This is a genomic window from Rhodanobacter sp. GW835-FHT13D09, from assembly GCF_058793995.1.
On record NZ_JBXAGL010000009.1, the window covers coordinates 108,409 to 163,205 of the forward strand.

At 68.9% G+C, this 54,797-nt stretch carries 54 protein-coding genes (1 of these 54 running past the window's edge); 28 read left to right on the forward strand and 26 right to left on the reverse strand.

Annotation, left to right across the window (positions count from 1 at the left end; genetic code table 11):
- Positions 1-10 precede the first annotated feature (10 nt).
- From truA to accD, 6 genes are all read left to right on the forward strand, one after another.
- Positions 11-793 (forward strand): tRNA pseudouridine(38-40) synthase TruA, encoded by a 783-nt coding sequence (gene truA / locus AC1Q5A_RS12985; RefSeq protein ID WP_492701220.1) that lies wholly within the window; start codon positions 11-13, stop codon positions 791-793.
- On the forward strand, positions 790-1,413 hold the full coding sequence (locus tag AC1Q5A_RS12990) for a phosphoribosylanthranilate isomerase (protein WP_492701222.1): 624 nt from the start codon (positions 790-792) through the stop codon (positions 1,411-1,413). The genes truA and AC1Q5A_RS12990 overlap by 4 nt, the downstream gene beginning before the upstream one ends.
- Positions 1,410-2,423 carry a cupin-like domain-containing protein gene (locus AC1Q5A_RS12995; RefSeq protein WP_492701224.1) on the forward strand — a complete coding sequence of 338 codons (1,014 nt, stop codon included), beginning with the start codon at positions 1,410-1,412 and terminating at the stop codon, positions 2,421-2,423. Before AC1Q5A_RS12990 ends, AC1Q5A_RS12995 begins: the two co-directional genes overlap by 4 nt.
- Before the next feature lie 72 nt (positions 2,424-2,495).
- Positions 2,496-3,707 (forward strand): tryptophan synthase subunit beta, encoded by a 1,212-nt coding sequence (gene trpB, locus AC1Q5A_RS13000; protein WP_492701226.1) that lies wholly within the window; start codon positions 2,496-2,498, stop codon positions 3,705-3,707.
- Positions 3,704-4,504, forward strand: a complete 801-nt coding sequence (gene trpA, locus AC1Q5A_RS13005) for a tryptophan synthase subunit alpha (protein ID WP_492701228.1) — start codon at positions 3,704-3,706, stop codon at positions 4,502-4,504. Before trpB ends, trpA begins: the two co-directional genes overlap by 4 nt.
- Positions 4,505-4,550: 46 nt before the next feature.
- The gene (accD, locus tag AC1Q5A_RS13010; RefSeq protein WP_492701230.1) at positions 4,551-5,420 is read left to right on the forward strand and encodes an acetyl-CoA carboxylase, carboxyltransferase subunit beta; all 870 of its coding nucleotides are present in this window, start codon (positions 4,551-4,553) and stop codon (positions 5,418-5,420) included.
- Between the two features lie 428 nt (positions 5,421-5,848).
- Here accD and AC1Q5A_RS13015 read toward each other — a convergent pair whose 3' ends face one another.
- Together AC1Q5A_RS13015 and AC1Q5A_RS13020 are read right to left on the reverse strand one after the other, a co-directional pair.
- On the reverse strand, positions 5,849-6,412 hold the full coding sequence (locus AC1Q5A_RS13015) for a phosphatase PAP2 family protein (protein WP_492701232.1): 564 nt from the start codon (positions 6,410-6,412) through the stop codon (positions 5,849-5,851).
- A complete protein-coding gene (locus tag AC1Q5A_RS13020) occupies positions 6,381-7,541 on the reverse strand; it encodes a glycosyltransferase family 4 protein (protein WP_492701234.1) in 1,161 nt (386 codons plus the stop codon). Before AC1Q5A_RS13020 ends, AC1Q5A_RS13015 begins: the two co-directional genes overlap by 32 nt.
- Before the next feature lie 222 nt (positions 7,542-7,763).
- Between AC1Q5A_RS13020 and gltX the strand changes: the two genes are divergently transcribed.
- The gene (gene gltX, locus AC1Q5A_RS13025) at positions 7,764-9,179 is read left to right on the forward strand and encodes a glutamate--tRNA ligase (RefSeq protein ID WP_492701236.1); all 1,416 of its coding nucleotides are present in this window, start codon (positions 7,764-7,766) and stop codon (positions 9,177-9,179) included.
- Positions 9,180-9,191: 12 nt separating this feature from the next.
- Here the strand turns inward: gltX and AC1Q5A_RS13030 are convergent, their stop codons facing one another.
- From AC1Q5A_RS13030 to AC1Q5A_RS13050, 5 genes are all read right to left on the reverse strand, one after another.
- Entirely contained in the window at positions 9,192-10,652 is a 1,461-nt protein-coding gene (locus AC1Q5A_RS13030) for an efflux transporter outer membrane subunit (RefSeq protein WP_492701238.1), read from the reverse strand.
- On the reverse strand, positions 10,649-13,840 hold the full coding sequence (locus AC1Q5A_RS13035; RefSeq protein WP_492701240.1) for an efflux RND transporter permease subunit: 3,192 nt from the start codon (positions 13,838-13,840) through the stop codon (positions 10,649-10,651). Before AC1Q5A_RS13035 ends, AC1Q5A_RS13030 begins: the two co-directional genes overlap by 4 nt.
- Positions 13,841-13,872: 32 nt before the next feature.
- Positions 13,873-15,039 (reverse strand): efflux RND transporter periplasmic adaptor subunit, encoded by a 1,167-nt coding sequence (locus AC1Q5A_RS13040; protein WP_492701242.1) that lies wholly within the window; start codon positions 15,037-15,039, stop codon positions 13,873-13,875.
- Between the two features lie 145 nt (positions 15,040-15,184).
- Positions 15,185-16,570: a sensor histidine kinase gene (locus AC1Q5A_RS13045; protein WP_492701244.1), complete on the reverse strand. Its 1,386-nt coding sequence runs from the start codon at positions 16,568-16,570 to the stop codon at positions 15,185-15,187.
- Positions 16,571-16,575: 5 nt separating this feature from the next.
- Positions 16,576-17,253 (reverse strand): response regulator transcription factor, encoded by a 678-nt coding sequence (locus AC1Q5A_RS13050; RefSeq protein ID WP_492701246.1) that lies wholly within the window; start codon positions 17,251-17,253, stop codon positions 16,576-16,578.
- Between the two features lie 100 nt (positions 17,254-17,353).
- On the opposite strand from AC1Q5A_RS13050, the gene AC1Q5A_RS13055 reads away from it, so the two are divergent.
- From AC1Q5A_RS13055 to AC1Q5A_RS13075, 5 genes are all read left to right on the forward strand, one after another.
- Positions 17,354-17,641, forward strand: coding sequence for a hypothetical protein (locus AC1Q5A_RS13055; protein ID WP_492701248.1), 288 nt, complete (start codon positions 17,354-17,356; stop codon positions 17,639-17,641).
- A complete protein-coding gene (locus tag AC1Q5A_RS13060) occupies positions 17,638-18,153 on the forward strand; it encodes a transcriptional repressor (protein ID WP_492701250.1) in 516 nt (171 codons plus the stop codon). Before AC1Q5A_RS13055 ends, AC1Q5A_RS13060 begins: the two co-directional genes overlap by 4 nt.
- A 97-nt stretch (positions 18,154-18,250) precedes the next feature.
- Positions 18,251-18,685, forward strand: a complete 435-nt coding sequence (locus AC1Q5A_RS13065; RefSeq protein ID WP_492701252.1) for a MerC domain-containing protein — start codon at positions 18,251-18,253, stop codon at positions 18,683-18,685.
- Positions 18,686-18,743: 58 nt separating this feature from the next.
- The gene (locus AC1Q5A_RS13070) at positions 18,744-19,688 is read left to right on the forward strand and encodes a cation diffusion facilitator family transporter (RefSeq protein ID WP_492701254.1); all 945 of its coding nucleotides are present in this window, start codon (positions 18,744-18,746) and stop codon (positions 19,686-19,688) included.
- 65 nt (positions 19,689-19,753) lie between these two features.
- Entirely contained in the window at positions 19,754-19,915 is a 162-nt protein-coding gene (locus AC1Q5A_RS13075) for a 30S ribosomal protein THX (protein WP_015447337.1), read from the forward strand.
- 96 nt (positions 19,916-20,011) lie between these two features.
- Here the strand turns inward: AC1Q5A_RS13075 and AC1Q5A_RS13080 are convergent, their stop codons facing one another.
- A complete protein-coding gene (locus tag AC1Q5A_RS13080) occupies positions 20,012-20,926 on the reverse strand; it encodes a hypothetical protein (RefSeq protein ID WP_492701256.1) in 915 nt (304 codons plus the stop codon).
- Between the two features lie 434 nt (positions 20,927-21,360).
- On the opposite strand from AC1Q5A_RS13080, the gene AC1Q5A_RS13085 reads away from it, so the two are divergent.
- From AC1Q5A_RS13085 to hisIE, 9 genes are all read left to right on the forward strand, one after another.
- A complete protein-coding gene (locus tag AC1Q5A_RS13085) occupies positions 21,361-21,696 on the forward strand; it encodes a YerC/YecD family TrpR-related protein (RefSeq protein ID WP_114342898.1) in 336 nt (111 codons plus the stop codon).
- Positions 21,693-22,586, forward strand: a complete 894-nt coding sequence (gene hisG, locus AC1Q5A_RS13090) for an ATP phosphoribosyltransferase (protein WP_492701259.1) — start codon at positions 21,693-21,695, stop codon at positions 22,584-22,586. The genes AC1Q5A_RS13085 and hisG overlap by 4 nt, the downstream gene beginning before the upstream one ends.
- 28 nt (positions 22,587-22,614) lie before the next feature.
- Positions 22,615-23,913, forward strand: coding sequence for a histidinol dehydrogenase (gene hisD / locus AC1Q5A_RS13095; protein ID WP_492701261.1), 1,299 nt, complete (start codon positions 22,615-22,617; stop codon positions 23,911-23,913).
- Positions 23,910-24,971: a histidinol-phosphate transaminase gene (gene hisC / locus AC1Q5A_RS13100; RefSeq protein WP_492701263.1), complete on the forward strand. Its 1,062-nt coding sequence runs from the start codon at positions 23,910-23,912 to the stop codon at positions 24,969-24,971. The genes hisD and hisC overlap by 4 nt, the downstream gene beginning before the upstream one ends.
- Entirely contained in the window at positions 24,968-26,032 is a 1,065-nt protein-coding gene (hisB, locus tag AC1Q5A_RS13105) for a bifunctional histidinol-phosphatase/imidazoleglycerol-phosphate dehydratase HisB (protein ID WP_492701264.1), read from the forward strand. The genes hisC and hisB overlap by 4 nt, the downstream gene beginning before the upstream one ends.
- Complete coding sequence (hisH, locus tag AC1Q5A_RS13110; protein WP_492701266.1) at positions 26,032-26,622, forward strand: imidazole glycerol phosphate synthase subunit HisH; 591 nt, start codon at positions 26,032-26,034, stop codon at positions 26,620-26,622. The genes hisB and hisH overlap by 1 nt, the downstream gene beginning before the upstream one ends.
- The gene (gene hisA / locus AC1Q5A_RS13115; RefSeq protein WP_492701268.1) at positions 26,619-27,347 is read left to right on the forward strand and encodes a 1-(5-phosphoribosyl)-5-[(5-phosphoribosylamino)methylideneamino]imidazole-4-carboxamide isomerase; all 729 of its coding nucleotides are present in this window, start codon (positions 26,619-26,621) and stop codon (positions 27,345-27,347) included. Before hisH ends, hisA begins: the two co-directional genes overlap by 4 nt.
- Positions 27,348-27,531: 184 nt before the next feature.
- Complete coding sequence (hisF, locus tag AC1Q5A_RS13120) at positions 27,532-28,308, forward strand: imidazole glycerol phosphate synthase subunit HisF (protein ID WP_492701270.1); 777 nt, start codon at positions 27,532-27,534, stop codon at positions 28,306-28,308.
- Positions 28,309-28,391: 83 nt separating this feature from the next.
- Positions 28,392-29,024 carry a bifunctional phosphoribosyl-AMP cyclohydrolase/phosphoribosyl-ATP diphosphatase HisIE gene (hisIE, locus tag AC1Q5A_RS13125; RefSeq protein WP_492701272.1) on the forward strand — a complete coding sequence of 211 codons (633 nt, stop codon included), beginning with the start codon at positions 28,392-28,394 and terminating at the stop codon, positions 29,022-29,024.
- A 6-nt stretch (positions 29,025-29,030) separates the two neighbouring features.
- On the opposite strand, the gene AC1Q5A_RS13130 is transcribed toward hisIE, so the two are convergent.
- The 4 genes from AC1Q5A_RS13130 to AC1Q5A_RS13145 are packed head-to-tail and all read right to left on the reverse strand — an operon-like array spanning position 29,031 to position 31,990.
- Positions 29,031-30,038, reverse strand: coding sequence for a C13 family peptidase (locus tag AC1Q5A_RS13130; protein ID WP_492701274.1), 1,008 nt, complete (start codon positions 30,036-30,038; stop codon positions 29,031-29,033).
- Positions 30,039-30,057: 19 nt separating this feature from the next.
- Entirely contained in the window at positions 30,058-30,744 is a 687-nt protein-coding gene (gene mtnC, locus AC1Q5A_RS13135) for an acireductone synthase (RefSeq protein ID WP_492701276.1), read from the reverse strand.
- A 47-nt stretch (positions 30,745-30,791) separates the two neighbouring features.
- Complete coding sequence (locus AC1Q5A_RS13140; protein ID WP_492701278.1) at positions 30,792-31,343, reverse strand: 1,2-dihydroxy-3-keto-5-methylthiopentene dioxygenase; 552 nt, start codon at positions 31,341-31,343, stop codon at positions 30,792-30,794.
- Positions 31,340-31,990 carry a methylthioribulose 1-phosphate dehydratase gene (locus AC1Q5A_RS13145; protein ID WP_492701280.1) on the reverse strand — a complete coding sequence of 217 codons (651 nt, stop codon included), beginning with the start codon at positions 31,988-31,990 and terminating at the stop codon, positions 31,340-31,342. Before AC1Q5A_RS13145 ends, AC1Q5A_RS13140 begins: the two co-directional genes overlap by 4 nt.
- Before the next feature lie 165 nt (positions 31,991-32,155).
- Here AC1Q5A_RS13145 and AC1Q5A_RS13150 point away from each other — a divergent pair, with 165 nt between their 5' ends.
- Complete coding sequence (locus AC1Q5A_RS13150) at positions 32,156-32,488, forward strand: high-potential iron-sulfur protein (protein WP_492701282.1); 333 nt, start codon at positions 32,156-32,158, stop codon at positions 32,486-32,488.
- A 415-nt stretch (positions 32,489-32,903) separates the two neighbouring features.
- Here the strand turns inward: AC1Q5A_RS13150 and AC1Q5A_RS13155 are convergent, their stop codons facing one another.
- Both AC1Q5A_RS13155 and AC1Q5A_RS13160 read right to left on the reverse strand, forming a co-directional pair.
- Entirely contained in the window at positions 32,904-34,382 is a 1,479-nt protein-coding gene (locus AC1Q5A_RS13155) for an amino acid permease (protein WP_492701284.1), read from the reverse strand.
- A gap of 75 nt (positions 34,383-34,457) precedes the next feature.
- Positions 34,458-35,942, reverse strand: a complete 1,485-nt coding sequence (locus tag AC1Q5A_RS13160; RefSeq protein ID WP_492701286.1) for an amino acid permease — start codon at positions 35,940-35,942, stop codon at positions 34,458-34,460.
- Between the two features lie 162 nt (positions 35,943-36,104).
- On the opposite strand from AC1Q5A_RS13160, the gene AC1Q5A_RS13165 reads away from it, so the two are divergent.
- On the forward strand, positions 36,105-36,656 hold the full coding sequence (locus tag AC1Q5A_RS13165) for an NUDIX hydrolase (RefSeq protein WP_492701288.1): 552 nt from the start codon (positions 36,105-36,107) through the stop codon (positions 36,654-36,656).
- Between the two features lie 65 nt (positions 36,657-36,721).
- Here AC1Q5A_RS13165 and AC1Q5A_RS13170 read toward each other — a convergent pair whose 3' ends face one another.
- The 4 genes from AC1Q5A_RS13170 to msrA all read right to left on the reverse strand — a co-directional run bounded on the left by AC1Q5A_RS13170 (position 36,722) and on the right by msrA (position 41,907).
- Entirely contained in the window at positions 36,722-37,243 is a 522-nt protein-coding gene (locus tag AC1Q5A_RS13170) for a 3-hydroxyanthranilate 3,4-dioxygenase (RefSeq protein WP_492701290.1), read from the reverse strand.
- A gap of 46 nt (positions 37,244-37,289) precedes the next feature.
- Positions 37,290-39,179, reverse strand: coding sequence for a DNA topoisomerase IV subunit B (parE, locus tag AC1Q5A_RS13175; protein ID WP_492701292.1), 1,890 nt, complete (start codon positions 39,177-39,179; stop codon positions 37,290-37,292).
- A 74-nt stretch (positions 39,180-39,253) separates the two neighbouring features.
- Positions 39,254-41,101, reverse strand: coding sequence for an ABC transporter ATP-binding protein (locus AC1Q5A_RS13180; RefSeq protein ID WP_492701294.1), 1,848 nt, complete (start codon positions 41,099-41,101; stop codon positions 39,254-39,256).
- A 101-nt stretch (positions 41,102-41,202) separates the two neighbouring features.
- Positions 41,203-41,907, reverse strand: coding sequence for a peptide-methionine (S)-S-oxide reductase MsrA (msrA, locus tag AC1Q5A_RS13185; protein WP_492701296.1), 705 nt, complete (start codon positions 41,905-41,907; stop codon positions 41,203-41,205).
- Between the two features lie 127 nt (positions 41,908-42,034).
- Between msrA and AC1Q5A_RS13190 the strand changes: the two genes are divergently transcribed.
- Positions 42,035-42,850 (forward strand): arylamine N-acetyltransferase family protein, encoded by an 816-nt coding sequence (locus tag AC1Q5A_RS13190; protein ID WP_492701298.1) that lies wholly within the window; start codon positions 42,035-42,037, stop codon positions 42,848-42,850.
- Here the strand turns inward: AC1Q5A_RS13190 and AC1Q5A_RS13195 are convergent.
- From AC1Q5A_RS13195 to AC1Q5A_RS13205, 3 genes are read right to left on the reverse strand one after another with little or no spacing between them, the layout of a single operon-like run.
- The gene (locus AC1Q5A_RS13195) at positions 42,847-43,074 is read right to left on the reverse strand and encodes an RNA-binding S4 domain-containing protein (RefSeq protein WP_492701300.1); all 228 of its coding nucleotides are present in this window, start codon (positions 43,072-43,074) and stop codon (positions 42,847-42,849) included. The two genes, AC1Q5A_RS13190 and AC1Q5A_RS13195, sit on opposite strands and share 4 nt — an antisense overlap.
- A gap of 20 nt (positions 43,075-43,094) precedes the next feature.
- Complete coding sequence (locus tag AC1Q5A_RS13200) at positions 43,095-43,535, reverse strand: barstar family protein (RefSeq protein ID WP_492701302.1); 441 nt, start codon at positions 43,533-43,535, stop codon at positions 43,095-43,097.
- The gene (locus AC1Q5A_RS13205; protein ID WP_492701304.1) at positions 43,532-43,945 is read right to left on the reverse strand and encodes a guanyl-specific ribonuclease; all 414 of its coding nucleotides are present in this window, start codon (positions 43,943-43,945) and stop codon (positions 43,532-43,534) included. Before AC1Q5A_RS13205 ends, AC1Q5A_RS13200 begins: the two co-directional genes overlap by 4 nt.
- Before the next feature lie 161 nt (positions 43,946-44,106).
- Between AC1Q5A_RS13205 and AC1Q5A_RS13210 the strand changes: the two genes are divergently transcribed.
- Positions 44,107-45,660: a POT-type proton-dependent oligopeptide transporter gene (locus AC1Q5A_RS13210; RefSeq protein WP_492701306.1), complete on the forward strand. Its 1,554-nt coding sequence runs from the start codon at positions 44,107-44,109 to the stop codon at positions 45,658-45,660.
- Between the two features lie 75 nt (positions 45,661-45,735).
- Here AC1Q5A_RS13210 and AC1Q5A_RS13215 read toward each other — a convergent pair whose 3' ends face one another.
- On the reverse strand, positions 45,736-46,569 hold the full coding sequence (locus AC1Q5A_RS13215; protein WP_492701308.1) for a DUF72 domain-containing protein: 834 nt from the start codon (positions 46,567-46,569) through the stop codon (positions 45,736-45,738).
- A complete protein-coding gene (locus AC1Q5A_RS13220; protein ID WP_492701310.1) occupies positions 46,566-47,360 on the reverse strand; it encodes a phosphatase PAP2 family protein in 795 nt (264 codons plus the stop codon). Before AC1Q5A_RS13220 ends, AC1Q5A_RS13215 begins: the two co-directional genes overlap by 4 nt.
- Positions 47,361-47,511: 151 nt before the next feature.
- Between AC1Q5A_RS13220 and AC1Q5A_RS13225 the strand changes: the two genes are divergently transcribed.
- Both AC1Q5A_RS13225 and AC1Q5A_RS13230 read left to right on the forward strand, forming a co-directional pair.
- The gene (locus AC1Q5A_RS13225) at positions 47,512-49,188 is read left to right on the forward strand and encodes a serine hydrolase (protein WP_492701312.1); all 1,677 of its coding nucleotides are present in this window, start codon (positions 47,512-47,514) and stop codon (positions 49,186-49,188) included.
- Positions 49,189-49,368: 180 nt separating this feature from the next.
- Positions 49,369-49,887 carry a DUF3761 domain-containing protein gene (locus AC1Q5A_RS13230; protein WP_492701314.1) on the forward strand — a complete coding sequence of 173 codons (519 nt, stop codon included), beginning with the start codon at positions 49,369-49,371 and terminating at the stop codon, positions 49,885-49,887.
- Between the two features lie 58 nt (positions 49,888-49,945).
- On the opposite strand, the gene AC1Q5A_RS13235 is transcribed toward AC1Q5A_RS13230, so the two are convergent.
- The 3 genes from AC1Q5A_RS13235 to AC1Q5A_RS13245 form a co-directional block, all read right to left on the reverse strand.
- Positions 49,946-50,380, reverse strand: a complete 435-nt coding sequence (locus AC1Q5A_RS13235; protein WP_492701316.1) for a VOC family protein — start codon at positions 50,378-50,380, stop codon at positions 49,946-49,948.
- Positions 50,381-50,490: 110 nt separating this feature from the next.
- Positions 50,491-52,899 carry a DUF3772 domain-containing protein gene (locus AC1Q5A_RS13240; protein WP_492701318.1) on the reverse strand — a complete coding sequence of 803 codons (2,409 nt, stop codon included), beginning with the start codon at positions 52,897-52,899 and terminating at the stop codon, positions 50,491-50,493.
- Positions 52,900-53,003: 104 nt separating this feature from the next.
- Complete coding sequence (locus tag AC1Q5A_RS13245; RefSeq protein WP_492701320.1) at positions 53,004-53,492, reverse strand: GFA family protein; 489 nt, start codon at positions 53,490-53,492, stop codon at positions 53,004-53,006.
- 106 nt (positions 53,493-53,598) lie between these two features.
- Here AC1Q5A_RS13245 and AC1Q5A_RS13250 point away from each other — a divergent pair, with 106 nt between their 5' ends.
- Positions 53,599-54,797: the 5' portion of an ABC transporter ATP-binding protein gene (locus AC1Q5A_RS13250; protein ID WP_492701346.1), read on the forward strand. Its footprint extends 643 nt past the window's final position; only the first 1,199 of its 1,842 coding nucleotides appear in the window; its start codon is at positions 53,599-53,601; the stop codon falls past the right edge of the window.

Here is a 54,797-nt window from a genome sequence, read left to right on the forward strand (position 1 = left end):
GCACGACCCCATGCGCATCGCTCTCGGCATCGAATACGACGGCACCGACTTCAGCGGCTGGCAGCGCCTGAAGGACGAGGTCAGCGTGCAGGGGGCGCTGGAGCAGGCGTTGTCGAAGGTCGCCGACCATCCGGTGGAGGTCAGCTGCGCTGGGCGCACCGACGCCGGCGTGCATGGCCGCTGCCAGGTGGTGCATTTCGACACCAGGGCCCGCCGCGACATGCGCGGCTGGGTACTCGGCGGCTGTTCCAACCTGCCGGCCAGCGTAGCGGTGCTGTGGGCGCAGCCGGTGCTGGACAGCTTCCACGCGCGTTACGCGGCACGCAGCCGGCGCTATCGCTACCACATCCTCAACCGGCCGGTGCGCGCGGCGCTGGATGCGCGCTACGTCACCTGGGAACGCCTGCCGCTGGACGCCGTGCGCATGCACGCGGCGGCGCAGGCGTTGCTGGGCGAGCACGATTTCAGCGCGTTCCGCGCCCTGTCCTGCCAGGCCGCGCATCCGCGCCGCAGCGTGCTGACGGCGAGCGTGCGGCGCGAAGGTGAGCAGCTGTTCGTCGAGATCGAGGCGAACGCGTTCCTGCATCACATGGTGCGCAATATCGTCGGCTCGCTGCTGCTGATCGGTCGCGGCGAGCAACCGGTCGCATGGATGGCCGAGCTGCTGGCCGGCCGCGACCGCCAGTTGGCCGGGCCGACCGCGCCGGCTTCCGGGCTGACCTTCGTCGGGCCGCGCTACGAGACGCATTGGGGTTTGCCGGTCGAGGTCTGCCTGATGGGAGCCGGCCGGTGACCCGCATCAAGTGCTGCGGCATGACCCGGGCCGGGGACGCGCTGCTTGCCGCGCGGCTCGGCGCCGATGCGATCGGGCTGGTGTTCACCCCACGCAGCAGGCGGCAGGTGACGCTGGCGCGGGCACGCGAGATCGTGGCGGCGCTGCCGCCGTTCGTGGTCACCGTCGCCTTGTTCATGGACGACGAGGCGAGCCTGGTGCGGCAGGTGCTCGATGAAGTGCGGCCCACCCTGCTGCAGTTCCACGGCAACGAGAGCGATGCCTGGTGCGCGCAGTTCGGCCATCCGTTCCTCAAGGCCATCGCGATGGGCGAGGGCGTGGCGGCGTTGCCGCGGCTGCGGGAGTACCCGCAGGCCGCCGGCCTGCTGCTGGACGGCCATGCGGCAGGCGAGGCCGGTGGCAGCGGCAGGACGTTCGACTGGTCGCTGCTGCCGGATGGTCTGGCGCAGCCGCTGGTCCTCGCCGGCGGCCTGCACGCCGGCAACGTGGGCGAGGCCGTGCGCGCGGCGCGCCCGTGGGCGGTGGACGTGGCCAGCGGGGTGGAGTCGGCGCCGGGAATCAAGGACCCGGCCCGGCTGGAAGCCTTCATCCGCGCGGTGCGCGAGGCGGATGCGGCGTGAGCGGCGCGCCGGCCGCCATCGAGGAGTGGCGCGATGGCGACGGTCCGCTCGCCCTTGCCGACCTGGTTGGTCGCGCGCGCCCGCTGGTGATCCGCGGCCTGTGCCGCGACTGGCCGATGGTGGCCTGGGCGCGGCAGTCGGACGATGCGTTCGCCCGCGAGCTGGCGCGGCGGGACAATGGCAGCGAGGTCGACGCTCTGCTGCTGCCGCCGGGCGAGGGCGGGGTGGTCGGCTACAACGCGGCGTTCGACGGCTTCAATTACGAGCACCACCGCGTCTCGATCGGCCAGGGCCTGCAACGGTTGGCGCAGTACAGTCGCCAACCGGATGCACCGGGGCTGGCGATGCAGAGCGCGCTGATTGCCGACTGCCTGCCGGGATTGCTGGACGATCACACCATTCCCTTCCTCGACCCCGGCATCCAGCCGCGCATCTGGATCGGCAACCGGGTCACCACGCCGGCGCATTTCGACGAGTACCACAACGTGGCCTGCGTGGTGTGCGGCGTCCGGCGCTTCACCCTGTTCGCGCCGGAACAGGCGCGCAACCTGTACGTCGGGCCGCTGGATTTCGCGCCTACCGGCGCGGCGATCGGCATCGCCCGGCTCGACCGCCCCGACGATCCGCGCTTTCCCCGCCTGAAACTGGCGCTGGCCGAGGCGCAGGTGGCGGAGCTGCATCCCGGCGATGCGATCTACATTCCACCGATGTGGTGGCACCACGTGGAATCGCTGCAACGGATCAACGCGCTGGTGAATTACTGGTGGTGGCCGGTGCCCGCGGCCGGTCATGCGCCAGGCACCGCGCTGGGCTGCCTGATGCACTGCATCCTCGCCTTCCGCTCGCTGCCGCCGGCGGAACGGGCGGCGTGGAGGGAGCTGCTGGACTGCTACGTGTTCGGCGACGAGGATCCCGCCGCACACTTGCCCGCCGGCCGGCGCGGCATCCTCGGCCCGCTCACGCCCGGGCAACTGGCCGAGGTCAGGGCCTCCATCCGCCGTTACCTGTGACCCCGTTCGGTCGGGCTTGCCGCTAAGATGGCTGCTTGCCGCGATGCGGCATGCCCTTCCCCGAGTGACGAGATGAGCAAGATCGTGGACTACAACGCTTACCCCGACGCGCACGGCCGCTTCGGCAACTACGGCGGCAGCTACGTCGCCGAGACCCTGATGGCGCCGCTGGCCGAACTGACCGAAGCCTACCTGCGTCTGCGCGAGGATCCGGCCTTCATCGCCGAGCTCGACCGCGACCTGAAGCACTACGTCGGCCGGCCCAGCCCGATCTACCACGCCGAGCGGCTGTCGCAGCACGTCGGTGGCGCGCGCATCCTGTTCAAGCGCGAAGACCTCAACCATACCGGTGCGCACAAGATCAACAACACCGTGGGCCAGGCGCTGGTCGCGCGCAACATGGGCAAGACCCGCATCATCGCCGAGACCGGCGCCGGCCAGCACGGCGTGGCCAGCGCCACGGTGGCGGCGCGGCTGGGCCTGAAGTGCGTGGTCTACATGGGCGCGGTGGACATCGAGCGGCAGAAGATCAACGTCTACCGCATGAAGCTGCTCGGCGCCGAGGTGGTGCCGGTGACCTCCGGCTCGAAGACGCTGAAGGATGCGCTGAACGAGGCGATGCGCGACTGGGTCACCAACGTGGCCGATACCTTCTACATCATCGGCACCGTCGCCGGGCCGCATCCGTACCCGCTGATGGTGCGCGACTTCAACGCGATCGTCGGCCGCGAGGCGCGCGCGCAGATGCTCGAAGAGTATGGCCGCCTGCCCGACGTGCTGACCGCCTGCGTCGGCGGCGGCTCCAACGCGATCGGCCTGTTCCATGCCTTCCTCAACGACGCCGGCGTGCGCATCGTTGGCGCCGAGGCGGCGGGCGAGGGCATCGCGACGGGCCATCACGCGGCCTCGCTGGCCGCCGGCCGTCCCGGCGTGCTGCACGGCAACCGCACCTACGTGCTGTGCGACGACAACGGCCAGATCACCGAGACGCATTCGGTCTCGGCCGGCCTCGATTACCCGGGCGTCGGTCCCGAGCATGCGTTCCTGAAGGACACCGGCCGCGCCGACTACGTCGGCGTCACCGACGACGAGGCGCTGGCGGCGTTCCACCTGCTGGCGCGCACCGAAGGCATCCTGGCCGCGCTGGAGTCCAGCCACGCGGTGGCGCAGGCGGTCAAGCTGGCGCGCGAGTATCCGCCGGACGGCATCGTGCTGTGCAACCTCTCCGGTCGCGGCGACAAGGACGTGCACACGATCGCCGCGCGCGAAGGAGTCGAGGTATGAGCCGTATCGACCGTCGCTTCGCCGCACTGAAGGCTGCCAATCGCACCGGCCTGATCCCGTTCGTCACCGCCGGCGACCCGTCGCCGCAGCACATGGTGGCGTTGATGCATGCACTGGTCGACGCCGGCGCCGACCTGATCGAGCTGGGCGTGCCGTTCTCCGATCCGATGGCGGACGGCCCGGTGATCCAGCACGCCAGCGAGCGGGCGATCGCGAAGGGCGTGGGCCTGGCCGACGTGCTGGGCTGGGTCGCCGCGTTCCGCCGGCGCGATGCGGACACACCGATCGTGCTGATGGGTTATCTGAATCCGGTCGAGATCCACGGCTACGCGCGCTTCGCGCAGGAGGCCGTGCAGGCCGGCGTCGACGGCGTGCTGCTGGTCGATTGCCCGCTGGAGGAGTCCGCCGTGCTGCAGCCGTTGCGCGACGCCGGGCTGCAGCAGATCCTGCTCGCCGCACCCACCACCGAACCCTCGCGTATGGCGCAGCTGTGCGGTTCGGCCGAGGGTTTCCTGTACTATGTCTCGTTCGCCGGCATCACCGGTGCGGCACACTTGAGCACCGGCGACATCGCGGTGCGCGTGGCCGATATCCGCGCCCGTGCGAAGGCGCCGGTGGCGGTGGGCTTCGGCATCCGCGATGCAGCGAGCGCAAAGGCGATCGCCGGTTTTGCCGATGCGGTGGTGATCGGCAGCGCGCTGGTGGACAAGCTGGCCGGCGCGACGGATGCCGATGAAATTGCCGGGCGGGTACGCGCGTTTCTCGCGCCGATCCGCAGCGCGCTCGACGCGCACTGAACAACATGCTGCCCTGGGTGGCGCGCACGAACGGTAGGGCGATGCAATGAACTGGCTGCAGAAAATCATGAACCCCCGCACCCGCCCGCAGAGTCCGAACGGCGGCAAGGGGTCGGTACCCGAGGGCGTGTGGGAGAAGTGCGGCGGTTGCGGCACCGTGCTGTACAAGCCGGAGCTGGAGCGCAACCTGATGGTGTGCCCCAAGTGCGGACATCACCACTACATCAGTGCGCGTGCGCGACTGGGCGCATTGCTGGATGAAGGTTCCGCGCAGGAACTGTGGGCCAGCCTGGAGCCGACCGACCCGCTGAAATTCCGCGATACCAAGAAGTACCGCGACCGCATCGTCACCACCCAGAAGAAGATCGGCGAGAAGGACGCGCTGGTCGCGATGAGCGGCCGGCTCAAGGGCCGCCCGCTGATGGCGACGGCGTTCGAGTTCGCCTACATGGGCGGTTCGATGGGTTCGGTGGTCGGCGAGAAATTCGCCCGCGCCGCCGAGCGTGCGCTGGCCGACAGGAGCGCGCTGGTGTGCTTCTCCGCCACCGGCGGCGCACGCATGCAGGAGGCGCTGTTCTCGCTGATGCAGATGGCCAAGACTTCGGCCGCACTGGCCCGCTTGCGCGACGCCGGCGTGCCGTACATCAGCGTGCTGACCAACCCGACCACCGGCGGCGTCTCGGCCAGCCTGGCGATGCTCGGCGACATCAACATCGGCGAGCCGAAGGCGCTGATCGGCTTCGCTGGCCCGCGGGTGATCGAGCAGACCGTGCGCGAGACCTTGCCGGAAGGTTTCCAGCGTTCGGAGTTCCTGCTTGAGCACGGCGCGATCGACCTGATCGTCGACCGCCGCGAGATGCGCGACAAGCTGGCCGACCTGCTGGGCATCCTGATGAAGGCGCCGCGCGCAGCCTGACCGGTCATGCCTGCCGGGTGAAATGCGATGCCGCCCTCGGGCGGCATCGTCGTTTTCGCGAGCGGGTTTTCCACAGCCGCTGTGGAAGCGCGTTGGCGAAGCCTGTGGACAAGCGTCGTCCGGCGCTTTTCCATCAGACACTTGCTACATCTTGCACAGGGATTGCGCAGCGCCGCCCGTCGCGCCGACGGTCGGCATGCGTGTTTTCCACAGCGATGGTGGGTGTCTTCTGTACAAGCCCGTGGGCAAGCGCGGCGCGCGCCATTGTCGACAGGCACTTGCCGAGCGTTGCGGCTTTTTGCGCGGCGGCGCGAAGTTCTCCACAGCGATTGTGGAGCGCGCGCGGCAAAGCCTGTGGACAAACAGGCTATCTGGCTGAGCGCAAAGGGAACGCCGACGGCGTGCGCAGAAGCTGCGCAACGGCGGGTTCAGAGCGGCGCCGCGATCAACCAGATCGAAGCGCTGCCGAGGCCGCTGCCGATCACGATGGCGGCCAGCACGTCGCTGGGGTAGTGCAGGCCGAGGATCACCCGCGACGCCGCGACCAGCGCGGTGAAGCCCAGCAGCAGCGGCGCCAGCGACGGATACCAGGCCAGCGCCACGATGCTGAAGCCTACCGCCTGCAGGGTGTGTCCGGACGGGAAACTGAACTCGTCCAGCGGTGGCACGTGCGCGATCACGCCGGGGCAGGCGCGATACGGGCGCGGGCGGCGCGTCCAGCGCTTGAGCAGGCGGTACAGCAGCAGCGCGGCGAGTCCGGTGACCGCCATGTGCGCGGCCGCGCCGAGCCCGCGCCTGCCGCCGAACGCGGCCAGCGCCGCCATCAGCGCGTACCAGAACACGCCGTCGCCGAGCCGGCTGACCATGCCGAAGAATACTCCCACCACGCGGCGTGCGCCCCAGTGGTTGGCGATCACGCAGACACGACGGTCCAGCGCGAAGCGCGGCCCGGGCAGGAGCTCAGATGTGGGCAGCGACGGAGGCGTGTTCATGCAGGTTCTCCTCGGCCATTTCGCGCAGCAGGTTTTCGAAATCCCGGATCACCGCTTCCGGCGAGAGTCCCGCCACGCCGGTATGCGCCGCGCGACCCATGTGCCGGATCAGCGCCGGGTTGCTGGCCAGCCTCACCGTGGCGTCGATGAAGGCGGCCTGGTCGCCCGAGGCGATGCAGCAGCCGTTGACGCCATCGACGAGATGCTCGCGCGCGGCGCCTTCGGCGTACGCGACCACCGGCAGGCCGGCGGCCAGCGCCTCGATGATCACGTTGCCGAAGGTCTCGCTGAGGCTGGGGAACGGAAACAGGTCGGCGCTGGCGATGTGCCGCGCCAGCGCCTCGTCGCGCTGCATCCCGGCGAAGATGAAATCCGGATGGGCTTCCTGCAGCGCGGCGCGGGCGGGGCCGTCACCGACCCACACGTAGCGCGCCTGCGGTACCTGCTGCCGCACCGCCTGGAACGCCTGCACCGCGAGTTCGAGGTTCTTTTCCGCGGCGATGCGGCCCACGTAGAGCACCACCGGCGTGGCGGCGTCGGCGCCCCAGCTCGCGCGCAGCGCCTCGTCGCGCCGATCCGGATGGAACAGCTGCGTGTCCACCGCCCGACGCAGCAGGCGTGCGTTGGAAATGCCCATGGCATGCAACTCCAGTGCGAGTGCGTTGGTCGGTACCAGGGTGGCAACGGCGCGCATGTGGAAGCGGCGCAGATAGCCGCGCACCAGCGGCGTGAGCACGCCCACGCCGTAATGGCTGGCGTACTGGTCGAAACGGGTGTGGAAACCGCTGCTGATCGGAATGCCCATTCGCCTGGCGGTGCGTACGGCCGACCAGCCCAGCGGGCCTTCGGTGGCGACGTAGACCGCATCGGGGCGTTGCCGCGACCAGTGTTCGCGCAGCGTGCGCCCGGCGGGCAGGCCGAAGCGCAGCCCCGGGTAGCGGGGCAGTGCGCCACCGCGCACGTCGAGCGCATTGATGCCGGGTTCGTCGCGGTACGGCGGCGACTGGCGCGGGCGGATCAGGTCGATGCTGTGGCCGCGGGCGGCGAGTCCGGCGGCGAGGCTATGGACGGTCAGCGCGACGCCGTTGATTTCCGGTGGATAGGTTTCGCTGACGATGCCGATGCGCATGCGGATACCCGTGCTGGCTTGGTGCAGCTTCGCGAAATGGCGTTGCGCTGGCGTGGCGGGCGCGTGACGCTGCGCTTACACCGGGTCATTCTTCCCGCGCTGGAGACCGGCGATGAGATGCATCCCGCTAGGCAGGGGCGCCTACTGAGCCTGTCCGCCCGTGCCGCGGGCCCGGGTGGGTTCGGCTAAAATGCCAAGTTTGACGCCCGTCCGAAGAATCCCATGACCGTCCGCACCCGCTTCGCCCCCAGCCCTACCGGTTTCCTGCACATCGGCGGCGCGCGCACCGCGTTGTACTGCTGGCTGGAATCGCGCCGCCGCGGCGGTCAGTTCATCCTGCGCATCGAGGATACCGACCGCGAGCGCTCCACCGACGAGGCGGTACAGGCGATCCTCGACGCGATGCACTGGCTCGACCTCGACGCCGATGAGGGCCCGTTCTACCAGACCCGGCGGCTCGAGCGGTACCGGCAGGTCGCCACCGAACTGGTCGCCGCCGGCAAGGCCTACTACGCCTACGAGAGCAAGGAGGAGATCGAGGCGATGCGCGAGGCGGCGATGGCGAAGGGCGAGAAGCCCCGCTACAACGGCCATTACCGCGACCGCAACGAACCCGGCTTTCATGAGGCCCGTCGTGACGATCCGAACCGGGTGATCCGCTTCAGGAATCCCACCGAAGGCTCGGTGGTGTTCGAGGACAAGGTGAAGGGCCGCATCGAGATCGCCAACAGCGAGCTGGACGACCTGGTGATCTTCCGCTCCGACGGCTGGCCGACCTACAACTTCGCCGTGGTGGTCGACGACATCGACATGGGCATCACCGAGGTGATCCGCGGCGACGACCACGTCAACAACACGCCGCGGCAGATCAACATCTACCACGCGCTCGGCGCCCCGGTGCCGGAGTTCGCGCACCTGCCGATGATCCTGGACAAGGAAGGCAAGAAGCTGTCCAAGCGCACCAACTCGGTCAGCGTGATGGAGTACCGCGCCGACGGCTTCCTGCCGCACGCGATCCTGAACTACCTGGTGCGGCTGGGCTGGTCGCACGGCGACCAGGAGATCTTCTCGCGCGAGGAGATGATCGCGCTGTTCGATATCGCCGACGTCAACAAGGCCGCCTCGCGCTTCGACACCGAGAAGCTGGCCTGGCTCAACCAGCACTACCTGAAGACCGACGAGCCGCAGTCGCTGGCCGCCGAGTTCGAGTGGCACCTGCAACGCGCCGGCATCGGCGCGTCGCACGGCCCGGCGCCGGTCGACGTGATCGTGGCGCTGCGCGACCGCGTGCACACGCTGAAGGAAATGGCCGAGCGCGCGAAGATCTGGTACGGCCCCATCGTCGAATGGGACGACAAGGCCGTGGCCAAGCACCTGAGGAACGACAGCGCGCCGGCCGTGCTCGATGCGGCGAAGGCCCTGCTCGCCGAGGTCGAGTGGCAACCCGGGCCGATCCACCAGGTGATCGAGCAGGTCGCCGCGCAGCTGGCGCTAGGCATGGGCAAGGTCGCCCAGCCGCTGCGCGTGGCGATGACCGGCACCCAGGTCTCGCCCTCGATCGAGCACACCATCTACCTGGCCGGCCGCGCCGAGGCGCTGCGCCGCCTCGACCACGCGAAGGCCCTCGCGCAGGGCTGAGCCCCGCGCGGCTCAGCGCCTCGACGCGTCGCCCTGCCAGTCGCCGCCGAGGGCGAGGTACAGCGCCGCGGTGTCGGCGTAGCGCGCTGCCTGCATCTGCACCGCGGCGATCCGCGTCTGCCGCCAGGCCTGCTCCGCCGTGAGCACGGCCAGTCCGCCCACCTGGCCCGCCTGCTGCTGCCGGCGGGTGAGTTCCAGCGTGCGCCGCGCCGCGGACTCCGCGCTGGCGGCGGCCTCGGCCGCGCGGGCGTCGGCTTCCAGCGCGTAGAGTGCGTCGGCGACGTTCTGGAACGCGACCAGCACGACGCCGCGATACTGCGCCACGGCCTGCTGCAGGGCGGCTTCGGCGGCGCGCTGGCGATGTTTCAGTGCACCGAAGTCGAGCACCGTCTGCGCCACGCCGCCGGTCAGGCTCCAGAACGTGTTGCCCGCGGCGAACATCCGGTCGAAAGCGGTGGCGCTGCCGCCGTACTGCGCGGACAGCGAGAACTGCGGGAAGCGGCTGGCCACGGCCACGCCGACCTGGGCGCTGGCGGCATGCACCTGGGCCTCGGCCGCGCGCACGTCCGGGCGCCGCTCGACCAGCGTGGCGGGCAGCGCCACCGGCAGATCGCGTGGCAGCTGCAGCCCGTCCAGCGCGAACGGCGGGTCGTTCGCCTGCGCGGGCGGCTCACCGGCCAGCACCGCGAGCAGGTCGCGGTTCTGTGCCTGCTGCTTCTGCAGCAGGGGCAGGCTGGCCCGGGCCTGCGCCAGGGCGGTTTCCTGCGCCGCCACGTCGAGGCCGGAGACATCACCCAGTTCGGCCTGCCGGCGTACCAGGGCGAGCGCGCGGGTGGCGTCCGCGACGATGCCCTCGGTGGCCTCGATCTGCGCGCGTAGCGAAGCTTCCTGGAGCGCGGCCGCCACCACGTTCGCGGCCAGCGCCTGGCGCACCGCTTCCAGCTGCAGGCGCTGCGCCTGCGTCTGCGCGGCGAGCGACTCGACCGCGCGCCGGTTCAGCCCGAACACATCCACTGCGTAGCCCACGGTGAGCTGCGCCGTGTGCAGCGTGTACATCGGCTGGCCGGAAGTCAGCGTGGGCGAGATGGTGCCGACGGCGTTCTGCTGGCGGCTGGCCGAGTAGCCGAGCTGCACGTTCGGCAGGAACGCCGCCCGCTGCGCGGCGAGGTTTTCCTGGGCTCCGCGCAGCGCGGCCTGGGCACCGTCGATCGACGGGTTGTGCGCCAGCGCGCGTGCCACCAGCCCATCGAGCTGCGGCGAGCCGAAGGCCTGCCACCATGCCGCGCTGGCCTGCGCTCCCGGCAGCAGGCGCTGGCTGTCGCCTGTCCCACCCATTGTCGCCGGCAGCGGCTCGCGCAGGTAGGCGTCCGTCGCCGGCAACGCCGGGCGCTGGTAGTCGGGGCCGACCGCGCAGCCGGCGACGAGCGGGATGGCGACGAAACAGGCGAGGAGACGGATCCTGCGTGCGTTCACTGTGAAGCCTCCGCCGCGGCGCGGCGCCGGCTCCGTCGCTGCGACCACTCCACCACCAGCACCTGCAGCGCCGGCGCCACCACCAGCAGCATCACCGGACCGAGCAGCATGCCGCCCACCACCACGGTGGCCAGCGGGCGCTGCACCTGGCTGCCGATGCCGCTGGAGAGCGCGGCGGGCAGCAGGCCGATGCAGGCCGAGAGCGCGGTCATCAGCATCGGGCGCATGCGCTGTTCGGCCGCCAGGCGCATCGCTTCCAGTGGCGGATGGCCCTCGAACAACAGGTGGTTGAAGTGGGTGATGACCAGGATCCCGTTCATGACCGACACGCCGAACAGCGAGATGAAGCCGATCGCCGCCGACACGCTCAGGTTGAGTCCCGACAGGTACAGCGCGATCAGCCCGCCGGCGATCGCGAAGGGGATCGAGGCGAGCGTGAGCAGGCTGTCACGCAACGAGTTGAACAGCGTGTAGAGCAGGGCGAGGATCAGCCCGACGGCGATCGGCAGGACCACCGCCAGGCGGCCCTTGGCCTGCTGCATGTCCTCGAACTCGCCCGCCCATACCAGGTGGTAGCCGGGCGGCAGTTTGACGTGCTCGGCGATGCGCCGCTGCGCCTCGGCCACGGTGCCGCCGAGGTCGCGGCCGCGCACGCTGAACTTCACCGGGATGAAGCGCTCGTTGCGCTCGTGATAGATGTAGGAGGCACCGGTATCGAGCGAGATGTGAGCCACGTCGCGCAGCGGCACGTAGGCCGTGGCGCCGTTCGCTCCGGCATAGCCGACCTGGATGTCGCCGATCGCGCGCATGTCGGAGCGGTACTGCGGCGCCAGCCGCACGGTCAGCGGGAACTGGCGATCGCCTTCCATCACCGTGGTGGCCTGCGTGCCGCCGGCAGCCGTCTGGATCACGCTGTTGATGTCGCCGGTGTTGAGGCCGTAGCGCGCGGCCCTGGCACGGTCGATGGTGATGTCGAGGTTGGGCTGGCCGAGCACGTGGAACACGCCGAGGTCCTCCACGCCGCGCACCCGGCGCATCTGCTCCATCACCTGGTCGGCCAGCTTCTCCAGCACTGGCAGTTCCGGGCCGACGATCTTCACCGAGTTGGCGCCCTTCACTCCCGAAAGGCCTTCCTCGATGTTGTCCTGGATGTATTGCGAGAAGTTGACCTGCACCCCGGGGAAGGCCTGCCCGAATTCGCGCTGCAACGAGTCCACCAGCTTCTCCTTGGTGTCGCCCGCGGGCCACTCGTCCTGTGGTTTCAGCGGCACGAACAGCTCCACGTTGTAGAAGCCCGAGGCGTCGCTGCCGTCGTCCGGGCGGCCGTGCTGGGAGACCACGGTGACCACCTCCGGATGCGCCTTGATCAGGCGCCGCATGCGGCCCACCTGCGCCTCGCCGGCCTCCAGCGAGATAGTGGTGGGCATGGTGGCGCGGATCCACAGGTTGCCCTCTTCCAGCGTCGGCATGAACTCGGTGCCGATGCGGGTGACCAGCAGTGTGGCGACCAGCAGGAAGGCCACGCCGATCAGCACCGTCAGTCGGCGCCGGCGCAGCGCCCAGCGCAGCACCGGCGAGTAGATCCGGCGGACCACGCGCACGAACCGGGTCTCCGTTTCCGCGACGTGGCGCGGCAGCAGCATGGAGGCCAGCACCGGCGTCACCGTGAAGGTGGCGATCAGCGCGCCGGACAGCGCATACGCATAGGTGCGCGCCATCGGGTTGAAGATCTGGCCTTCCACGCCCTGCATGGTGAACAGCGGGATGAAGGCGGCCACCGTGATCGCGGAGGAGAACAGCACCGCACGGTCGACCTGGATCGCGCTGATGAACAGCAGGCGCAGCCGCTCCTTCCAGCTGTGCGCGGCGCCGCCGCGGGCGTACATGGCGAACTCGTTCTGCGCGTGCTCGTGCAGCAGTTCCTGCCGCTCGTCAGCGCTCTTCTGGAAGTTGCGGAAGATGTTCTCGATCAGGATCACCGCCGAGTCGACGATGATGCCGAAGTCCACCGCGCCCACCGAGAGCAGGTTGGCCGACTCGCCCAGGGCCACCATCAGGATGATGCTGAAGAACAGCGCCACCGGAATGTTGGCGCTGACGATCACCGCGCTGCGCAGGTCACCGAGGAAGATCCACTGGATCAGGAACACCAGCAGGCAGCCGAACACCAGGTTGTGCAGCACCGTGTGGGTGGTGACCGCGACCAGGGTGGAGCGGTCGTAGATCGGCGCCAGGCGCACGCCGGCGGGCAGCGTGCCGTCGCCGTTGAGCTTGTCGACCTCGGCTTTGACGCGGGCCACCACGTCGCTGGTCTTCTCGGTGCGGTTCATCACCACGATGCCGGTCACCACGTCGTCCTGGTCGTCGCGGCCGGCCTGGCCCAGGCGCGGCACGTGGCCGATCGAGACGCGGGCGACGTCCTTCACCAGCACCGGCATGCCGTGCGACTGCGACAGCACGATGTCGCCGATGTCCCGGGTGTCGCGGATCAGGCCGATGCCGCGGATGTTCACCGACTGCTGGCCGATGCTGATCGTGCGGCCGCCGACGTTGGTGTTGGCATTGCCGATCGCCGCGATCAGCTGGGGCAGGGTGATGCCGTAGCCCTGCAGCCGGCGCAGGTCGGCATCCACGTCGTAGGCCTTGGTGGTGCCGCCCCAGGTGACTACCTGGGCCACGCCGGGCACCGACAGCAGGCGGTGGCTCACCACCCAGTCCTGCAGCGTGCGCAGCTGCGTCAGTCCGAAGTGCGGCGGCCCGACCAGCTGGTAGCGGTAGATCTCGCCGACCAGGCTGGAGGCCTGGATCTGCGGCTGCACGCCGTTGGGCAGGCTGACGTTCTGCTGCAGGTTGAGCGCGGCCTGGGTGTACGCCCGGTAGTAGTCGATGCCGTACTTGAAGGTGACGCGCACGAAGGACAGGCCGTAGAACGAGGTCGAGCGGATCGTGTCCACCCCCGGCGTGGTCGCCAGGCCGAGTTCCATCGGGCGGGTATAGGAACGCTCCATTTCCTCCGCCGACAGGCCGGGTGCCTGTGCGGTGATTTCCAGGATCACCGGGGCCGGGTTTGGATAGGCCTCGATGTTGAGCTTGGAATACGCCACCAGGCCGGCGATCAGGAACGCCAGCAGCGCCATCAGCACGATGGAGCGGCGGTTGAGCGCGAATGCGACGATACCTCTGAGCACGATCCGTTTCCTTGCGGGTGAGCTGCCGGCGGTTACTGCGACTGCAGCGCCAGCGCATTGCTCAGGAACAGCGCACCGGTGCCGGCCACGCGCTCGCCGGCGGCGAGGCCGGCGACGATCTCGTCTTGGCCGTCCTGCTGCCGGCCCAGTTCCACCGGACGCCGCGTGAAGCGGCGTCCGTCGGTGGTGACATACACCGTCATGGTGCCGTCGCCCTCGCGGACCACCGCGTCCGCCGGTACCGCGACGGCACGCGCCGGCGGCGCGGTGCGCACCTCCATGCTGGCCAGCATTTGCGGGCGCAGCCGCGCGTCGGCGCCGTGCAGCACCGTGCGCACCTGCACGCGGTGGGTGGACGGATCGACGCTGCTGCCGACCAGGTCGACCCGGCCCTGCAGCACCAGCCCCGGCAGGGCATCCACCCGCACGCTGGCCGGATCGCCGGGATGGATCTGGGCGATCTCGTCCTCCGCCACGCCGGCCACCATCCACAAGGCATCGTCGGCCGCCACGCTGACCGGCGCGGCGCCGCCCTGTTGCAGCCAGTCGCCCGGCGCCACCGTGCGTGCCGCCACCCGCCCGGTGATCGGGCTGGTCACGCGCAGTTCGCCGTCGATGGCGCGGTGGGCGGCGATGCGGTCGATCTGCGCGTCGGTCAGGCCGAGCAGGCGCAGCGCCGTGCGCGCCGAGCGGTAGTTGGCCTCGGCGGTCTGCTGGTCCGCGGTGGCCTGCTCCAGGTCCTTGCGGGCATTGGCCTGGATGTCGAGCAGCTGGCGCGCGCGTTCGAGGGTGTGGCCGGCCAGGGCGCGCACGCCGGCGGCGGCCACCAGGTTCGATTCCGCTTGCACAAGGTCGGCGCTGTCGACGGTGAACAGCACCTGCCCCTTGGTCACGCGGTCGCCGACCTGCACCAGCACCCGCCGCACGCGACCCTGGTAAGGCGAAGACACCTGGGCCAGGCGATCCTGGTCGAAGTCGATGTAGCCGACGGCATCGAGGCGACGGTCGAATGCGCGCCATTGGGACGGCAGCACCGCCACCTGCTGTGCCTGGCGCTCGGTCAGCGTGATGCTGTCGCCGGGCCGGGCCGCGGCCGCAGGCGGATCGGCGCGGCGGCCACAGGCGGCAAGCACGGCCAGCAGTGCCGCGAGCAGGCACGGTTGCAGCGCAGGGCGCACCGTTCGGATGAGGTCATACATCACGCATTCCTTTGGGGCAGGGCATGCGCAGGTCGCGCGGCAACGGGCGGCGTGCGGGGCGAGGCCGCCCGCCTCGGCGTGGATCACCGGGGGCGGCCGCGTGCCAGGCGGCGCTAAATTAATCGCGCGATCCGGGCGGGAACAGTTACCGTTCGGAAAGGTTGCCGTCTCTCCCGCGCGGCAGCCGGATGATCACGCGCAGGCCGGGGGCCGCGTCCTCCAGCCGAAGCTGCCCGCGATGCAGGGCGACCACAGCCGCCGCGATGGACAAGCCCAAGCCGTTGCCGCGTTGAAAACGGCTGGGGTCGGCGCGGAAGAACGGTTCGGTCGCCCGGCCCAGCAACCCGGGCGGAATGCCAGGCCCGTTGTCGGTCACCTCGATGCACACGTCTTCCGCCGCGGCGCGGACCTCGACCCGCACCGCGGCGCCCTGGCCGGCGTACTTGAGCGCGTTGTCGAGCAGGTTGGCGAGCACGCCCGCCAGCAGGTCGCGGTCGGCCTCCACTTGCGGCTCGTCCTCGACCGCCAGCGCGAGCGACATGCCCTCGCTTTCGGCCGCCGGCTGGTACAGCTCGACGATGTCGCCGACCAGGGCGCGCAAGGCGACCGGCTCGAAGTTCTGGCGGCGCACGCCGGCCTCGGCCTCGGCGATCTGCAGCAGCTTGTCCACCAGCTGGGTGACCGCGTCGATCTCGTCGATCGCGTTCGCCGCACCTTCGCGCAGGGCCTGTGGCGGCTGCTGCGGATGCAGCGCGTCTTCCAGCATGGCGCGGATGCGACCCAGCGGTGTACGCAGGTCGTGTGCGATCGCGTTGGAGACGTCGCGGGCGTTGTTCATCAACTGCTCGATCTGGTCGAGCATGCGGTTGACGTCGCGCGCCACCATCGCGAACTCGTCGCGCGAACGGCCGACCGTGATGCGCCGGTCCAGCCGGCCTGCGGCGACCTCTGCGGTGGTGCGGTGGATCGCCTTGAGCTGGCGTTGCAGCTGCAGCCACACCAGCAGCGCGCCGCCCGCGGCCAGCGCGAAGGCGATCAGGCCGCCCATGGCCAGCGCGGACAGCACCATGCGTTCGAGGTCGCGCTGATCCTGCAGGTCGCGCCCGACCACCAGCACCGCGCCGTCCGGGAAGCGATGCACGAGCAGGCGCCCCACGGTGTCCTGGCCGCGCCGCCGCACCTGCTGTTCCAGCAATTCCCCGCTGGCGGTGCCGGTGGCGCGCCACCGGTCGAGGTTGCCGACCAGCACGCTGCCGTCGGGGGCGTCGAGCTGATAGATCTCGGTGTTGACGTCCTGGTCGTCGGTGAGCAGGTCGAAGATCTCCTGACGCAGCGCGGGCAGTCCCTGGCGATCGTGCAGCTGCACCAGCCGGCGCGCGCCCAGCCCGAGCTGCATGTCGATGTTGCGCGCGAGCAGGCCGGCGGTGCCGATGTAGAAGATCGCTGAAACCACCGCGACCGAGACCAGCAGCAGCAGTCCGTAGCCCAGCGCCATGCGCAGTACGACGGAATGGCGCGGGCTGCCGCCCATGGCACTCATTCGGCGCGCAGGGTATAGCCGACCCCGCGTGCGGTGTGGATCAGCGGGGTCGGGAAGTCGCGATCCAGCTTGTTGCGCAACCGGCTTATCTGCACGTCGATGACGTTGGTCTCGGGGTCGAAGTGGTAGCCCCACACCGCAGTGAGCAGCATGCGGCGGGTGACCACCATGCCCTGGTGGCGCGCGAGGTATTCGAGCAGCTGGTATTCGCGCGGCTGCAGCGCGATGGCCTGGGTGCCGCGGTGCACGCGTCGGTTGCGGGTGTCCACGCGCAGGTCGCCGATCTCGATCACGTCCGGTTCGCCGCGCTGCATCGCGCGCCGCGCCAGCGCCTCGATCCGCGCCAGCAATTCATCGAACGCGAACGGCTTGCCCAGGTAATCGTCGCCGCCGCTGCGCAGGCCACGCACGCGCTCGTCCAGGCTGGACAACGCGCTGAGCACGATCACCGGTGTGGCGACGCCGTGGCCACGCAGCGCGGCGAGCACGCCGAGGCCGTCCACGCCGCCGGGCAGCATGCGGTCCAGCACCACCACGTCCCAGCTGCCGTCCAGCGCCAGGCGCAGCCCGGTATCGCCTTCGTGGCATGCCTGCACTGCGTGGCCGGCCCGTTCCAGCCCATGGCGGACCAACTCGGCGGTCGCCAGGTCGTCCTCGATCAGCAGGCAGCGCATGGGCGTCGGTTCCTCGTGGGCTCGGCGGCGACGCCCGCTTGCGCGCGGGCGCCGTCTGCGGACAGCATCGCGCCTATCCTAACGGCAGGTGCGGGATCGCATGAACGAATGGCTGGGCAGGGCGAGCGCGGGAGTCGATCCCGCCGCACCGGATGCCTTCTGGCGGATCTTCCTCAACCTGATGCGGCTGGTGCCGTGGACGGCGCTGTTCTGGTGGAGCCTGCTGTTCGTCCTGGTCGGTGCCCTGCTCGGGTGGTGGCGGGGACGGCTGGTGGAGGGCATCGTGTGGGCCGCGCTGTTGGGGCCCATCGGCTGGTTCGTGGTGCTGGCCCGGCCCCGTCGCGTGCCGCCGCCGCTGCCCGGGCGGGGGCGTGGCAGGGGTGTATGATCAGCATCGAGGTGACCCCATTGACGACCGCCATCTCCGCCAAGCCGCACCCGCATCATCACCATCATCACCACGACGACCCAAGGGGTTTCGTGGCTGCGGTGGAGCTCGCCAGCGAGAAGCGCGGCCTGCGCCTGACCACGTTGCGCCGTGAGGTACTGGAGCTGGTCGCCGCCGCGGATAAGCCGATCAAGGCCTACGACCTGCTCGACCAGTTGCGCGAACGGCATGGCAATGCGGCGCCGCCCACGGTCTACCGTGCGCTCGATTTCCTGCTCGAGAACGGCTTCATCCACAAACTGGAATCGATCAACGCGTTCGTCTCCTGCCACCACCCGGACGAGGCGCACCAGGTGCCGTTCCTGATCTGCGATACCTGTTCCAGCGCGGAAGAGGTCTGCGACGAACGGGTGGCCGAACTCATCGAGGCGCAGGCCAGGGCGCTCGGCTTCCGGCCGCAGGCGCAGACGCTGGAGGTGCACGGCACCTGCCGGCATTGCCGCAAGGGCTGAGCGACGGCGCCGGGATCTGGCGATTTGTGATGTTATAAAGTAACATTGCGCCGACCGGTTACAGAGTCGCCATGTCTGGCGACGCCGGTACGGGCCGATGGATTCCGAGCAGACAGGCAAAACGCGCTGGTGGCACGCGGCTGATCGCATAGGCGCGATGGCGTCGTTCCTATGCGCGATCCACTGCGCGCTGCTGCCGTTCGTGCTGGCGCTGCTGCCGCTGGTGGGCCTGGAATTCCTGGCCGACCATCGTTTCGAGCGCGGCTTCGTGATGTTTGCCTGTGCCTTGGCCCTGGTGGCGCTGGTCCGCGGATTTCGCCGCCACGAGCAACCGCTGCCGCTCCTGCTGGCGGTTCCCGGGCTGGCCCTGCTGCTGCTCGGGGTCACCTACGCCGAGGGGTATGCAACCGTCCTGCACAGCATGCTGGTGACTTCCGGCGGCCTGCTGCTGGCCAGCGCGCATTTCGTCAACCTGCGTCGCGACCGACTCCATGCCCGCGACCACGTGCACGGCCCGCAGTGCGCGCATTGAGCCGTGCCGCGGCACCCCGTGATTGTGTAACGGCGACCGTCGTTCCTAGCATGCACGCGTGAATACAGCGCACCCCCACCATCACGATCATGCGCATCCGCATGCAGCCACCGCAGCGGAAGGCGGGCGCACGCGCAAGCTGCTGTTCGCGTTCGTGCTGACCGTCCTGATGATGGTTGCCGAGGTGGTCGGCGGCATGTGGTCCGGCTCGCTGGCCCTGCTCGCCGACGCCGGGCACATGATGGTCGACGCGCTGGCCCTGCTGCTGGCGGTGGTCGGCGCCAGGATGGCGACCAGGCCGGCCGATGCGCGGCGCAGCTATGGCTACGGCCGGATCGAGGTCCTGGCGGGCTTCGTCAATGCGCTCAGCCAGTTCGTGCTGGTCGGCTGGATCGCCTATGAAGCGGTGACGCGCCTGCTGCATCCCGGGGAAATCCTGTCAGGGGTGATGCTGGTGGTGGCGATCGTGGGCCTGGTGGTGAATGTGCTGGTGCTGCGCATCCTGCACGGGCATGCGCATGACGACGTCAACCTGGCCAGCGCCAGCCTGCACGTGCTGGGCGATCTGCTCGGCTCGCTGGCGGCGGTGCTGGCGGCGCTGGCGATCCGCTGGTTCGGCTGGCTGTGGGCCGATCCGCTGCTGTCGATGCTGGTATCGCTGCTGATCCTGGGCAGCGCATGGCGATTGCTGCGGGTGTCCGCGCACATCCTGCTGGAAGGCGTGCCGGACGGCATGGACAGCGCCCAGGTGGAGGCAGCGCTGCATACCGCCGATCCGGGCATCCGCAACATCCATCACCTGCATGTGTGGCAGCTGGCGTCCGGTTCGCGGATGGCGACCCTGCATGCCGAACTGGACGAGCATGCCGACGGCGCGAGCGCTCTGCAGGCGATCAACCGGCTGCTGGCGGAGCGTTTCGGGATCCAGCACGTGACCGTGCAGATCGATCCGGGCAAGTGCCTGGACGCCAGCGGGGACTGCAGCGGACACGCGCATCGCTGACATGACGTGCCGCTCCGACGCTGCTATGATGGCAGGCCGTTCATCCGATAAATCAAGGAGTTCCCATGGGTAAGGGCGATCGCAAGACCCGCCGCGGCAAGACCTATCGCGGCAGCTACGGCAATACCCGTGCGCATGGCGTGCTGCCGGCCGTGGTGGGCGCCAAGCCGACCGTGACCAAGCCGGCCGCCGCCAAGAAGGCCGCGCCGAAGAAGAAGTCGGCCTGAGCCGGTTTGCATTGGACAGAGGAACCCCGCCACGGCGGGGTTTTTTTGTTGCGGATCGCCGGGTGGCGACCGGTGTCCGGCGGCTTTCGCGGCGGGTCAGAGGCGATACCGCACGCCCAGCGACCACAGCCGACGCGGCTCCAGTTGCAGGCCGTTGACGCGTTGCCAGACCGGCAGCTGGACAAATGCGAAGGCATCCAGTCGCGACGTGAGCTTCGCGCTGATGCCCGGACTCAGGTAGGCATAGGTGGCGCCACTGTTGGGGCGGTCGGATTGCCTGCCGCTTTCGCGCTGCTCGCCGTGGATGTTGAGCTGCAGCTGCGGGGTGACGCGCCTCATGCCGAGATAGCGCACGCCGAAGTCGACGTTGAGCGAATTGCCGGGACGGAAGCCGTCGCGCGCGTCCAGCGCGATCTGCGCCATGGCCTGGCTGAAGTAGGCCAGCGAGTCGCTGAGGTAGCCGAACTTGTAGACGCCGAGCAGGGCGTCGGTGGTGCCGGTGCCCAGTTGCAGGCCGCGGTCGAGCGGTTGGCCAGCCTGCGGGCCCGTCGCGAAGCCCTGGGTGAAGCGGCCGGTGGGCCATTTCACGCCGAACTGCAGGCCGAGGCCGGCGTCATCGCTGAAACCCTGGTAATGCGCGAGCAGGCGCAGGTCACCGATGCCCCGTGCATCGGAGGTGGAGACGCCGGTGTCGCCTCCGGCAATGGTCTGGTGGTGGCGGTCGGTGTACGGCAACTGGGCCGAGATGCCCCAGTAACGCGAGAAGTTGTAGTCCGCGCCCAGCAGGGTGGTGCGGTTGATGGTCTTGCGCTGCACTTCCTGGTCGGTGGGATAGGTGAACGTTCCGGCGCCGACCGTGCCGGTACCGTGCATCAGTCGTGACTGGTCGAAATAGTCCTCGCGCACGCTGAGATGCATGCCGCTGCTGACGGCGTAGCCCTGGCTGGACCAGTCCGAATTGAGCGAACAGCCGCAGGTGGAGCAGGCACTGGCCAGTGCGGGCGCCAGCATGCCCGCGAGCAGTGCCGCGATGGCCGCGCGCTGGTGGTGCCTGCGCAGGGCTGGCCGCCGGGAATGCAGAGGGTGCTGGTGCGACGGTCTCACTGGGGCTCTCTCGATGACGGGTTTCTTTGACCCGGGCATTGTCCCACCGACGGCGGCGCCGGGGTTGTGGCGCGATGTCGCGACGAGGCACGCGGCGTGTCCGGGTGCGGGGTTGGATGATCCGCGGCGCTGAAGGGTTCCCGATCGACCGCGTTGCGTCGGCCATCGCATGTCCGGCCCGTGATCGGCTGAGCGTCGCCGCGGGTCGGCGGGTGCGGAGCTGGCGGCGGGATCGTACGCCGAAGCCCGGACGGTGGCCCGACGTGCATCGAACGTCCCGTTTGCTGCCATGCCGCATGCCGTGTACAATGCGCACCATTGTATTAATGCACTAATACATCATGAAGCGTCGATCACGAAATCCCGAGACCCCGGCGGAGTCCGCCGAACAGAGCCTGTGCGAGGCGCTGCTGTCGTTGAAGAACGTCGAGGAGATGGCCGCCTTCCTCGGTGACCTGTGCACGCCGGCCGAGCTGGAGGTGCTGGTGGACCGCTGGCGGGTGGTGCCGTTCCTGCTCGAAGGCGTGCCGTACCGCGAGATCCACGAGCACACCGCGGTCAGCATCACCACCATCGGCCGGGTCGCCCGCTATCTAAACCAGGGCAACGGCGGCTACCTGGCCGCCGCCGCCCGCGCAGCGCGGCGACAGGCCCAGACCATGAGGAAGAAGGCATGAAGCCGCGCGACCGTTTGCGCATCGCGATGCAAAAATCCGGCCGGCTCACCGAGCCGGCGTTGGACCTGCTGACCCGCTGCGGGCTCACCTTCCGGCAGAGCCGCGACAAGCTGTTCTGCTTCGGCGAGGGCGAGCCGGTCGACTTGCTGCTGGTGCGCGACGACGACATCCCCGGCCTGATCGCCCAGGGGGTGTGCGACCTCGGCATCGTCGGGCGCAACGTGCTCAGCGAGTTCCAGCTCACCGACGGCCGCGAGGCCGAGCCGCTGGCCGAGTTGCGCCCGCTCGGCTTCGGCCGCTGCCGGCTGTCGATCGCGGTGCCGCAGGAACTGGATTACCGCGAGCCGAGGCAGCTGCATGGGCGGCGCATCGCCACCTCGTATCCCGGCCTGCTCGGTGAATGGCTGCGCACGCATGGCGTCGATGCCGGCGTGGTGACCCTGGCCGGTTCGGTCGAGATCGCGCCGAAGCTGGGCACCGCCGACGCGATCTGCGACCTGGTGCAGAGCGGTGGCACGCTGGTGGCGAACCAGCTGCGCGAGGCCGACGTGCTGCTGCACAGCGAAGCCGTGCTGGCCGGGCCGCAGGCGCTGCCGGTGGACGAGCGCGGCGACCTGCTGGAACTGCTGCTGAAGCGGCTGGACGGGGTGATCCAGGTGCGCGAGTCGCGCCTGCTGCTGCTGCAGACCTCGCGCCACTCGCTGGAGGCGGTGACCCGGCTGCTGCCGGGCGGCCCGCAGCCGACCCTGCTGCCGGTGGCCGGCCAGCCGGATCAATTGATGTTGCAGGCGCTGTGTGCCGGCGAAGTGAGCTGGCGGCAGCTGGAAGAGATCAAGAAGGCCGGGGCGCGCGAGATGTTCGTGCTGCCGGTGGAGAAAATGCTGGCATGAAGCAGGTTGGCATGAAGGGCAGGCTCGCATGAAACGTCTGGACTGGAACGCCCTGGATGAAACGGCGCGCCGCGAGGCGCTGGCGCGCCCCGCGCAGTCGCGGGCCGACGAACTGCGCCGCGGCGTCGAGCAGATCATCGCCACCGTGCGCGAAGGCGGCGACACGGCGCTGCGCGAACTGAGCGCGAAATACGACCGTTGCGCACTGCAGGCGATCGCGGTGGACGAGGCTGAATTCGCCGCGGCCGAGGCTTCCCTCGATCCGGCGCTGAAGGCCGCGATCCGCGAAGCGGCGACACGCATCGAGGCGTTCCATCGCGCGGCGGCGCTGCAGCCGGTGGCGCTGGATACCGCGCCCGGCGTGCGGGTGGAGCGCATGTTGCGGCCGATCGGCCGGGTCGGCCTGTACGTGCCGGCCGGCAGCGCGCCGTTGCCGTCGACCGCCCTGATGCTGGGCGTGCCGGCGCACATCGCCGGTTGCCGCGAAGTGGTGCTGTGCTCGCCGGCGCGCGCCGACGGCCGCTGCGATGAGGCGGTGCTGTACGCCGCGCGCCTCACCGGCGTGCACCAGGTGTTCAAGCTGGGCGGCGCGCAGGCGATCGCCGCGATGGCCTACGGCACCGCCAGCGTGCCGAAATGCGACAAGCTGTTCGGCCCCGGCAATGCCTGGGTGACCGAGGCGAAGCTGCAGGTGTCGTCCGATCCGGACGGCGCCGCGATCGACATGCCGGCCGGCCCGTCCGAAGTACTGGTGATTGCCGATGCCGGGGCGAACCCGGTCTTCGTCGCCGCCGACCTGCTGTCGCAGGCCGAGCACGGGCCGGATTCGCAAGTGATCCTGCTGAGTCCTTCCGCCGACCTGCTGGACCGGGCGGCGGCCGAGGTCGAACGCCAGTGCGCCGAGTTGCCGCGTGGCGAGATCGTCGGCCGGGCGCTGGCGCAGAGCCGGCTGATCGCGGTCGACTCGCTGGCGCAGGCGGTGGAGGTGAGCAACCGCTACGCGCCCGAGCACCTGATCCTGCAGGTCGCCGCGCCGCGTGCGCTGCTCGACGGCGTCGAGAGCGCCGGCTCGGTCTTCCTCGGCCAGTGGGCGCCCGAATCGGTGGGTGACTACTGCAGCGGCAGCAACCATGTGCTGCCGACCTATGGCTACGCGCGCAGCTACAGCGGCGTCTCGGTAGCCAGCTACCAGAAGCAGATCAGCGTGCAGGAAGTCAGCGCGGACGGCTTGCGCAACATCGGTCCGTGCACCGCCACGCTGGCGGCGGCGGAGCAACTGGAGGCGCACCGCCGCGCGGTGACGCTGCGCCTGGAGGCTTTGGCATGAGCGTGCTCGATCTGGCGCGGCCGGAGATCCGCGCGATGCAGCCGTATTCCTCGGCACGGATGGAGGCCAGCGGCGGCGAAGTCCTGCTCAACGCCAACGAATCGGCGTGGGCGCCGGTGGGCGACGACGGCCTTGGCTGCAACCGCTATCCCGAGCCGCAGCCCGCCGCCCTGGTCGACGCGCTGGCGGCACTCTACGGCGTTCGGCGCGAACAGTTGCTGGTTGGCCGCGGCAGCGACGAGGCGATCGACCTGCTGGTGCGCGCGTTCTGTCGCGCCGGCCGCGACGCGATCCTGATCCAGCCGCCGACGTTCGGCATGTATGCGGTGTGCGCGCGGGTGCAGGACGCGGGCATCGTCGAGGTGCCGCTGGCGGCGGACGCCACGCTGGACGCGGATGCGGTGCTGGCCGCGCTGACCCCGGCGGTGAAGCTGGTCTTCATCTGCACGCCGAACAATCCCACCGGCCAGCCGGTGCCGCGCACCGACGTGGAACGGCTGGCGCGTGCGCTGGCCGGCCGCGCGCTGCTGGTGGTGGACGAGGCCTACGTGGAGTTCGCCGACGAAGGCAGCGTGGCCGACCTGATCGACCGCTACGACAACCTCGCCGTGCTGCGCACCTTGTCCAAGGCCTGGGCGCTGGCCGGCGTGCGCATCGGCAGCCTGCTGGCGAACGCCGAGGTGATCGCACTGCTGCGTCGGATCATGGCGCCGTACCCGCTGCCGTTGCCGAGCCTGGACGCGGCGCTGCTGGTGTTGTCCGGCTGGGGGCAGGTGAACGCGCGCGAACACCTCGCCGTCGTGCGCGCGGAGCGTACGCGGATGCGCGAGGCGTTGCGCCGGTTGCCCGACGTGCGCGACGTGCTGCCGTCGCAGGCGAACTTCCTCGCCGTGCGCTTCGACGATGCCGGCGCGGCTTATCGGCACCTGCTCGCCGCCGGCATCGTGGTGCGCGACGTGCGCCGCTATCCCAACCTCGGCGACGCGCTGCGCATCACCATCGGCACGCCGGCGGAGAACGAGCGCGTGCTGGCCGTTCTGCAGGAAACCAACCCGTGACCCGCAAGATTCTCTTTATCGATCGCGACGGCTGCCTGATCGAGGAGCCGGCCGACGAGCAGATCGACAGCTACGAGAAGCTGGCGCTGTTGCCTGGCGTGATCGCCGCGTTGCAGCGTTTCGCCGCCGCCGGCTACGAGCTGGTGATGGTGAGCAACCAGGACGGCCTGGGCACCGACAGTTTCCCGGAGCCGCATTTCACCGGGCCGCACGAGCTGCTGCTGCGCATCCTCGCCTCGCAGGGCATCCGCTTCCGCGAGGTGCTGATCGACCGCAGCTTTCCGCACGAGGGCCTCGATACGCGCAAGCCCGGCGTCGGCATGCTGCGGCACTACCTCGCCGACGACGACTGGAGCCGGGCGACGTCGGCGATGGTGGGCGATCGCGAAACCGACCTGCAGTTTGCGGCGAACCTCGGCGTGCGCGGTTTCCGCGTCGGCCCGCTCGGCACGAGCTGGGATGCGCTGGCGCATCAGCTGCTGGATGCGCCGCGCACCGCCACGGTGGTGCGCAACACGAAGGAAACCCGCATCACGGTCAGCGTCGACCTGGATCGGGTGGCCGAGCCGCAGGCGCACACCGGGCTGGGTTTCTTCGACCACATGCTGGAACAGATCGGCAAGCATGGCGGTTTCGCGCTGGAACTGGCCTGCGACGGCGACACCCACATCGACGAACACCACACCATCGAGGACTGCGCGCTGGCGCTGGGCCAGGCGCTGAAGCAGGCGCTCGGCGACAAGCGCGGCATCGGCCGCTACGGCTTCACCCTGCCGATGGACGAGGCGCAGGCCAGTGCCGCGCTGGACCTTTCCGGCCGGCCCTACTTCGTGTTCGAGGGCAGCTTCCCGCGCGAGCGCGTGGGCGAGGTGCCGACCGAACTGGTGCCGCATTTCTTCCGCTCGCTGTGCGAGACGCTGGGCGCGAACCTGCACCTGAGCGTGCGCGGCGACAACGCGCACCACATGGTCGAGGCCTGCTTCAAGGCGGTGGCGCGCACGCTGCGCCAGGCGATCCGCCGCGAAGGCAGCGAACTGCCCAGCACCAAGGGCGCGCTGTGATGAACGTGGTGCTGGTGGACGCCGGCGGCACCAACATCGGCTCGGTGCGCTACGCGCTGCAGCGGCTGGGCGTGGACGCTGCGCTGACCTCGGATGCGGCGGCGATCCGCGCCGCCGACAAGGTGATCCTGCCCGGCGTGGGCGCCGCCGGCCCCGGCATGGCGCGGCTGCGCGAGCTGGGCCTGGTCGAGGTGCTGCGTTCGCTGGAACAGCCCGTGCTCGGCGTGTGCCTCGGCATGCAGCTGTTGTGCGCGCATTCGGAAGAGGGCGGCACGGAGTGCCTCGGACTGATCCCGGCGCCGGTGCGTCGTTTCACCGAAGCGCCCGGCCTGCGCGTGCCGCACATGGGCTGGAACCGACTGTCCGTGCGGCGGCCGCACCCGCTGCTGGCAGGCCTGGGCGACGATGACCAGGCCTATTTCGTGCACAGCTACGCGGTACCGGTCGGCGACTGGACCCTGGCCACGGCCGATTACGGCGGCGCGTTCTCGGCGGTGATCGCGCACGGCAATTTCCATGGCATGCAATTCCATCCCGAGCGCTCCGCCGCCGTCGGCGCCCGACTGCTGAAGAACTTCCTCGAATTATGAACTTCGACGTGATTCCCGCGATCGACCTGCGCGGCGGCCAGGTGGTGCGCCTGAAGCAGGGCGACTACGCGCAGCAGACCACCTATGCGGCTGATCCGCGCGCGCTGGCGCGCCGCTATGCCGAGGCCGGCGCGCGCTGGCTGCACCTGGTCGACCTGGACGGTGCGCGCTCGGGCAGCCTGGCCAACCTCGCGGTGATCCAGACCATCGCCGCCGATGGCATGCAGATCCAGGCCGGAGGCGGCGTACGCGGGGAAGACGACTTGCGCCGGCTGTTCGATGCCGGCGTGCAGCGCGTGGTGCTGGGCAGCGTGGCGATCCGCGAACCCGAACTCGTGGCCGGCTGGCTGGGCAGTTACGGCGCCGAAAGGCTGACCCTCGCGCTCGATACGCGCCGCCTCGACGGTCGCTGGAGCCTGCCCAGTGCGGGCTGGACCGAAGTCGAAGCGCGCACGCTGGATGAGCTGGCGCCGTGGTACGCCGCGCGCGGCGCGCGCCACCTGCTGTGCACCGACATCGACCGCGACGGCATGCTCGCCGGCTTCAACCTCGATCTCTACCGCCATCTTGCCGCCACGGTGCCGTCGCTGGCCGTGCAGGCCTCCGGCGGCGTGCGCTCGCTGGACGACATCCGCGCCGCGCGCGAAGCCGGCGCGCGCGGCGTGATCCTGGGTCGCGCGCTGCTGGAAGGTCGCTTCACCGTGGCGGAGGCGCTGGCAGTATGAAATTGACGACGACCTTGCGAGCTTTTCTCCTCCCCCTGCACGCAGGGGGAGGTTGGGAGGGGGTAAAGCTCCTCTTGCGCGTTCAGCGAAGAGCACCCCTCCCTCCGCAAGGGATTCCCTTCGGTCACAGCCCTCCCCTGCACGCAGGGGAGGGAGTGGATGCGGCGACGGCGGGAGTTGCGCGATGCTGAGCCGCCGCATCATTCCCTGCCTCGACGTGCGTGACGGCCAGGTGGTCAAGGGCGTGCGCTTCCGCGACCACGTGGTGATGGGCGAAATCGTCGATCTCGCGCTGCGCTACCGCGACGAAGGCGCCGACGAGCTGGTGTTCTACGACATCACGGCCAGTCCCGAAGGGCGCAGCGTGGATCGCGGCTGGGTCGAGAAGGTCGCGCGGGTGATCGACATTCCGTTCTGCGTGGCCGGCGGCATCCGTTCGGTGGACGAGGCGCGCGAGGTGCTGCACGCGGGCGCCGACAAGATTTCGGTGAACTCGCCGGCGCTGGAGCGTCCCGGATTGATCGACGAACTGGCTGCCGCGTTCGGCGTGCAGTGCGTGGTGGTCGGCATCGACTCGCTGCGCGACGCCGACGGCGAGTGGCGCGTGCGCCAGTACACCGGCGACCCTGCGAAGACCCAGGCGCTGCCGCGCCGCACGCTGGACTGGATGGTCGAGGCGCAGCAGCGCGGCGCCGGCGAGATCGTGTTGAACTGCATGGGCAGCGACGGCGTGCGCCGCGGCTACGACCTGGAGCAGCTTTCCGCGGCCCGCGCGATCTGCCACGTGCCGCTGGTCGCCTCCGGTGGCGCCGGCGCACTGGAACACTTCCGCGACGCCTTCGTCGAGGCTGACGTGGACGGCGCACTGGCGGCCAGCGTGTTCCACTCCGGTGCGATTGTGATATCTGCGCTCAAGGAATACCTGCAGGCGCAAGGTGTCGCGGTACGACGTATCCCCTAGCTCGTCATTCCGGCTTTCCCCGGGATGACGGGAGAGCCAAACTTCATTACATGCTTCGACGCATGTTCGCAGCAGGTATCCCGATGACTGATCCCAATCCCGATCTTTCCCACCTAGACTGGGCCAAGGGCGACGGCCTGCTGCCCGCCATCGTGCAGCACTGGCTGACGGGCGAGGTGCTGATGCTGGGTTATATGAACAAGGAGGCGCTGGCCTCCACCCAAGCCAGCGGCCAGGTCACCTTCTACAGCCGCAGCAAGCAACGCCTGTGGACCAAGGGCGAAAGCTCCGGCCACGTGCTCGCGCTGAAGTCGATCCGCATCGACTGCGACGCCGACACCCTGCTGATCCAGGCCGCCCCGCACGGGCCGACCTGCCACCTTGGCACCTCCAGCTGCTTCGGCGACAGCGCCGACGTACGCCCGCCGCTCGGTTTCCTCGCCGAACTCGATGCCCTGGTCGAGCAGCGCCACGTTGAACGTCCGGCCGGCAGCTACACCACCCGGCTGTTCGACGGCGGCATCCGCCGCATCGCGCAGAAGGTGGGCGAGGAAGGCGTGGAGACCGCGCTGGCCGCGGTGGCGCAAGACGATGCCGAACTGCTGGGTGAGGCGGCGGACCTGGTGTTCCATCTCGCCGTGGCGTTGCGCGCGCGCGCGCTTGGCTTGGCCGACGTGGTCCGCGTGTTGGCGGACCGGCATGCGGGACGCGGCTGAACCGGGTTATCGGGGCGTGGCGGCGGAGACGTTGGCCGCCGGCAGCGCCGGCTTGAACGGCACCGCCGGCCCGGGCGTGATGCCCTTGCGCCACAACGCCAGCTGCGTGGCGATGCCGCTGCCGACGTCGATCTGCGGTTCGGAAGGGGTGAGTTTGTCCTGCCGTTCCCACCGGCTGATCTCGCCGCTGGCGCGCTCGAACGCGTCCGCGAAATTGTCGGTGTGGTTCAGCGCATCGACCAGCCAGGCCCTGCCGAAGTAGGTGATGTCGGAATCGCTGCCGCAGCCGAACGAGCTGCGGTCGGCGCGGGCGGCAGTGAGCACCAGGGTGCCGGGGCCGCGCAGCGGCGGCACGAAGCCGCCGGAATAGCAGGCGTTCACCACCAGCACTTTCCACTTGAACGGGTGCATCGCCAGGATGCCGGCCAGATCGCTGGCGCCGAGCTGGTCCAGCGGCAGCGGGTCCATGTCCAGCAGCAGGTTGTGCTCCTTGTCGCCGTGGCTGGTGAGGTACAGCAACAGGATGTCCTGCTCCGGCTGCATCGCCTTGCCCAACCCTTCCAGCGCGGTTTCCAGGTTGCTCCAGCTGGCCAGCGGCCGGGTGGCAAGCGTGGCCGGGTTGTTCTCCAGCACCAGGCTGTGGGCACTGGCGCCGAAGCGCTGCGCGAACAGTTGCGCGGCGTACTCGGCCTCGTTGCGGAACACGTCCTCGCCGCCGTCGCCGGCGAAAGCAAGCAGATAGAGATTCGGCTTGCCGGGCACGCGTGGGCCGAGTCCTGATAGCGCCTCGCGCATCATCCGGGGCTGCGCGTACAGGATCTGCTCCGGGGTCGGCCCCTGCGTGGGCCAGTTGTCGAGTGCGACGCCGGCACCGGAATCCGCAGGCTCCACGCTGGCGGATGTCGCCAGTGCGGGGTGGTCGCCGACCATCGGCGCCGGTCGGTGGACGGGCCACCAGATGGCCAGCAGCACGCCGGCGGCGAACGCGAGCAGGGTGGTCAGGGCGTGGCGCATGGCGGATCCGCGTGCGGACTCACGGCGTGATCGCGCCGAAGTCGCGGTAGACGGCGTGGCGCGGCGAAGCGGGCAGGGCCTGCGGCTCGCGCACCAGCCAGCCGGTGTGGAAGCCGGCTGCCTGCGCGGCGTCGAGTTCCTCCACGATGTCGGACAGGAACAACAGGTGCCGGGGCTGCTCGCCGATCGCTTCGGCGATGCGCCGATAGGATTCCGATTCGCGCTTCGGCCCGGTTTCGGTATCGAAGTAGCCGGCGAACAGCGCGCCCAGGTCGCCGGCTTCGCTGTGCTGGAAAAACAGTTTCTGCGCCGGCACCGAGCCGGAGGAATAGACGTACAGCCGCAGGCCGTCGGCACGCCAGTCGCGCAGCCGCGCGGCCACCTCCGGGTAGACGTGGGCGCGGTAGTCGCCCGCCTCGTAACCGTCCTTCCAGATCATGCCCTGCAGCGCCTTCAGCGCGGTGGACTTGCGGTCCTGGTCGATCCACTGCAGCAGCAGCTCGATGACGTCCTGGCGGCTGGCCTCGACCAGCCCGGCCTCACGGACCGCCTCGTGCAGCCAATGCTGCACCTCGGGCTTGTTGCCGTGGGTTTCGACGAAGGCGGGCAGCCGCTTGCGCGCGTAAGGGAACAGCACGTCGCGGACGAAGTCGATCGAGCTGGTGGTGCCTTCGATATCGGTGACGATGGCGCGGATTTCGATCATGGCTTCGGGATCCGGATTCGGGAAGAGCGTCGCCCGCGAGCAGGCTCCTACACGGCAGGCGCCATGCGCGGGAAGCGCGAGGCGATGTCGTCACCGGTGAAGTTGGCCACCCAGCCTTCCTTGTTGGTGAACAGCCGGATCGCCACGAAGTAGGGCGATTCGCTCATGTCGAACCAGTGGCGGGTGCCGTCGGGTACGCCGATCAGGTCGCCCTGTTCGCACAGGATGTCGTAGACCTTGCCGCCGAGGTGCAGGGTGAACTGGCCGGCGCCGGCGACGAAGAAGCGCACCTCGTCCTCGCTGTGGGTATGTTCGCTGAGGAACTTCTGGCGCAGCGTCGCGCGGTCGGGGTGATCGGGAGCGAGGCTGATCACGTCCACGGCCTGGTAGCCTTCCTCGCGCATCAGCCGGTCGATGTCGCCGCGATAGGCGGCGATCACCTCGTCCTGGCTGGCGCCCGGCGCGATCGGCTGGCTTGCCTCCCACTGTTCGAAGCGGACGCCCGCATTGCCGAGTTCCGCGGCGATCGCGGCGTGTTCGTCGATCACCACCAGCGGCGATTGCGGTCGGGTTTCGTCGAAGATGCGCAGGCGGCTCATGATGCCCTCAGTTTTTTCAGGTCAAGTTCGCAGCCGAGCAGGAACTCCAGCGCCTCCAGGTGGCGCTGCGTCTCGGCCATGTCGCGGCCCCAGGTGTAGATGCCGTGACCGTCGATCAGGTAGGCATGCAGCGGCTTGCCTGCATCCAGCCAGGCATCGACCCGGGCCACCAGCTCGGGCATGTGCTGGGTGTTCGGGAACACCGGGATCTCCAGCACGCTTTCGTGGGTGTGATAGCCAGTGATTGCCTTCTGCAGTTCCCAGCCCTGCAGCCGGATCACGCCCTCGCCGGCGAACAGCCGCGACGCCACGCTTTGCGTGCGCGAGTGGGTGTGCAGCACCGCATTCATCTCCGGCCAGCGCCGGTAGATCTGGGTGTGCAACGCCGTTTCGGCGCTGGGTCGGGCGTCGGTACCGACGGCATGGCCCTCCAGGTCGATCAGCATGATGTCGTCGCGGCCGAGCCTGCCCTTGTGCCGGCCGGAGACGGTGATCGCCGCATGGCCGGCGTCGACCCGCATCGAGAAGTTGCTGCTGGTCGCCGGCGTCCAGCCGAGCGCGGACAGCTCGCGCGCGGCATCGGCGATGGCGTCGGCGCGCTGCTCGAACGCCCTGGCGGGGATCGCTGCTGGGAGGATCTGGCTCATGCGGTTTGGACGTCCAAATGAGCGTCAACTATAGCATGCCCCCGCTCGCCGCCTCGCTGGAATGAGAGCCATTCGCGCAAGTCAGGAAAGATTTGGACGGTGGGCGTAACATCGGTGCGGGTCCGGCGCAGGGTGTGCCGGACAGATTCCGACGGAGGCTTGCCCATGTCGAAAGAACAAGATATCGAATCGCGTCGCCGATTCCTCAAGGTGGCTGCCGGCACGACGGCGGCGGCGGTGGTCATCGGCAGCCTGCCGCGCTTTGCACGGGCAGCGGATCTGCCGCCGGTGAGCGAGTCGGACCCGACCGCGAAGGCATTGGGCTATGTGGAAGACGCCAAGAAGACCACCAACGCGAAGTACAAGGCCGGCGACGACTGCGCCAACTGCCAGTTCTACAGCGGCGGCCCCGCCGGCCGCGGTCCATGCCAGCTGTTCCCGGGCAAGTCGGTGAATGCGAAGGGCTGGTGCATGTCGCACACGCCGAAGAAAGCCTGACCGCAACCTGCTCCACGAATCGCATGAAAAGCCCGCTGCACGGCGGGCTTTTTTCGTGTGGGAGGATCTGCCCGGAAGTGCATGATGCGGTTCGATACGCAGGCAAAAGTGCGGCCCGGACACATCAGGTCGAGGAGCTACCCACCTGACGCGCCGAGCCGCGATCCGGGGCCCACTGCCAAGTGATCAACCCGCGGACTGAGGATGATACTCCCGAGTCCGCCAAATGGGCGACCGGTTCCGCGATTTCTCTTGGGAAATTCTCGTTAATACATTGAAAAATAAAGAAATATTCTGGTGATCTCAGGATTTCTCGAGAATTCCCGCAATGCGTGTAGATAAGCATCTTTTCGGGCGTTTCGCCGGATATGGCATTTTTTCGACGATATCTGGCGATATTCGACGAAATTATGCATCAGGGCCGGGTGGCGTCCGTCGCCGGGCTGCGCAGGTGGCTGTGCCGGTTGCTGTAGCCGAAATAGATCAGCAGGCCGATGAACGTCCAGACGATCATCAGCGTCCAGTTGTACCAGGCCATGGTAGACAGCAGGGCGGCGCAGCTGAGCATGCCGAGCGTGCAGATCACCGGCGCGAACGGCACGCGGAAGGTGCGCGGCAGCTCCGGCCGGGTATGCCGCAGGATCCACACGCCGGCGCAGACCGCGATGAACGCGATTAGCGTGCCCATCGACACCAGGTCGCCCAGCACGTCCAGCGGAAAGACCGCGGCGAGCAGGGAGATGCCGGCGCCGGTGATCAGCGTGTTGAGGTGCGGCGTGCGATAGCGCGGGTGGATCCGGGTGAACACCTTCGGCAGCATGCCGTCGCGGCCCATGATCATGAAGATGCGCGGCTGCGCGATGATCATCACCAGCACCACCGACGACAGGCCGAGCAGCGCACCGACCTCCACCAGCCAGCGCAGCCATTCCAGTTGCGGGTGTCCGTGCAGGGCGGTCACCACCGGCTCGTCGGTGCCGAGCAGGGTGTAGGAGGTCAGGCCGGTCATCACCGCGGCCATCGCGATGTACAGCACGGTGCAGATCGCCAGCGAGGCGAGGATGCCGATCGGCAGGTCACGCTGCGGGTTGCGCGACTCCTGCGCGGCGACCGAGGTGGCCTCGAAGCCGATGTAGGCGAAGAACACCATTGCCGCGCCGCGCAATACGCCATCCCAGCCGTACTTGTAGTGGCCCTGCGACTCGGGCACGAACGGGTGCCAGTTGGACGGGTCGACGTAGCGCCAGCCGACCACGATCACCAGGGTGATAAGGCCGACCTTGAGCGCCACCATCGCCGCATTGGCCAGGCTCGACTCCCGGATGCCGACGTAGCAGATCCAGGTCAGCAGCAGGATCAGCACTACCGCCGGCAGGTTGAGCAGTGCCCCGGTGGTGACCAGGTGGTGGTCGGCGGTGAACGCGAGCGGCGCCTGGGTCAACGCCGAGGGCAGGCTCAGGTCCATGTTGAACGCATGCCCGATGTGGTCGAGCAGGCTGAGGAAGTAGCCGGTCCAGCTCACCGCCACGGCGGAGGCGGACACGCCGTACTCCAGCACCAGGTTCCAGCCGATGAACCAGGCCATCAGCTCGCCCAGGGTGGCATAGGCGTAGGAATAGGCGCTGCCGGAAACCGGGATCAGCGTGGCGAACTCGGCGTAGCACAGCGCGGTGAACGTGCTGCAGATCGCCGCCAGGATGAAGGACAGGATCACCGCCGGCCCGGCGTGGTCGGCCGCTGCCTGGCCGGTGATCACGAAGATGCCGCCGCCGATCACCGCGCCGATGCCCAGCGCGGTCAGGCCCCAGGGCCCGAGGGTACGGCGCAGGGTGGGGCCGTGCGTGTCGTCGGGTTCGTTGAAATCGGTCTTGCGGGCGATCAGTTGCTTGAGCATGGGGCTTCCGGACGTGAAACCGGCACGATACGCGTCGTGCCGGCGGCGTGGCGAACGATGCGCGCGGGTGCGGAATCAGTCCGGTTCGACGCCACAAGCCAGGTGGCTCTTGCGGTAACCGTACAGGTAGTACACCACCAGGCCGATGGCGCCCCACACGAAGAACGTGATCTTCGCTTCCTTCGACAGGTTGAGGAACAGCAGCAGGCAGCCGATCACGGCCAGCGGGCAAACCACCCACGGCAGCGGGGTGCGGAACGGGCGGGGGCGCTCGGGCTGGGTACGGCGCAGGATCAGCACGCCCACCGCGACCATGATGAACGCGAACAGCGTGCCTGAATTGGTGATGTCGGCGAGGATGCCCACCGGGAACAGAGCGCCGAACAGCGAGACGAAGCTGCCGGTGATCAGGGTGATCACGTGGGGTGTGTGGAAGCGCGGATGGATCTTGGCCAGCGAGTTCGGCAGCAGCCCGTCGCGCGACATGGTGAAGAAGATGCGGGTCTGGCCGTAGGTCATGGTCAGGATCACCGACGGCAGCGCGATGCCGGCGGCGAAGGCGATGAAGGCGGCGATGTTGTTGTGGCCGAGCAGGCGCACCACGTGGGCCAGCGCCTCCTTGCTGCACACCAGCGCATCCGAGCCCTGACACGCCGCCGCGAATGCCGGCGTGCCCGGTTCCAGTGCCACGCCGCCCGCGCCAAGCATGGGCTGCGCGCCCACCGAGCCTACCGCGGTGTAGCTCACCAGCAGGTAGTAGATGGTGCACACGCTCAGCGAGGCGATCAGCGCGATCGGGATATTGCGGTTCGGGTTCCTGGTTTCCTCGGCCGCGGTGGAGATGGCGTCGAAGCCGATGTAGGCGAACACGATGGAGGCCGCCGCGCCGAGCACGCCGATGCCGCCCATCGGGCTGCCCCAGCCATTCGGCACGAAGGGCGTGAAGTTCTGATCCTTCACCGCCGGCAGCGCGACAATGATGAAGGCGGTAAGGGCGATGATCTTGACCAGCACCAGCACGGTGTTGACCTTGGCCGACTTCGAAGTGCCGATCACCAGCAGGATGGTGACCGCAAGGCCGATCAGGCAGGCCAGCAGGTTGAAGCTGCCGCCGTCCATCGGGCCCACCTGCAGGAAGTGCGGCAGGCCGAATCCGGCATGCGTCAGCAGGCCGTTGACGTAACCGGCCCAGCCCACGCATACGGTGCTGGCGGCGATGGTGTATTCCAGCACCAGCGCCCAGCCCACCACCCAGGCGGTGCCCTCGCCGAGTACGCCATAGGTGTAGGTGTAGGCCGAGCCGGCCACCGGGACCATCGCGGCGAGTTCGGCGTAGGCGAGAGCGGCGAACGCGCAGACCACCGCGGCGATCACGAACGCGATCATCATGCCGGGGCCGGCTTTCTGGCCCGCTTCGGCGGTGAGCACGAAGATGCCGGTGCCGATGATCGCGCCGATGCCGAGCATGGTGAGCTGGAACGCGCCGAGCTGGCGTGTGAGGCCCTTCTTCTCGGCCGTGGCGATGATCTGATCGATCGGCTTGATGCGCTTGAACAGCATGCAGTGGCTCCCCGGAAAACAACGACGTCGCGCTCGAACGAAAACGCGACGAAGATGGGCGCGAGAGCCGACGGACGGCCAACCATAGCGGAGCGTCCGGAGGGGTACAAGGTGCGATGCAGCTAGAATGGGCGACGGTTCTCCAGTCTCCCGCCACGAGTCATGCCGCCCTTTCTTCCGCAACTTGCCGCCGCGCTGGGCGACTATCTCGCACGCCATCCGGAAGAGGGCGAGGCGGTCGCCCTGTTCGAGGCTTTCCTCGCTTCGCACGCGGCCGTGTTCGAGCGCGGCCATGCTGTGGGCCACTTCACCGGCTCGGCCTGGCTGGTGTGCAGGGGCGGCGAGCGCGTGTTGCTGATGCATCACTGCAAACTGGATCGATGGTTGCAACCGGGCGGCCATGCCGACGGCGACGGGGATCTCATGCGGGTAGCGCTGCGCGAGGCGCAGGAGGAGACCGGCGTGGCCGGCCTGCGCGCCGAAGGCGGCATCTTCGACATCGACCGGCACCGCATTCCGGCGCGCGGCGATGAAGCGGAGCACTGGCACTACGACGTGCGTTACGTGGTGCGCGCGGGAGCGGACGAACGCTTCACCGTCAACCAGGAATCCCGCGCACTGACCTGGCGATCGGTCGCCGAGGTGGCGAAGGATCAAGGCCTCGATATTTCGTTGCGGCGCATGGCGCACAAGTGGCTGGGGCGCGCGGCGTAGGGCGGACACCGTCCGCCGGCTCTGTTCGGCATGTTGCCGTGGAAGCGTGGCGGGCGGTGCCCGACCTACGCGTATTTCGCCGGTGCCGGGTTGAGATGGTTGCAGGCGGTGCAGGTGCGCGCCTCGCGCGAACCGTAGAATCGATCGAACACCGGCGGGAAATCGCGCTCGATGTCGTCAAGCACGAAATATTCCTCGTACAGCTTGTGGTTGCAGCGTTCGCAGAACCACAGCAGGCCGTCCTTCTCGCCGGCGGTCCGGCGGCGCTCGATCACCAGCCCGATCGACGCCGGCATGCGCTGCGGCGAATGCGGCACGCGCGGCGGCAGGTAGAACATCTCGCCGGCGCGGATCGGGATGTCACGGGCCCGTCCGTCGTCCTGCACCTTCAGCACCATCTCGCCTTCGAGCTGGTAGAAGAACTCCGGGCCTTCATCGTGGTGGTAATCGGTGCGCGCGTTGGGGCCGCCCACGATCATGATGATGAAGTCGCCGTCGACGATGCACTTGTTGCCGACCGGCGGCTTCAGCAGGTGACGGTGCTCGTCGATCCAGCGCTTGAGGTTGATGGGCGGGGTCAGGGGCATGGCGTTGCTCGCACTCGATGCGGGCATCTTAGCGCTGCCGCGCGGATCACACCTCCAGCGTCGCCAGGTCGCCCTTTTCCTCCAGCCAGGACTTGCGGTCGCCGGCGCGCTTCTTCGCCAGCAGCAGGTCCATGAGGCGCGCTGTGCCGTCGCCGTCGTCCACGGTGAGCTGCACCAGCCGGCGGGTATCCGGGTGGATGGTCGATTCGCGCAGCTGCGGCGGGTTCATCTCGCCCAAGCCCTTGAAGCGGGTGGTGCTGACCGCGCCCTTCATCTTTTCGCGCTCGACCCGCTGCAGCATCGCCTCCTTCTCGGCCTCGTCGAGGCAGTAGAACACCTGCTTGCCTACGTCGACGCGGAACAGCGGCGGCATCGCCACGAACACGTGGCCTTCGCTGACCAGTTTCGGGAAGTGCCTGAGGAACAGCGCGGACAGCAGGGTGGCGATGTGCAGGCCGTCGGAATCGGCATCGGCGAGGATGACCACCTTGCCGTAGCGCAGGCCGGAAAGATCGTCCTTGCCAGGGTCGCAGCCGATCGCCACGGCGAGGTTGTGCACTTCCTCGGAGGCCAGCACCGAGGTGGACTCCACCTCCCAGGTGTTGAGGATCTTGCCGCGCAGCGGCAGGATCGCCTGGAACTCCTTGTCGCGCGCCTGCTTGGCGCTGCCGCCGGCGGAGTCGCCCTCGACCAGGAACAGCTCGGTGCGGCTTAGGTCGGTGGCGGTGCAGTCGGCCAGCTTGCCGGGCAGCTGCGGGCCCTGGGTGATCTTCTTGCGGACGATCTGCTTGGCGGCCTTCAGCCGCGCGCTGGCGCGCTCGATCGCCAGCTGCGCGATGCGCTCGCCCATCTCCACGTGCTGGTTCAGCCACAGGCTGAAGGCGTCGTGGATGACGTTCTCGACCAGGCCGGCGGCGTGGCGCGAGGAGAGTCGCTCCTTGGTCTGGCCGGCGAACTGCGGGTCCTGCAGCCGCGTGGACAGCACGAACGACAGCCGCTCCCACACGTCCTCCGGCGCCAGCTTCACGCCCCGCGGCAGCAGGTTGCGGATGTCGCAGAACTCGCGGATCGCGGTGGTCAGCCCGCTGCGCAGGCCGTTGACGTGGGTGCCGCCTTGGGCGGTGGGGATCAGGTTGACGTAGCTCTCCTGCACCAGCTCGCCTTCCGGCAGCCAGGCCAGCGCCACTTCCAGGCCTTCGACGTCGCGCGCCATGTGATGCACGAACAACTCGTTCGGCAACGCCTCGATGCCGTCGAGTTCGCTGCGCAGGTAGTCGCGCAGGCCATCCTCGTAATGCCACTCGACGACCTCGCCGCTGGCTTCGTCGGTGAGCTTCACGTTGAGGCCGGCGCACAGCACCGCCTTGGCGCGCAGCAGGTGCTTGAGTTTCGGCAGCGAGATCTTCGGCGAGTCGAAGTACTTCGACTCGGGCCAGAAGCGCAGGGTGGTGCCGCTGCGCTTCTTCGGCACCGTGCCGATCACTTCGAGCGGGCTGGCCTTGTCGCCATGCGCGAACACCATGCGGTATTCGGAACCGTCGCGGCGGATCGTCACGTCCACCCGGTCGGACAGTGCGTTGACCACCGACACGCCCACGCCGTGCAGACCGCCGGAGAAACTGTAGTTCTTGCCGCTGAATTTTCCGCCCGCGTGCAGCCGGGTCATGATCAGCTCGACGCCGGAGACGCCTTCCTCGGGATGGATGTCCACCGGCATGCCGCGGCCGTCGTCGCTCACTTCCACCGAGCCGTCGCCGTGCAACACCACCTCGATGCTCTTCGCATGGCCGGCCAGCGCCTCGTCCACCGAGTTGTCCACCACCTCCTGCACCAGATGGTTCGGGCGGGTGGTGTCGGTGTACATGCCCGGCCGGCGTTTGACCGGATCCAGGCCGGAGAGGACTTCGATGTCGGCGGCGTTGTAGCGACTGCTCATGCGTGTGTTTCGATCCAGACAAGACGGCAAAGCATGGGGCGCGCGGGCGGCGATGGTCAAGCCGACTGCCCGGATCAGCGGTAGCCCTGCGCCTGCAACGAGAACAGCTGCGCATAGTGCCCGCCCAGCGCCATCAGCTGCTCGTGGCTGCCGTGCTCGACGATGCGGCCATCCTGGATCACGATGATCTGGTCGGCCATGCGCACCGTGGAGAAGCGGTGCGAGATCAGGATCGCGATGCGGCCGCCGGCCAGTTCGCGGAAGTGCTCGAAGATGGCGGCCTCGGCGGCGGCGTCCATCGCGGCAGTGGGTTCGTCCAGCACCAGGATGTCCGCGCGCGAGCGCATGAAGGCGCGCGCCAGTGCGATCTTCTGCCACTGGCCGCCGGACAGTTCGCGGCCGTCGTTGAACCATTTGCCGAGCGGAGTCTGGAAACCGGCAGGCAGCGTATCGATGAAGTCGCTGGCCATGCCCTTGTTGCTTGCTTCGCGCCAGCGCGCTTCGTCCTCGAAGTGGCTGACGTCGCCGGCGCCGACATTCTCGCCCACGCGCATCTGGTAGCGGGCGAAATCCTGGAAGATCACGCCGATGCGCTGCAGCAGGGTGGCCTCGTCCCACTCGCGCAGGTCGGTGCCGTCGAGCAGGATGCGGCCTCTGTCCGGCGTGTACAGGCGCGTCAGCAGCTTGATCAGGGTGGTCTTGCCCGAGCCGTTCTGGCCGACCAGGGCCAGCGATTCGCCGGGACGGATGTGCAGGTTGATGTCGTGCAGTGCCGGTTCGCCGGCGCCGGGGTAGGTGAAGCCGACGTGCTCGAAACGGATGCCGTCATCGGGTTTCGCGCCGCGTTGTGCGGTACCCGGCGAAGGCGGCACCGCCGTTTCGAGGTACTCGTACAGGGTCGACAGGTACAGGTTGTCCTCGTACATGCCGCCGATCGCCGAAAGCATCGCCGATACCGCCGCCTGGCCCTGGCGGAACAGCATCAGGTACATCGTCATCTGGCCCAGGGTGATGCGTGCGACCACGGTGCTTGCCGCAATCCACGCGTACGCGCCGTACAGCGTGAGTGTGCCGAGCAGGCCCAGGCCGAAGCCCCAGCTCTCGCGGCGCACGGTGAGGTCGCGGTCGTCGCTGTAGAGTTTTTCGAAGATGTCGCGGTAACGACCCAGCAGCAGCGGGCCGAGGCCGAACAGCTTCACTTCCTTGGCGTGGTCCTCGCGCGCCAGCACGGTTTCCAGGTACAGCTGCATGCGGGTTTCCGGCGAGCGCCAGCGGAACAGCCGGAACGCGTCGCCGGAGAACTTCGTCTCGGCGAAGAACGCCGGCAGCCCGGCCAGCAGCAGCACGGCCACCGCCCATGGCGAGAACTGGAACAGCAAGGTGCCGTAACTGAGCAGCGATACCGCGTTCTGCGCCAGCCCGAACGTGCGCGTGACCAGCGACAGCGGCCGGCTCGACGCCTCGCGGCGGGCGCGGGTGAGCTTGTCGTAGAACTCCGAATCTTCGAAGTGCGCCAGCTCCAGGGTCAGCGCCTTCTCCAGGATCATCACATTGACGCGCTGGCCCAGTTGCGCGCGCAGCAGCGACTGGCACAGCGACAGCCCGCGCTGCGCGCCGGCCAGTGCCGCCACCAGCACGCCTTCCAGCGCCACCCATGCGAAGACCGGTCGCAAACCCGCCTGGCCGCTGGCGGACCACGCACGGCTGGCGTTCACCACCGCGTCGACGATATGCGCGCCGACATACGCCACGCCGGCCGGCAGCAGGCCGGCGACCAGCGTCAGCAGGGCCAGCGCGACCGTCAGCGCGTGGCTGGTACTCCACACCAGTTCGATCGCGCGCCCGCTGTAACGGAACACGCCGAGGAAACTGCGCGTGAGTTCGGTCGATGCGGCCGGCGGTGGAGAGGCGTGGGGTGGCACGTGGGGGGATCGTCAGGCCAGCGGCGCACATGCGCGGAAGTCACGAGATGGGGGCCGCGCCGCTCCATGCAAGCCAGTGCAGGCAAGCCAGTGCGGGCAAATCAGTGCAGCTGCACCTCGACGACCTGCCGGTCTGGCTGGTACAGCGCAGGGAACAGCCGCTTCAGCTGCGCCACCTTCGGCGCATCGTTGTAGACGATGTACGGGTTGTTCGGATGGAGCTGGAAGTAATGCTGGTGGTACGCCTCGGCCGGGTAGAACGCCTGCAGCGGCACCAGCTGGGTCACGATCGGCGCGGGGAAGGCTTTCGCCGCGGCCAGCTGCGCGAGATAGGCACCGGCGATCCGCTGCTGCCCGGCATCGGCGTAGAAGATCACCGAGCGGTACTGGTTGCCGACGTCCGGACCCTGCCGGTTACGTTCGGTGGGGTCGAGCGCGACCGAGAAGAACACCTGCAGCAGCGTGCCGTAGCTGACCTGGGCCGGGTCGAAATGCACCTGCACCGATTCGGCGTGGCCGGTATCGCCGCCGCTGACCTCGTCGTAGTGCGCGGTGGCGGCATTGCCGCCGGCGTAGCCGGCGACCACCGCGCGCACGCCCCGGACGTGCTCGAACACCGCCTCGACGCCCCAGAAGCAGCCGCCGGCCAGCACCGCCACCTGCTCGCCGTGGGCGGCGGTTTTCGGCGCATCGAGCGTCGGCGCCGGGAGCGCACCGCTGGTGGCGGACACCGGCTGGCACACGCTCACGCCCAGCATCAGCAGGGCGACCAGTGGCATGACGTGGAATGTGCTGTGACGGATCATGCTGCGCCTCGCCGGAATGGCCATCGGGGCCGATACCTGTTCTTCGCCGGGCGTATGCCATCGGTTACCTGTGCGGCGACGACCGGCCGGGTACCATCATTATCTGTCGGCTTCGTGGAGTTGAGGGATGCAAGGTTCCATCGATCTGGGTGCCTACTTGAAGCGCATCGATTGGCACGGCAGCGTCGCCGCCGACCTGGCCACCTTGCGCGGCATGGCCGTGGCGCACGTGGCCGCGATCCCGTTCGAGAACCTCAACCCGCTGCTGGGCCTGCCGGTCGAACTGGATACGCCGGCGCTGGAGCGCAAACTGGTGCACGACGGCCGCGGCGGCTACTGCTTCGAGCAGAACCTGCTGTTCGCCGCGGTGCTGCGCACGATCGGCTTCGAGGTGTCGGGGCTGATCGCGCGGGTGCTGTGGCAGCACCCGGAGGATGCGATCACCGCGCAGACCCACATGTTGCTGCGCGTCGAGCTGGGGGGCATGAGCTGGCTGGCGGACGTCGGTTTCGGCGGCCAGGTGCTGACCGGTGCGCTGCGGCTGCAGGCCGACATCGAACAGCCGACCGGCCATGAGCCGTTCCGGCTGGTCGAGCGTGACGGCGAGTGGCGCATGCAGTCGCAGGTGCGCGGTCAATGGTTCACGTTGTACCGCTTCGACCTGCGGCGTTGCGAGATGGTCGACTACGTGGTGGCCAACCACTACGTCTCCACGCATCCGGCGTCGCGCTTCCCGAGCAACCTGATCGCGGCGCGCACCACCGCCGACCGGCGCATGAGCCTGCTCAACCATGAGTACACCGTGCGCCGGCTGGGCCAGGAGCCCGAGCGGCACAGCCTGCGCGACAGCGCCGAAATACGGCGCGTGCTGGAGGAGGCGTTCCTGTTGCGCCTGCCCGCGCACGCCGGTCTGGATCAGCGACTGGACGGCCTGCCGGGCTAGGCCTCGGGGTCGGCCAGCAGGTGGATCTCCACGTCGTCGATGCCGACCACCTGGCCCGCGCGGATCTTGCAGGTCTTGCGCAGTTCCACGGTGCCGTCCACGCGCACCGCGCCGCTGGCCACGATCGCCTTGCCTGCGCCGCCGCTGTCGCACAGGCCCACCAGCTTGATCAGCATGTTGAGCTCGACGTAGTCGCCTTCCAGTTCAAAATCGATGGTTTGCATGGGTGTCCGGGGTGCGGGAGTCAGGCGGCAGGGTGTTCGTCGAAGGCGCCGTCAGGCAGCGCCAGGCAGGCGAACCACGGCATGTCGTGCTCGCCGGCGAAAGTGGCGGCGTCGTCGAGGATGCCGAGCAGGATGTTGTAGTCAGCCTCCGCGGCCTGCAGCAGCTGGTCGGCGTGGTCGAACAACAGCAGGTAGCCCCAGGCCGGCATCCAGCCGAGATCGCGCAGGCAGTCGGCCAGCGCGTCCCAGTTGTGGCCGAACGTGGCCGGCAACTGCAGCGAGGCGGCGAGCCGGCGCAGCAGTTCGTCCTTGCCGTGGCAGCCGGCCAGGTCGGTGCGGCATACCCGCAGTTGCTCGCGCGCGGCGGCACGGGCCAGCCGGTCCAGGTCGCCGGCACTGACGAAGTACACCCCGTTCATGGCTGGGCGGGTCAGGTCCAGGTCGAAGCCGTGCGGACTCATCGGCCCGTCTCGAGACGGCGGAAACTGCGGTAATGATCGTCGGTGTAGTACCACACAACCGGCGGCGTGCCGCCGGTGATGATGCGCCGTGCGCCGCGATTGCGCGCGCCCGGCGTCTCCACCGTGTACTCGTGGTAGTAGCCGCGCGGCTGTTTCGGCAACAGGCCTTCGTAGTTGCCGAACACGGCGCCATCCTGGTCGTGCCCGAACGGGCCGCCGCGGGCGATCCGCTCCAGCGTGTCGTGCGCCTCGGGCGGCAGCATGTCCGCCGGTGGATTCGCGACCGCCGCCTGGCCGGGTGCGCTGGTGGTGGGTGCGACCCGGGGTTGTGGCGTCTCGCCATGGCGATTCCAGATCGCCAACGCGGCGAGGACGATTGCCAGCAGGATCAGCGACTTGAGTGGGCGCATGCAGACTCGTGGGCGGATGGAAGCGGCGCGAGCTTAGCAGGGCAGCAGTGGCCGGCGGTGCGACCGGGGCGAGGTTTCCGGGTTCCGGTATCGCAAGAAATTGCTCAAACTGCGGGATCGCACGACGCTGAAACCGCGTCGCCCCGATCCCGGAGTCGAACATGAACACCACCCCAGAGCACGCCGAGGGTCGCCTGCCGCGGCAGATCGCCTACATCATCGGCAACGAAGGCTGCGAGCGCTTTTCCTTCTACGGGATGCGCAACATCCTCACGCCGTTCCTGATCACCACGTTGTTGCTGTACCTGCCGGAAGGGCAGCGCACGCTGGCGGCGAAGGACGTGTTCCACACCTTCGTGATCGGCGTGTACTTCTTCCCGTTGCTGGGCGGCTGGCTGGCCGACCGCTTCTTCGGCAAGTACCACACCGTGCTGTGGATGAGCCTGGTGTACTGCGCCGGCCATGCCTGTCTGGCGGTCTTCGAGCACAGCCGCCTCGGTTTCTTCACCGGCCTGGGCCTGATCGCGCTGGGCGCGGGCGGCATCAAGCCGTTGGTGGCCTCGTTCGTGGGCGACCAGTTCGACCAGTCGAACAAGCACCTGGCGAAGCTGGTGTTCGACGCCTTCTACTGGATCATCAACTTCGGCTCGTTCTTCGCCTCCTTGCTGATGCCGCTGTTCCTGCATCACTTCGGCGCGGCGGTGGCGTTCGGCATTCCCGGCGCCCTGATGTTCGTCGCCACCGTAGTGTTCTGGCTGGGCCGCAAGCAGTACGTGATGCTGCCGCCGGCGCCGCCGGACCCCGACGCGTTCTCGCGGGTATTGCGCACGGCCTTGCTGACCCGTCGGCCGGGGCAGGCGCGGCCCGGCTTGTGGATCGCAGCCGCCGGCGTGCTGGCGGCGCTGGGCGGCTTCGCTTTCGTCGGCACGCTGGGTTTCGTGATCGTGGCCTGCCTGGCGCTGGTGGCGCTGATCGGCGGCGTCGGCGGCGGCGCCTGGCTGCAGATGGAGCGCGCCCGCGGTCGGCACCCGGACGCGGCGGTGGACGGCGCGCGCAACGTGCTGCGCGTGCTGGTGATCTTCGCGCTGACCACGCCGTTCTTCTCGCTGTTCGACCAGAAGGCCTCGACCTGGGTGGTGCAGGGCCACGAGATGACCATGCCGTCGTGGTTCCAGCCCGCCCAGATGCAGGCGCTGAACCCGCTGCTGGTGATGCTGCTGATCCCGTTCAACAACCTGGTGCTGTACCCGCTGCTGCGGCGCCTCGGCTACGAGCCCACCGCGCTGCGCCGGATGACCGCCGGCATCGCGTTCAGCGGCCTGGCGTGGATCGTGGTGGGCGGCCTGCAGGTGGTGATCGACGGCGGTGACCCGCTGTCGATCGTGTGGCAGGTGCTGCCATACGCGCTGCTGACCTTCGGCGAGGTGCTGGTCTCGGCGACCGGGCTGGAGTTCGCCTACAGCCAGGCGCCGGCGTCGATGAAGGGCGTGGTGATGAGTTTCTGGAACCTCACCACCACGGTCGGCAACCTGTGGGTGCTGCTGGCCAACGCGGCCGTGCGCAACGAAACCGTCACGGGTTCCATTGCCGGCACAGGGCTCAGCGTCACCGCGTTCCAGATGTTCTTCTTCGCCGCGTTCGCCTTGCTCGCCGCGCTGGCGTTCGGGTTGTATACGCGACGCTACCGCGAGGTGGACAACTACCGTTCCGATTGATTTGCGGCTGATGTAGGGCGGGCACCGCCCGCCGGTTTTTCGATGTATCACCTGGAGCGGCGGGCAATGCCCACCCTACGACATCAAATCCACGCACGACTGCAGCGCCATCGCCGCGGCGGGGTTGCGGTGCTTGGCGGCGCTGATGAAGAACACGAACACGTCGCGCGGTGGCGCTGGCGGTTGCAGTGCGGCGGCGTGCGGCAATTCGGCGATGTCGTTGCCCGCGGCCCAGGTGCGAGCGTGGCCGGCCCAGCGATCCAGCTCGGCCGGTGCGTAGCCGGCGGAGAACTCATCGGCGCTGCGCATCAGCCGCGCGTAGGCGAAGTCGCCGGTGAGGTCGGCCAGCGAAGGGTAGTCGGGCGAGTCGGTGAATACGGTGGGCACGCGATGCGTGCGCGCCAGTTCCACGTAGCGCGGGTCGAGGAAGCTGGGGTGGCGCACTTCCAGCACGTGGCGCAGTGGCTGGCCGTCCAGTGCGCGCGGCAGCGCGTCGAGGAAGGCGCCGAGATCGTTGGCATCGAATCGCCGTGATGGCGGTAATTGCCACAGGATCGGCCCCAGCCGGTCGCCCATTTCGGCCAACCCGCCGTGCACGAAGCCGCTGACGCCCTTGCCGGTGTCGGCCAGCCGCTTGCCTTCGGTGATGTAGCGCGGTGCCTTCAGCGAAAACACGAAACCGGCCGGCGTCTCCGCCGCCCACTTCGCGTAGGTCGCCGGCTTTTGCGCGCCGTAGAACGTGCCGTTGATCTCGATCGCGCGCAGCTGGCGGCTGGCGTATTCCAGCTCGCGCCGCTGCACCAGCCTGGCCGGGTAGAAGTTGTCGCGCCACGGCGCGTAGTTCCAGCCGCCGATGCCGACGCGGATGCGCGGGCCGTCATGGTCGGCGGGAGCGAACAGGTCGTTCATGGCCGTACTCCCACTGGCGGCCGGCGCAGCTGCTCGGCGGCGCCGATGCACAGTACCAGCCACGCCGCGCCCGCGGCATAGCCGGCCATCACGTCGCTGAAGTAGTGCACCTGCAGCAGGATGCGGCTGGTCCCGACCACGCCGACCAGCAGCACCGCAGCGGCGACCACCGCGCGATGGAAGCGCTGCGGCAGCAGGCGCAGCAGCACGTAGGCGAGCATGCCGTAGAACACGACGGCACCGAAGGCGTGGCCGCTGGGGAAACTCCAGCCGGGTTCGACGATGAAGCCGTGGTCGTGCAGCGGCCGTACCCGCCGGAACAGCGCCTTGAGGCCGCCGTTGATAGGCAGGATGCCGAGCAGGGCCACCACCCAGATCCCCGCCAGCCGCCAGTGCCGGTACAGCAACAGCAGCACGGCCACCACCGCGGCTGCGGGCGCCACCCACCACAGGTCGCCGAGGTGGGTGACCACGGCGATGCCGCGCAGCGCCGGCAGCGGCAACTGCGCATGCAGGTGCTCGGCCAGGCTGGCGTCGAAGCGTGCCAGCTCCCCGACCGGCTGCCTGGCGACCGCGGCGGCGATGGCGAGGAACAGCAGGGCCAGCGCCAGCAGCAGGACCAGTCCGGCCTGCCAGCGCAGCACGGTCGGCGCATCGCCGCGGGCGAGCGCATGGCGTCGCCAGTGCGCGTTGCACTGCCAGGCCAGGTCGCCGGCCAGCAGCGCCAGCAACAGCAGCAGTGCCCACAGGCGCAGGGTATGGGCGGCGATCCATTCCACCATGGGGTCCATCGGGTTCCTCGGTCGGCGATGGCCGCGCGGTGCGGCATGCTGGCGCCATGATCGGCGTTGCCGCACGCGGCGTCGAGCCGTGACTTCCAGCGCTGGCCTTGCCCCCTGGTTTGCCGCGATAGTGGCGGCCTTGCCAACCGCGGAGTCTTCGATGTCCCAGCGACCCCTCTCCCTGCGCCTGGCGTTGTGCTGCGCGCTGCTCGTTTCCGCCACCGCCGTTTCCGCGCAGGCGCCGGCCGCGAAGTTGCCGCCGCCGGTCTCCACCGGCGACACCGTGCGGCCGATGCTGCCGGCACAGCTGCAGGACTTCAGCACCTACGTCGACAACGCACGCAAGACCTTCGACGTGCCGGGCATCGCGGTGGCGATCGTCAAGGACGGCAAGGTGGTGCTGGAGCAGGGCTTCGGCCTGCGTGAGATCGGCAAGCCGGACCAGGTCGACGCGAACACGCTGTTCGCGATCGCCTCCAACACCAAGGCGTTCACCGCCGCCGCGCTGCAGCAGCTGGCCGAAGCCGGCAAGCTGAAGATGGACGACCGGGTAATCGACCACCTGCCGTGGTTCCGCATGTCCGATCCGTACGTCACCCACGAGATGCGCATCCGCGACCTGCTGGCGCACCGCAGCGGCTTGTCGCTGGGTGCCGGCGACCTGCTGTACTGGCCGCCGACTTCGTACAGCACGAAGGAAGTGGTCGAGCGCCTCGCCCGTGTGCCGATCAGGAACGGCTTCCGCAGTGGCTACGCCTACGACAACATCCTGTTCGCAGTGGCCACGCTGGTGATCGAGCAGGCCTCCGGCCAGGGCTACGCCGACTACGTGCGCGAACACCTGTTCAAGCCGGTCGGCATGGAGGAGTCGCTGGTCGACATGACCTACCTGAAACCTGGCATGGACGTGGCCACCGGCCACGCCAAGGCCGACTTCAAGGATCTCAGGCCGGTGCCGCCGATGGCCTGGCTCAACGACCCCGGCGCCGGCGGCATCTACTCCAGCGTGCGCGACCTGGCGAAGTGGATGAACGTGCAGCTGGCCGGCGGCGCCTTGCCCACGATGGGCGCCGACGGCAAGCCGGCGCGGCTGTTCTCCGAGGACAGCCAGCGCGAGATGTGGAGCGTGCTGACCCCGATCAAGGTCGGCAAGCCGCCCATCCCGGAACTGGCGCCGCTGGTGCCGAACTTCTCCGGCTACGGCGAAAGCTGGTTCCTGTCCGACTACCGCGGCAAGAAGCTGGTCTGGCATACCGGCGGCTGGCCCGGCATGGTCTCGCGGCTGACCCTGGTGCCGGAGCTGAAGCTCGGCGTGGTGGTGCTGACCAACGCCGAATCCGGCGCGGCGTTCAACGCTGTGACCTACCGCGTGCTCGATGCGTACCTGAACCCGGATCAGAAGACCGACTGGGTCGCCGCGTACGACAAGGCGGTGAAGCAATCCGAGGCCAAGGCCGACGACAGCCTGGCCAAGCATGAAGCGGCGCGCGACAAGCGCAGCAAGCCCTCGCTGGCGCTGGCGAAGTACGCCGGCACCTATCGCGACCCGTGGTACGGCGACATCGTCGTCAGCCAGGAGAACGGCAAGCTGCGCATGCGCTTCTCGAAGACGGCCCAGCTGGTCGGCACGATGACGCCGTGGCAGCACGACACCTTCACCGTGCGCTGGGACGACCGCACGCTGAATGCCGACGCCTTCGTCACTTTCAGCCTCGGCGTGGACGGCCAGGTCAGCGAGGTGCGCATGCAGCCGATCTCGCCGCTGACCGATTTCAGCTTCGACTTCCAGGACCTGCGCATGGTGCCGGTCGCGGACAAGCCGGATACCGACAAGTAATGATCGGGCGCCGGTGCCGTTGCCACCCCGCAAATTCATTCGAAGCGGCCAACGCCGAATGAATACCCTGCCGCCTTCACGTTTTGCGGTAACGATTTTGCGGCATAGTCGTTGCCGCAAGCGCCGCGGTTGGGGGGTGCTTGGGAGTGTCACCGCGAATCCACGTTGGAGGGAATCTGCATGAAATCTTCAAGTCTCGTCGCCATCGCACTGGCCTGTCTGCTGGCGATGCCGGCTGTCTATGCGCAACAGGCGTCCGCCCCGTCCGGTTCGACCGGCCAGTGCAAGGACGGCAGCTACACCAGCACCGCCACCAAGCGCGGCGCCTGCAAGGGTCACAAGGGCGTGAAGGAGTGGTACTCGGCCGCCGACAGCAAGCCGGCCAAGACGGCTGCCAAGGAAACGAAGGCGGAAGCCGCGGCAGCCGCGCCGGCTGCGGCGGCAGCACCCGCCGCTGCGGCGGCACCTGCGGCACCGGCCGCGGCGGCGCCAAAGAAGTCGTCGATGGGCTGGACCAAGCCGGCCACCGCGGCGGCGGGCGGTGGCCCGGGCATGGTCTGGGTCAACAGCAGCAGCAAGGTCTACCACTGCCCCAGCGACAAGTGGTACGGCAAGACCAAGCACGGCGAGTACATGAGCGAGGCCGACGCCAAGGCCAAGGGCAACCATCCCGAGCATGGCAAGGCCTGCACGCCGTAACGGTGCGGCCGCAATCCGCGTGAGCAGGAGGCCGGCGCAAGCCGGCCTCTTTATTCTGTCAGACCGGCCCGGGCTGCCACGGGTCGTAGCTGCCGAAGTACCACAGGTGGCCCTCCGGGTCGTGGCAGCTATAGCCGGCGCCGCCGTAGTCCTTCTCGGCGTACTCGTCGACGATCACCGCGCCGGCGGCCTTGGCCTGCCGGTAGTGCGACTTGCAGTCGCCGACGGTCACGCAGGCGCACTGCGTCTCGCGGCCGCCAATCTCGTCGGGCTGCGCGATGTGCCGGCCGAACTCGTTGTCGCGCACCTCGCCGAGCATGACCATGCCATGGCCGTAGGTGAGCTGGGCGTGTTCCACGCCGCCGTTTTCATTTTCGTGGATGGCCTGCCTCTCGAAGCCGAACGCCTTGCACAGCCAGTCGATGGCGGCGTGGGCATCGCGGTAGCGCAGGCAGGGGATGATGGTGCTGCCATGGGGATGGGGTGCCGGCATGACGGAGCTCTCTTCGGGCGGGAACTGAATGCAGGCTAGCGCGTCGGCCGTTTCCCGTCTGTCAGGCGCGGCCACCACCGCGGCGGGGGACCGTCGCGATGGAGGTCACCTCAGCCGGTGTGCTCGTCCTCTTCCGGCAGCGGCGGCAGCGTTCGCACCAGCATGCTCTGCGGGCTGGTCATCGGCAGTCCTTCGTTGCGCAGGGATTCGAGGATCTCGAACAGCAGCTCGCTCTTCACGCCGCTGACCTCGCGCGGGCTGCCGACGTAGGCCACGCAATTGAACGTCATCACGCCGGTAGCGACGCTTTCCAGCTGCACGTACGGCGCCGGCGCGGACAGCGTGTCGCGGTGCGCGCGCAGGATCCCCAGCACCAGTCCGCGAACCTTGCCGGCATGGGTATCCAGCGGCATCGGCAGCTTGATCTGCACCCGCCCCTGCGCGTTGGCCAGGGTTACGTTGCGCACGTTCTGGGTGATCAGCTGCGAGTTCGGCACGATCACGGTGGAGCGGTCCCACATCTGGATCTCGGTGGCGCGCACGTTGATCCGGCGGATGTCGCCCTCGACGTCGCTGCTCAGGCTGACCCAGTCGCCCACCTTCACCGGCCGCTCGACCAGCAGGATCAGGCCGGAGATGAAGTTCTGCACGATCGCCTGCAGGCCGAAGCCGATGCCCACCGACAGCGCGCTGACGATCCACGCGATGCTCTTCAGGTCCACGTGCAGCGCGGCCAGCGTCAGCACGAACACCAGCATGCCGCCGAGATAGCCGAGCAGGGTCACGATGGACTCCTGCATGCCTTTTTCCATGGCGGATTTCGGCAGCAGCTGCTCGCGCAGCCAGCGCTTGAGCGTGCGCAGCACGAACAGTCCCGCCACCAGCACCAGTACGGCGCCGAAGATGCTGCCCGGGTCGATCGCCAGTTCGCCGAGCCTGAAGCTGCCCAGGGTCTGTTCGGCGCTCGCCAGCAGGTCCTTGGGGCCGGCGCCGAAGGGCGTCAGCACGGTCGCCATCGCCAGCAGCACCAGCCCGACGCGGCAAATGCCGGCGAGCAGGACGGCGGTCTGTTCCAGCGCGTGCGGCGCCAGATCGAAGCCGGCCTGCAGTCGCTGGCCGCTGCGCCCATTCGGCGACAGCAGGGTGTTGATCAGGTCGGTGAGCAGCTGGATCAGCAGGTACACCGTGGCTACGATCACGCCGATCCAGAGCATCTGCACGGCGACGAAGAACGCCAGTGCGATGAAGCCGGTGGCCACGCCCAGCCAGCTGATCGCCACGCCGAGGGTGGCGGCGGCGGCGAGCAGGCCAATCCATACCGGCCGCTGCTCCCGCTCGGCGTCGCCGGTGGCCAGTTCGCGGCGACTGCGCCGCATGCGCAGCAGCGCCGCGCCGATCAGTCCGCTGATGACCAGGGCGAACAGGCCGCGCGTGGTCACGGTGGCCGGCAGGCTGCTGCCGATCGCGCGGCTGATGCGGTCGAACAGGCCGAACAGCAGTGCCGCCGCGGCCAGCAGCCAGGGGATCGGCCGCAGCCGCTGCGCCGCCAGGTCCGACAGCGCCGGCAGGCGCCAGGAAGGCCGCTGCACGGAAAGCAGCGCCCGCCCGAGTCCGGTCACGTAGGCAGCGAAGCACACCAGCCTGACCGCGTTGGTGGCCAGCGCGGCGAGATCGTCGTCGAGGATGTCGTTCCAGTTCAGCCCAAGATAGGCAAGTTGTGCGGCCAGCCCGGTGGTGAGGACGGCGGTCAGCGCCACCGCGGTGGCCATCGCACTGCGCCGCAGATGGCCGTCCGGTACGCAGCGCGCGGCCAGCATCAGCAACAGCCGTTCCAGCACCCGGCGACCGCCGCCCAGCAGCAGCGCGGCAGCGATCAGGCACCATACCAGGGGCTGCCGGTTCGGCGGCTGCCATGCCTGCGCCACGGCCACGGCGAAACGCGAGCCGAGGCGGTTGATTCGCGCCGTGTCGTCCGGAAACGCGCGTACCGGATCGGCCCAGAACGTGCGGCTGAACGGCGTCGCCGTGCGCGAGGCCAGCCGCGCCTGGAACTCGTCGTTGCGCAGGCCGCTGATCTGCGCCGCCAGCTGCGTCGCGCCCTGGCCGAGCAGTTGCGCCTGCTTGATCTGCGCGTCGAGATCGGCCTGCGCCTTGTCCAGCTTGCGGCGCTGCACGGCGACCTCCGGGGCTTCCGCCGGTGCGCCCTTGGCGGGGGGCGGACCCAACACGGCAAGCTGCGCCTGCAAGGCGGTCATCTGCGGCGCCAGGCTGGCGGCCAGCTGACGCGCCTGGTCCTGCACGCCAAGCGCGGTGCTGCGCAGGTCGGCCAGCGGCGTCCCGGACTTGTTGTCCTTCAGTGCGGCCTTGACGGTGTCGAGCTGGCTACCCAACTGGTCCAGCGTTTGCGCCGGGGTCGCCGCCGACGCGGCAGCCGGGGGTTGATCGTTGTCCTGGGCACGCGACGCGGTGCTGCCGACGGCCAGCAGCAGGAACAGGAGGCAGCGGAACAGGATAGACATCCGCCCATGATCGGAGCGCCGCCGCGAGCGGTCAATCGCGCCGGGCGGATAAGCGGTTGTCTCCGCGGCTGGCGTTCAGACTTGGCGACATGCGCCGATGCGGCTCATGCCGAGGGCCTCGCTGCCCGCAAGGCGGCGCGCCGTTCCAGGCTGGCCGCTGGCCACGCCTGCTCGATCTCATAGAACTCCGCCACGGCAGGCACTCCTGGCGGCAACACCACCCACGGCTGCCTGGTCGAGGTGTAGATATGGACGTCCGGCGGCAACCGCCACGGTTCGGCCAGCGTACCCACCCGCACGAAGGCCACCGCCTTGCCGCCGCCGGGGTAGTGGCTCCACAGCGCCACGTGGCAGTTTGCGCAGCGCGCGATCCGCTGGCCCTTGCCGCTTGCCGACGGCGTGTCGACCATCGCCGGCTCGCCCTGCAGCAGCTCCACCCGATCGGTCTCGATCATGGCGTTCAGCGCGAACGCGCTGCCGGTCTCGCGCTGGCACCAGCTGCAGTGGCAGCAGTGCACGAACAGTGGCGCGCTGGCCAGGCGATAGCGGATCGCGCCGCAGGTGCAACTGCCTTCAAAGGTCTCGATGGTCATGTTGCTGGTCCCGCGTGGTCACGACGGAGAGAGGGCGCATCGTCACACCGAGTCGTCCGGGCTTCAAGCACAATGGCGGCCCCCCGCAAGTCCGGAATGTCCCATGATCTTCCGCTGGTTCGAATCCCTGATCGACGCGTTCAAGGAACCGGCCGACGGCATGCCTCCGACCTCGGTGTGGCGCTTCTACGCGTTCTACCTGCGCCAGGTGTGGCCGGTGTTCGCGGTGGCGATCGCGGTGGGTTTCGTGGTGGCGATCGTCGAGGTGTCGCTGTTCGGCTTCATCGGCCGCATCGTGGACATGGCCAAGGGCGCGCCGGCGGCGGATTTCTTCCGGCAGCATGGCAATGAGCTGTTGTGGATGGGTTTCGTCGCCTTGATCGTGCGGCCGCTGGCGATCGGTGTGCACGACCTGCTGGTGAACCAGGCGATCGTGCCCAGCCTGACCAACCGCATCCGCTGGCAGAACCACCGCTACGTGATCCGCCAGAGCCTGGGTTTCTTCCAGAACGACTACGCCGGCCGCATCGCCAACCGCATCATGCAGACCGGCGGCGCGCTGCGCGAGTCGGCGGTGCAGATCGTCGACGCGATCTGGTACGTCACCATTTACACCGGCAGCGCGATCGTGCTGTTCGCGCAGGCGGACCTGTGGCTGGCGGCGCCGCTGGTCGCATGGGTGTTCGCCTATGTCGGCCTGCTGGCGTTCTTCATCCCGCGCATCAAGCAGCGCTCGTGGCTGGCTTCGGAGGCGCGCTCCAAGCTGATGGGGCGCATCGTTGACGGCTACAGCAACGTGCTCACGCTGAAGCTGTTCGCGCACACCCGGCGCGAGGAAGCGTATGTGGCCGACGCGATGGCCGAGCAGACCGACAAGCTGCGCCGCATGACCCGCGTCACCACCGCGCTGGATGCCAGCATCACCACACTCAATGGCTTCCTGATCGTGGGCACCTCGGCGCTGGCGCTGTGGCTGTGGAACGAGGGCCGGGTAACGGTGGGGGCGATCGCGCTGTCGACCGGGCTGGTGATCCGCATCAACAACATGTCCGGCTGGATCATGTGGGTGGTCAACGGCATCTTCGAGAACGTGGGCACGGTGCAGGATGGCATCACGACGATCTCGCGGCCGCGCGCGGTGCAGGACCGCAAGGGCGCGATGCCGCTGGAGGTGACCAGCGGCGCGGTGCATTTCCACGATATCCACTTCCACTACGGCAAGCAGGGCGGGGTGATCGCGGGACTGGAACTGGCGGTGCGCGCGGGGGAGAAGATCGGCCTGGTCGGCCCGTCCGGCGCGGGCAA

What these genes read in the sequence shown, in the direction of transcription:
- AC1Q5A_RS13060 (WP_492701250.1), top strand. Translation starts at nt 17,638, where the DNA reads ATGATCAGCATCGAGGTGACCCCATTGACGACCGCCATCTCCGCCAAG.
- hisA (WP_492701268.1), top strand. Translation starts at nt 26,619, where the DNA reads ATGAACTTCGACGTGATTCCCGCGATCGACCTGCGCGGCGGCCAGGTG.
- AC1Q5A_RS13150 (WP_492701282.1), top strand. Translation starts at nt 32,156, where the DNA reads ATGTCGAAAGAACAAGATATCGAATCGCGTCGCCGATTCCTCAAGGTG.
- AC1Q5A_RS13160 (WP_492701286.1), bottom strand. Translation starts at nt 35,942, where the DNA reads ATGCTGTTCAAGCGCATCAAGCCGATCGATCAGATCATCGCCACGGCC.
- hisF (WP_492701270.1), top strand. Translation starts at nt 27,532, where the DNA reads ATGCTGAGCCGCCGCATCATTCCCTGCCTCGACGTGCGTGACGGCCAG.
- AC1Q5A_RS13230 (WP_492701314.1), top strand. Translation starts at nt 49,369, where the DNA reads ATGAAATCTTCAAGTCTCGTCGCCATCGCACTGGCCTGTCTGCTGGCG.
- msrA (WP_492701296.1), bottom strand. Translation starts at nt 41,907, where the DNA reads ATGATCCGTCACAGCACATTCCACGTCATGCCACTGGTCGCCCTGCTG.
- AC1Q5A_RS13075 (WP_015447337.1), top strand. Translation starts at nt 19,754, where the DNA reads ATGGGTAAGGGCGATCGCAAGACCCGCCGCGGCAAGACCTATCGCGGC.
- AC1Q5A_RS13055 (WP_492701248.1), top strand. Translation starts at nt 17,354, where the DNA reads ATGAACGAATGGCTGGGCAGGGCGAGCGCGGGAGTCGATCCCGCCGCA.
- AC1Q5A_RS13245 (WP_492701320.1), bottom strand. Translation starts at nt 53,492, where the DNA reads ATGACCATCGAGACCTTTGAAGGCAGTTGCACCTGCGGCGCGATCCGC.
- AC1Q5A_RS13140 (WP_492701278.1), bottom strand. Translation starts at nt 31,343, where the DNA reads ATGAGCCGCCTGCGCATCTTCGACGAAACCCGACCGCAATCGCCGCTG.
- AC1Q5A_RS13235 (WP_492701316.1), bottom strand. Translation starts at nt 50,380, where the DNA reads ATGCCGGCACCCCATCCCCATGGCAGCACCATCATCCCCTGCCTGCGC.
- AC1Q5A_RS13220 (WP_492701310.1), bottom strand. Translation starts at nt 47,360, where the DNA reads ATGGACCCCATGGTGGAATGGATCGCCGCCCATACCCTGCGCCTGTGG.
- AC1Q5A_RS13215 (WP_492701308.1), bottom strand. Translation starts at nt 46,569, where the DNA reads ATGAACGACCTGTTCGCTCCCGCCGACCATGACGGCCCGCGCATCCGC.
- trpA (WP_492701228.1), top strand. Translation starts at nt 3,704, where the DNA reads ATGAGCCGTATCGACCGTCGCTTCGCCGCACTGAAGGCTGCCAATCGC.
- AC1Q5A_RS13210 (WP_492701306.1), top strand. Translation starts at nt 44,107, where the DNA reads ATGAACACCACCCCAGAGCACGCCGAGGGTCGCCTGCCGCGGCAGATC.
- AC1Q5A_RS13020 (WP_492701234.1), bottom strand. Translation starts at nt 7,541, where the DNA reads ATGCGCATCGGCATCGTCAGCGAAACCTATCCACCGGAAATCAACGGC.
- AC1Q5A_RS13015 (WP_492701232.1), bottom strand. Translation starts at nt 6,412, where the DNA reads ATGAACACGCCTCCGTCGCTGCCCACATCTGAGCTCCTGCCCGGGCCG.
- AC1Q5A_RS13130 (WP_492701274.1), bottom strand. Translation starts at nt 30,038, where the DNA reads ATGCGCCACGCCCTGACCACCCTGCTCGCGTTCGCCGCCGGCGTGCTG.
- AC1Q5A_RS13190 (WP_492701298.1), top strand. Translation starts at nt 42,035, where the DNA reads ATGCAAGGTTCCATCGATCTGGGTGCCTACTTGAAGCGCATCGATTGG.
- hisC (WP_492701263.1), top strand. Translation starts at nt 23,910, where the DNA reads ATGAGCGTGCTCGATCTGGCGCGGCCGGAGATCCGCGCGATGCAGCCG.
- AC1Q5A_RS13195 (WP_492701300.1), bottom strand. Translation starts at nt 43,074, where the DNA reads ATGCAAACCATCGATTTTGAACTGGAAGGCGACTACGTCGAGCTCAAC.
- AC1Q5A_RS13080 (WP_492701256.1), bottom strand. Translation starts at nt 20,926, where the DNA reads ATGCTGGCGCCCGCACTGGCCAGTGCCTGCTCCACCTGCGGCTGTTCG.
- gltX (WP_492701236.1), top strand. Translation starts at nt 7,764, where the DNA reads ATGACCGTCCGCACCCGCTTCGCCCCCAGCCCTACCGGTTTCCTGCAC.
- hisIE (WP_492701272.1), top strand. Translation starts at nt 28,392, where the DNA reads ATGACTGATCCCAATCCCGATCTTTCCCACCTAGACTGGGCCAAGGGC.
- AC1Q5A_RS13085 (WP_114342898.1), top strand. Translation starts at nt 21,361, where the DNA reads ATGAAGCGTCGATCACGAAATCCCGAGACCCCGGCGGAGTCCGCCGAA.
- AC1Q5A_RS13240 (WP_492701318.1), bottom strand. Translation starts at nt 52,899, where the DNA reads ATGTCTATCCTGTTCCGCTGCCTCCTGTTCCTGCTGCTGGCCGTCGGC.
- AC1Q5A_RS13170 (WP_492701290.1), bottom strand. Translation starts at nt 37,243, where the DNA reads ATGCCCCTGACCCCGCCCATCAACCTCAAGCGCTGGATCGACGAGCAC.
- parE (WP_492701292.1), bottom strand. Translation starts at nt 39,179, where the DNA reads ATGAGCAGTCGCTACAACGCCGCCGACATCGAAGTCCTCTCCGGCCTG.
- AC1Q5A_RS13040 (WP_492701242.1), bottom strand. Translation starts at nt 15,039, where the DNA reads ATGTATGACCTCATCCGAACGGTGCGCCCTGCGCTGCAACCGTGCCTG.
- trpB (WP_492701226.1), top strand. Translation starts at nt 2,496, where the DNA reads ATGAGCAAGATCGTGGACTACAACGCTTACCCCGACGCGCACGGCCGC.
- accD (WP_492701230.1), top strand. Translation starts at nt 4,551, where the DNA reads ATGAACTGGCTGCAGAAAATCATGAACCCCCGCACCCGCCCGCAGAGT.
- truA (WP_492701220.1), top strand. Translation starts at nt 11, where the DNA reads ATGCGCATCGCTCTCGGCATCGAATACGACGGCACCGACTTCAGCGGC.
- AC1Q5A_RS13155 (WP_492701284.1), bottom strand. Translation starts at nt 34,382, where the DNA reads ATGCTCAAGCAACTGATCGCCCGCAAGACCGATTTCAACGAACCCGAC.
- AC1Q5A_RS13065 (WP_492701252.1), top strand. Translation starts at nt 18,251, where the DNA reads ATGGATTCCGAGCAGACAGGCAAAACGCGCTGGTGGCACGCGGCTGAT.
- AC1Q5A_RS13205 (WP_492701304.1), bottom strand. Translation starts at nt 43,945, where the DNA reads ATGCGCCCACTCAAGTCGCTGATCCTGCTGGCAATCGTCCTCGCCGCG.
- hisD (WP_492701261.1), top strand. Translation starts at nt 22,615, where the DNA reads ATGAAACGTCTGGACTGGAACGCCCTGGATGAAACGGCGCGCCGCGAG.
- AC1Q5A_RS13200 (WP_492701302.1), bottom strand. Translation starts at nt 43,535, where the DNA reads ATGAGTCCGCACGGCTTCGACCTGGACCTGACCCGCCCAGCCATGAAC.
- AC1Q5A_RS13050 (WP_492701246.1), bottom strand. Translation starts at nt 17,253, where the DNA reads ATGCGCTGCCTGCTGATCGAGGACGACCTGGCGACCGCCGAGTTGGTC.
- AC1Q5A_RS13045 (WP_492701244.1), bottom strand. Translation starts at nt 16,570, where the DNA reads ATGGGCGGCAGCCCGCGCCATTCCGTCGTACTGCGCATGGCGCTGGGC.
- AC1Q5A_RS13145 (WP_492701280.1), bottom strand. Translation starts at nt 31,990, where the DNA reads ATGAGCCAGATCCTCCCAGCAGCGATCCCCGCCAGGGCGTTCGAGCAG.
- AC1Q5A_RS13225 (WP_492701312.1), top strand. Translation starts at nt 47,512, where the DNA reads ATGTCCCAGCGACCCCTCTCCCTGCGCCTGGCGTTGTGCTGCGCGCTG.
- mtnC (WP_492701276.1), bottom strand. Translation starts at nt 30,744, where the DNA reads ATGATCGAAATCCGCGCCATCGTCACCGATATCGAAGGCACCACCAGC.
- hisH (WP_492701266.1), top strand. Translation starts at nt 26,032, where the DNA reads ATGAACGTGGTGCTGGTGGACGCCGGCGGCACCAACATCGGCTCGGTG.
- hisG (WP_492701259.1), top strand. Translation starts at nt 21,693, where the DNA reads ATGAAGCCGCGCGACCGTTTGCGCATCGCGATGCAAAAATCCGGCCGG.
- AC1Q5A_RS13165 (WP_492701288.1), top strand. Translation starts at nt 36,105, where the DNA reads ATGCCGCCCTTTCTTCCGCAACTTGCCGCCGCGCTGGGCGACTATCTC.